The organism is Variovorax sp. GW821-FHT10D07 (genome assembly GCF_059415325.1).
This window is the reverse complement of record NZ_JBWKMZ010000001.1, coordinates 336,707-390,321: the sequence shown is the minus strand read 5'-3', so window position 1 is coordinate 390,321 and position 53,615 is coordinate 336,707. Positions and strand designations below refer to the sequence as shown.

Genomic DNA, 53,615 nt, shown 5'->3' with positions numbered 1-53,615 from the left:
AAGCGCATTGCCGGTTTTCCGGCTCGGCTCGATGGTGCTCTCGGCCAACTGTATGAATACGCACAGGCATCAGGCGTGCCGATCATGGCGCACACGGCGCACAGCAATGGTGCGGCAGCTGGCTATTCGGATCGTGCAAGTCCGCAAGGTTGGCGGCCAGTGCTGCAGCGCTATCCAAAGCTCAGCGTGAACTTTGCGCACTTCGGTGGATTCGAGCAGAGCAGAGCCAATCCAGCTTCCGTCGACTGGGAGACTCTCTTCAGCCGGCTCATCAAAGAACTCGGAAATAACCGTCTCTTCGCGGACATGAGTTACTTAGCGGAGCTTCTTCCAGATCGCGATCCGAAGATTGCAGACCACGTACGCCGATCGTTGCGTCAGTATGTGCAAGCGAACGACCCTAAGGTGCGGTCGTTGATGTATGGAAGCGACTGGATCATGCTCGGAAAAGAGCAAGCGTTCGAGAGCTATGAGAGCGCAATAGCCGCCGAGCTGACTGCGTTGCCGATGACACAAGCACAGACCGGTCGCTTCTTCGGCGGCAATGCGATCCGCTATCTCGGCTTGAAACAAGGCCATGCCAACCGCCAGCGAATCGACCAGTACAACGCGCGCCATGCACTCTCTGCTAAATGGCTGGAAGAGATCGATGCGTTGCCGATAGACTTGACGTCATGACCACGGTCCTCGAACGCAATTGCCGTCGGCGTCTCAGCGTCTTCTTATGTCTGTGCTTCGCTGCATTGCACGCCGCAGCGCAAGACTATCTTTTCGAGAAGCAGCCCGCTCGGCTCGCACTGGTGCTCGGCGTCGAGACGTACCAAACGCTTCCGCAGTTGCCGAGCGTGAAAGTCGACAAGCAGGAGATTGCCAAAAAGCTGATGGCCCTTGGCTTCACGGTCACGGTTGCGCCGGATTTGCAGTCCATGAATCAGCTTGAAGAAGAAATTCTGCCCGCGTTCCGCCGCACAATCAGCGAAGGCGACATTGTCTTGTTCTACTTCTCCGGGCACGGTTTCGCGTACGGCTCAAGCAACTACATCGCGCCGGCGAATCTCAAGACGCCTGTTCAGTATCTGGATTTGACCAACTCGGCTGCCGCGCTGGAGAGCATCCAAGACTATCTTGGTAAGCGGCAGCCTGGCGTGCTGCTGATGATGGTCGATGCGTGTCGGACCATCGCCAACTTTGTCATACGCGGTCCCAACAACGAGAATCTTGTCGGCAAGGGCACAGGAGACACGCCGAGCAGAACGAGCAGCATCAACACATTGGTCGGTTTCGCTGCGAAGCCTGGAACGGCTGCATTGGCCAGATCACAGCCTGGACGGATGAGTCCGTTCACAGAAGGCTTGGTATCTCGCCTGCCGTCGCCGGACACTGAGTTTGGTGTCGTATTTAAAGAAGTCAGCACAGATGTTCTTAGTGCAACTGGCGCGGCCCAGCAGCCTGGATTGATGGATTGGTCGCTTGCCAATCTGTACTTGCAGCCGACCAGCACCATGTTGGCGAACCAAAAAGTGGCATGGGAATCTGCGCTCGGCACCGGTCGGTTCTCGGAAATCGATCGCTTCGCCATTCGCAATGCAACCAGTTCGTTTGCTGCAGCGGCACGCCAGTGGGTCAGAGACCATCCAGAACTGGCCGATTCTCAGCAAGCATCGCTCGTCTCTCCAGCCGCCATCGAGCGTCTCTGGGGCCCGAACTCGCAGCAGTTTGATATCTCATGGGTCTCCACTGGACTCGGATTCGAGCAGCGCTACGTCGAACCGTCGAGCGCTCGCTTCAACAATGAAAATTTTGGTTTCGTAAACGCTGGGTACGACATCAAGGCATCGGCGCGCGCCGACGTCTACAACCAACTCGCTGCATACGTCGCGCACGGCTCAGCGGTCGCGACGACCGATCTCGTTGCGATGGTCAATCCGTCAAGCAGCGCCGGACTCACAAGAACCATTCCGGCTGGCTCGCGGCTCGTCGCTCAGAGCGTGGAACGCCGTACTGACGGCTCCGCATGGCTCGCAGCGACGTTGCCCGGCAGTGACGACCGTTTCTACGTGACGGCGCTGAACAAACCAATCATCAACATCCATCCAGGCGAAAGTCTTCTGGAGGTGGTCGCGCCTCCTTCTCCCGATGGATTTGAAGACCTGCTCGATCCGCGTTCGCTTCAAGATGCGCTGGCTCGCTTGCGCAGCGCAAAGCGCACCATCTCGTGGGTCTCGATCGCTACCGCAAAGTCGCCCAACGCGAAGACCGCAGGCGCAAGGCAAGCGCGGGCCAACCACGCGTTGTACTTGCTTAGAAAAAGCGGCGTCGATGAAAAGCGGATCACCACGCTTTTTTCCGCTGCAGACATGACCGGAGACGGTATTCGCGTACGGTTCTTCGGTCGCTGAAGCCATTCCCCCAAACACGAGGTCTTCATGAAACACTTCTTTCGCGCTGCGTTGCATATCGGACTGGCGGCTGGCTTCATGAGCGTGAGCTTTGGCGCGCAACCGCAGCCAGCTTCGACCGCATCCAGATTGGCGGACACGCCGATTGTCGGATCAGATGACTATGTCGACACCGTGAAGGCTTTCTTCGAAGGTCGAGAGCCGAAGATCGTGAGCGGGAAGCCGGCGCCGATCTCTGCTTTTCCGTGGCAAGTATCGCTTGGAATCTCTTGGATCGCAGACGACTATCGTGCGCACTTTTGCGGCGGAAGCGTTTACTCGGCTACTTGGATCGTTACAGCGGCGCATTGTGTGGCCAAGACGTCCGCTCGCGACGTCATCGTGACGGCTGGCACCGATCATCTCGGCAAGAACGGTATCCGTCGAAATGTGCGCCGCATCATCGTCAAGTCCGACTATGTAGCCAAGACGCACGACAACGACATCGCATTGCTCGAACTCACTTCTCCGCTGCCGATGGACGACATCACGAAGATCAAGTCCATTGCGCTGTTGTCTAGCGGCGAAGATCAACTGGCACTTAAAGACGGCGTCTCGCTCGACGTGTCCGGGTGGGGCGCGACGCAATTCGGCGGCGAGAGCGTTCGGAAGCTCCAATTCGCCACCATCCCGCTGGTTGCGACAAAGATGTGCAACAGAGCGCTCGCTTACGACGGACAGATTACCGACAACATGATCTGCGCCGGCCAGATGAGCGGTGGCACCGATTCGTGCCAAGGCGATAGCGGCGGTCCGCTCACATTGGAATCGTCAACCAATCCAAGGTTGGCCGGCATAGTGAGTTGGGGGGAAGGCTGTGCGAGGCCAAACAAAGTGGGTGTCTACACCAGAGTGGCCAACTATGTTTCGTGGGTCGCTGCTTGCACGGCAAGCCCTGCGTCCTGTCCATAGGCACCGCTTGGCTTGTCGCAGCCCATGGGCTCAAGGGCGCCCGCGTTTGATCAGCATCTAGTGCGACGGACAAAATTCCAGCGGTGAATCCCAGTGAGCGCAATCTCATGAGTCGCCACCTGCATTCAGCTTCGGGCAACTACTTCGATGCTGCAATAGCTGCGGCATTGGACCGTGATAGCGATGCGCACGCGATCTGAAATGTGCCTATCCCGACTGCTTCCAGATAGAAACCGGACCCTCGAACTTGCACTGTTCATTCTCGGAATCGACAGCAAGCATCGCGGCTGTGATCTCGTTTCACTCAAGGGTGTGATATGAGCCATGCGAACCAGATCGCCTCTCGCGCCGTCGTGATGCGGCACAAGACACAGCGCCCCCTACAGTTCGAGATTATCGCCGGCGCCCGTGAGGCTCTCGTGAGGTGAATCCAGCTTGCCGAATTGAAGTCCAAGGACTTCCTGTTTCCAAGTCGCATCCACGGCTCGCCGCACTTGGGCATGCGCCGATACGCCCGGATTCTTGACCACTGGGTGGTCGAGCTCGGTCTTAACCCGGCAGACTACGGCACCCGCGACGCACGAAGACAACGCTGATCTGCCGAGGGATCAAGAACTTGCGCGCGGTTTAGCTGATGTTGGGGCACTCGAAGCTCGAATCGACCGTGCGCTACCTCGCCATCGAAGTCGATGACGCGTTGGAGATTTCGGAACAGACCGAAATCTGACGCCGGTTCACCCAACTTGTTGTGTCGACGTGCGTGAGGTAAGCGCTGGCCCCTGCTCAACCTCAACGCGACATCTCCCGTCGCCGCGCAACTTCAGCTTCATGGATTCGACCCGCCATTCGACGCTTGGTGTTGCATCGACCGGTTGAATCCGCCGTCTAAAGCGGACATCGGTTACACCAGGCTTGAAGCTTTCTGCGGCTGGTCAAAGCCATTGCGGTAGCCGCGTCCTTCAAGGCACAAGCACCTCTATCGATCCCAACGAAAAAGTCACTTTGGCGCTGATGCAAAGCTTGAAGAGTTTCTCAAGCCCCGCGGCCTTCACACGGCCAACCAGGAGCAGGCTTCCCGCTGACGTTTCCACATCAAGTGAGCTCAGACCCACCAGCGCGATATTCCATCTCGCCGTACCGGCCACTGAATAGTCGAAAGAGATCGCCCCCTCCGCCGGAGCAAAGCGGCAAACCACATGGTCTTCTCCGGAGGAAAAATCGAAACACCGGATGTCATAGTGCCAGTCTCCGGTCGTGCTGGCGTACTCGGACACACTGGCAGTCCCAAAGAACGACTCAAACTCGGCAAGCTCAGGATGGAGGTCTATTCGATAGCTAGCGTGAGCGGCGAATGGACAGGCAGGATGAAGACCGGTAGCAGGCGCTCTCTGATCAGTCACGACTGCGAAATGAACGAGCCTTCTTCGCCACAGCAATCGCAGCCGACACCAAAACCGCGACCACGGATGCCAACGTCAGCAGCAGCCCTCCAACGACTGAGAATATGGCGATGCTCCCGCCCGAAAACGAGATGAGCCCGAGGCTTGCCAGCAACGTAACGAGCAACCATGCGAAGGTGGACAGGCGCTGACCTGGGGCGCGAAATCCGTAGACAAGGCATGCGAGGCTCAGCACACCAAGAGGCGCAAACAACACGACGATTTCAGATCCCATGCGCCACTTCGGTTTGGGTTGCAACAGGCCTGATCATTGAAGTCGGCGTTGTCGAAATGGAACCCGCACTTCGACCTGCATTATGTGCTTCGCCCTCGCTCATCCAATGAATTCCCACCATGGTCAGCAAGCACTACAACTACAGCGCCTTCTTCATATACGCCACATAGAAGCCCTGAACGTAGTCATCGATCCGCCCGAACTCTTCATAACCCTGCTTGAGATAGAACTCACGCGCCTGCCATTCGAAGGTATTCAACGTCGCATTCCGAGCACCCAGCTCGCGGGCTTTCTGTTCCGCCGTTTCGAGCAACCTTCGACCCAGGCCTTGATGCCGAGCCGCGTCGTCCACGAACAGCAGCTCCACGTTCAGCCAGTGCAATAACACGAATCCGCGCAACCCTCCCACGAGCCCACCCGTGTCGTCCTTTGCGCTGACCCAGACCGGCTGCACCTGCCCGTACTCGCCGACAAACTGATAGTTGAACTGCCGCATGCGGCGGCCCAACTCGCCCGAGTGCACCTCTTCAGCGGTTGGGGTGTAGATCTCGAAGTTGCTCATGATTCAAGAGCCGGCTTCCAGCCGGCAGCGGTAGTCAAAGCCAGCGAGACGCGGCGTCACGCGCATCCATCTCGACCGGCGCACGCGACGCGATGAGCGTCGCAGCAAGATAGGCCCCGGCAACGGCGACCAACGGGCGGACCACTTCCTCGCCTCCCGCCTCCCGCCACCAGATGCCAGATGCCAGATGCCAGATGCCAGGGAAGATTGAACAGCGCAACAGTCCCCAGACCGGTGAGCAATCCGAACTGCGAGCCCTCCCGATACAGCGTCAAGGTTCTGCCAAGGCAGGGCATCGCGAATCGGGGCTCTCCGCGCAAGCGTCGCAGCAAGGACATGGCCGTCTCCTCGTCTTCGGGTTTCTTTGCGCGCATCGTGCCATAGAGCCGGGTGCCCGTTCCGGACCGCCGCGCCGTCAGCACCGGGCCAGGGCCCGATCTCAGCGCGTCGAGGTGCGACGCCGATTCGAAGGGAACGCGCTGGCACGAAAGCGCCACGCAACCCATGCTCCCGCGCATGCCAGCGCCGCCATGAGCCAGGGAAACACCGCACTGCCAACGGTGCCGAGCAGCACGCCTCCCAGCAGTCCGCTGGCCGCGAAAGACAGGTTGAAGACCGTGACCAGCATCGACTGCGCGATGTCGGACGCGTCTCCGGCCGCATCGGCCAGCGCGGTCTGCAGCAACGTGGGCGCGCCGCTGAAGCTCAATCCCCACACGCACACGCCTATGAACACGAGCGCGAAGGATGAACCGGCCTCTCCCAGCGCCACCCCGACCGCCGCGAAGGTGCCGAGCGACCCCAGGAGCAACGCGCGCAGGTGGCGGTCGACGAGCCAACCCACGCCCCAGAGGCCGATGGCCGTGGCCAGCCCGAAGCTCAGCAACAGGGTATCGAGCCGGTCGAGCAGGCCGCGCTGCGCGAGGAATGGCGCGATGTACGTGTAGAGCAGGTAGTGCGCGAAGATCCAGAGCATGACGATCAGCAGCACCGGCCCGACACCGGGCGTGGCCAGCACCCGGCGATAGTCCGCCCGCTCGCCGCTGTCCCGGCCCGGCAGGTCCGGAACGCTCGCGCGCACCCAGGCCACCAGCACCAGCCCGATCGCGGACATGCCGCCGAACATCCAGCGCCAGCCGATCTGACGACCGAGCCACGCGGCCAGCGGCACGCCGAACGACAAGGCCAGCGGAATGCCGACCATGACGATCGCCAGCGCGCGACCTTGCAGGCGGCTCGGCACCAGGCGCCGGGCACAGGTCGCCAGTTCGCTCCAGGCCAGGCCGGTCGCGAGGCCGACGACGAGGCGCGTAGCCAGCGAGAGCGCCAGGTGGGTGGAGAGCGCGGTCACGGCATTGCAGGCACAGAACCCGGCCAGCGCGAGCAGCAGCACCTTGCGGCGCGACCACGCACGGGTGGCCGCCGTGAGCGGAATGGCGGCCAATCCGGCGCCGAGCGCGCACAGCGTGACGAACTGTCCGGCCCAGGCCTCGGACACCCCCAGGCCCCGCGCGATCTGCGGCAGCAGGCCCGCGGGCACCGCCTCGTTCGCCGTGGCCATGAAGCTGGTCAGGGTCAGCGCGAGCAGCGCGGCCCAGGGCAGCCGCGTGGCCGCATCCGGCTCGGAAGAAAGGTCGCTGGGGCGCGATGCGGCGCCGATGGCTCGTGTCATGTCGGATGCTTCCTGTGTGTGCGGGGTCCTGGTCAGCCAGGACGGAAGCCGGCAGTGTGTGACTGCGCTCCAACTTTGAGAATTGGGCGGAAAATTGAATGAACTTCAAATCCAAGTGAAAGATGGCAACCGATCGATGGGGCGACATGCGCCTGTTCGCGGAGACGGCTTCGACGGGCAGCCTCTCCGCCGCCGGACGCAAGCTGGGCTTGTCGCCCGCGGCGGCGAGCGCCCGGCTGAAGAAGCTGGAGACGGCCTTGCGCGCGAAGCTGCTCGACCGCACGACCCGGCACCTGCGGTTGACCGAGGAAGGCCGGCTCTATCTGGCGCACTGCGAGGTCGCGCTGCAGAGCATCCATGAGGTGGAAGCCCTGCTGCGCGAGGGGCAGGGCATGGTGCAGGGCAAGGTCAGGATCTCGGCCTCCACCGACTTCGGGCGGCAGGTGCTCGATCGGTGGCTGGACATGTTCGCGAGCCTTCACCCCGGCGTCCGGGTGGCATTGACCTTGACCGACTCGGTGTCGAACCTGCACCAGGACAACGTCGACCTCGCGATCCGTTTCGGGCAGCCCGAGAACAGCGCCCTGGTCGCACGGCGGCTGGCACCCAATTGCCGGGTGCTCTGTGCCTCGCCCAACTACCTGGAGCGCCGCGGCACGCCACGCACGCCCGAGGCGCTTGCGGGCCATCGCTTCATCGTGCTGGTGACCGCGGCCGGGCCGCTCAACGAATTCCACTTCGCGCGAGACGGCGAGACCTGGCAGCACACGGTGCCGATGGCCGATGCATGGGAAACGAACGATGGAGGACTCGTGCGCGCCTGGACGCTGGCGGGACGAGGCATAGCGCGCAAGACGATCTGGGATGCGGCCGAGGATGTACGGTGCGGCCGGCTTCGGATCCTGCTACCGGAGTACGTGGCGAAGGAACCGGGTGTGTACGCGATACGGCATGCCACGCAGTACATGGTCCCGCGGGTGCGGGCGCTGCTGGACTTCCTGGCCGAGCAATTCGCACAGGAAGCCGAGCGGATGCGGGATATCTGGCCCGGCGAACGCTAGGCCTGCAGCGGCTGCGGCCACTGCAAGGCGCCCGCTCGCGCGGGCACCTTCATGGGCTTTCTCAGCCCTTCATGGCCTTGATGTCGACCTTGGCCTTGTCGTGATCGGCCTTGGCCTGGTTCACGCAGGCGCTCTTGGCGTCGCCCGACTGGTCATCGCACTTTTCCTTGGCGACTTCGTAGGTGGCCGTGGCCTTCTCTTCGGCAACCTTCTTGGCGTGGCCGGCGGTCGGCTTGTATTGCTGTTCGAGTTCGGCCTTGGCCACGTTCTCCGTGCCCTTGGCCTGCTTCTCGCAGACGTCCTTGGCGTTGTCCTTCATCGTGTCGCACTGGGCCTTGGCGACCTTGTAGTCGGCCTCGATCTTTTCCTTGGCGACCTTGTACTGGTCCTTGGTCATGCCGTCGGCTGCGTTGGCTGCGCCCATGGCGAAGAACGACGATGCGATGGCGAGAACGAGAAGATGTTTTTTCATGAGAAGGCCCCTGTCTGGTTGAGTGTCTTTGTCACCGAGCCGCCCTGTGCGGCTGCAGTGAATGCACTCTAGGAAAACAGGGGTGCCGAGCAGGTAGGACGACGGCGCTCGGGGGACTAGGCAGACGCCACGGCTGCGCGCAAGCGCAGAGAGGGCGCGCTCAGTTCTGCACCGTGACCCATACGGCCCGCGGGTCGCATTGCCGCGCGCATGCGAACACGTAGACTTCGTTGCCCAGAAACAGCACATAGCCTCGGGCCGAAGAACCGTCGGGCTGCTCGGGTGCATCGGGCAGCTTGAGAAACTGGAAGCTGTCGCTGACCTGGCAAACGAATTCCATCGCCGAGCCGCACGAACAGGTGAAGCTTTCTTCATCCTGCACCCACTCGGGCTCGCCACCCACCGCGATGCGGTAGTACTCGTCGGCGGGCGCATCGGCCACCACGAGTTCGGCGGTCTGCAGAACGGGGGGACTCGGCACGCGATGCATGGCCCGCGGCTTCTCGAGCGATGCGAACCAGTGGCCTTCGCCCTGGTCCCAATAGGCCGGCGGCAACGCCTCGAAGGACTCGAAGCTCGGGATCTCGTTGTGCTCGGGGCACATCAGCACCGACAGCCGGCTTCCGTCGACAAACGGCAGCTCGGCCGCACGAGGCAGCGTGAACTGAAGGAAGGGAATCATCTGCCGGTCGCACTGGGTGCAACACGGCAGCCCTTGACCCTCGGGCGCCAGGTAGGCGCCGCCCACGGAGTCTTGAGGAGATTCGCTGTCGAAGCGCAGGTTGAAGAATTTCTTCGGCACGTTTTCTTTCCTTGGGTCAGGCCTTCAGGGCTGCTGCACGATCTGGATCTCGTTGCCCGCCGGGTCGCGCAGCGTCGCGAGAATCCCGCCCCATTGCTGCCGCTCGGGAAGTCCGCTGAACGCGACGCCGAGCGACGAGAGTTCCTTGTACTTCGCGTCGATGTCCTTCACGTCGAAGGACAACCCCGTGAAGCGTCCCACGAGCACCTGGTCCTCCGTCGGGGCGTCCTCGTCGACACGCTCGACCACCAGGCTCAACGGCCCCGAACCGAACACGCAGTAGCCATGTTCGCGCCCGTCGGCCTTCAATGGCAGGCCCAGTGTCTGTTCGTAGAAACGGGCGGCATCGCCGAGGTCCTGGACGAAGATGCGCGCGGTGTGAAGTTCCATGGTGCCTCCCCGGGGCTGTGTGGTTGCGGACGAACGGCATGCTAGACGCGGGCCTCGCCTGCGGCAAGCTATCATCGCCCCCATGACCTCGCCCTTCCACGCCCCCGTCGCGTATTACGCCGCCTATCGATAGGCGGCACGCTTGGTCATGAGCTGACGATGCCGCCGCAAGGCGGCATTCGTTTTTTCGGCGGTCCTCCTTGCGGCATTCAACCCAGGAGAGCCCCGATGACAACACTTTCGACTTCATCCGCTGCGCAGGCGCAGCCTCGTTCACCCGCGTTGGCGACGCTCATGCAGCGCGGCTTAGTAATCGTTCTCGGTGACGACGCACGGCAACGAGAAGGCCCGTTTGCTGGCACGCGCCGCGTGCAAGGAGCAACTGCGACTCAAAGAAGCTTCACAGGCTCGGATCAAGAGATTCGGCTTAGAGAAACAAGGCACCACATACCGTTGAAAGAAGGTCTCGCTGTCTTCGACAAAATCGTATCGGCATGCCGTGCTGACAGCGAGACACCACTTCAGCTCGCCGGCATCCCGATGTGTCCTTTTCCGCCTGCTGCGTTTAAGTGCCTTGCGCCAGCGAAGAGTCGCCACCGTCAGCTTTCAAGCAGGTCATATCTTTAGTTGCCTGGAAGGCGCTGGCGCGAATCTGCCTCGCGTGATCGATAGGGATGAGTCGTAGTGCTCGACTTTGGTCAGGCGCTCGCATGTACAGCCTAGCCCCATGCATCTTTTCTGCCTCTTTCAGCGCTACGTCAGCGATCTGGCAGCAGTTTTCACCTCCACGCCGAGTGCCACTGCGACCTTTCTATACTTGTACGGCAGATCGCTCTCAAGCACCAGAAACACCTTCACAGTGGGCGGGTGAGAGGGGTGGTCGATTGATGCCTGAGCCGTGAGCACAGCCTTGTACTTGACGACCTGGTAAAGCCCCCGCTCGTAGTCACGTTCAAATCCGTCAGAGACGGATGACTTCACCTCCACGCCGATCCACGTATCGTCAGATTTGAAGAATACGTCGATTTCGTCTCCCGAGCGCAATGCATATTCCTCGGTGGCTGTCCAATCTTGCTGGGCACCAACCAACTGAGGATTGGCTCTAACGAATGACTTGAGGGCTTTGTGCTCATCCGATTCACCACCGCCCCAGCCACCCCGCCCCGGGCTGCCAGAAGCGTTACCTAGGTCTGGCGGGAGAACGGAGGGAAGTCCAATCAGTTCGAGCAAGTCATTCCAACGACTGCCGAAACCCAAGATCCGTTGATATTCAGCCATGACCTTCGACTCTTTTTCGGATCGAGTCAACTTGTCATAGCCATACCATTTGCCACGGATACCGATACCTGGCAGGCCCTTGCTGGCTCCCTGCGATGCAACAACGACGGTCGTCAAATAGGGTATGGACTCCGCCCAAACCGCTGTCAGGTTGTCGATCAGTGCCGTCACACGGCCAAGGACATGCCCAAGGCCGCGAGCCCAGGCTACGCCATTCTTGTTCCGACGACCAAGCCGCTCTGCCAGTTCCTTATATGTCAGGGGCTGGAGCACATCGTCCTTTTGGCGCAAGACATGCTCTACAAGTATGGGCAGGGCCTTCAGCGCATACACATCAAGCGTCGACGGCTCCTCGTTCGCGTCATCAAACAGGTCGTCTTCATCCTCTTTTTCATCGGCAGAATCCTCGCCCTCGGACGGAACGGTGGTATTGACAATCGTAAGTTTTCCTGGAAAGTCGCCTTGGGGTTCAATGAGTTCGAAAAGATAGCCCGTCTCGAGTTTCTGGTCATCGGCGCCGTTGCGAGCAGCGTTGAATGCCTCGTCAACTTTCAAGCGCTCTAGCATCTGGCCGCTCGAGAACGCGAATATGCGCTTCAGTTCGTGCGCCCGATCCAGATAGAAGTGTGCAACTTTACGGTCGCCTTTTTGCAGCGCGGCGGCATCTGGTTCTGCTTCGTAACCAACCACTCGACGCCTTTCCGCAGAGGCCTTGCGCAAATTGTCGTCAGCCTCTTTTCCATGGGCGACTGCTGGCCCTTTCCAAGCTTTCGCCTTCCCTCCAATCTCCACGAATCGCCGGACCCGATCCTCCAAGTCATCGAAGATGTCGACGATTTCGTCGAGCCAAAGAGTACAGACCAGGACGCCCTCCGCGCTGAATCCGTTCCACGGGGTGTCGTGGCGAGCGTGATGGGTGCTGCGGCGATAGGTGTCAATGCCGCATGTGTTCATCCAGAACGCGTGCGGACTCTTTTCAATTTTTTCGGCTTCCAATTTCATTTTTCCGACGTTGACTTTCATTTGTTGGGCAATGGCTTTACGTGGTTTTCTCTCTCCGACTAGACATCATAGGGTCGCCGCACTGCCAGGGGTTGGTCTGCAAAACTCAGTACCGATCCGCTTAGCGTGATCCAACAAAGCCTGCGAGGATCGAAAACATGGAACAGCTTGGATCGGGCCTGAACCTGTCGACCAAGAGGACGCGCAAGCGCGAATTCCTGGAGGAGATGGAGCGCGTGGTGCAGTGGAAGGTGCTGGTCGAGATCATCGAGTCGCACTGGCCCAAGAGCAAAACGGGCCGGCCGCCGTTTGGCATCGAGACGAAGCTGCGCATCCACTACACGCAGCAGTGGTTCGGATTGAGCGACCCGGCAATTGAAGAGGCACTTCACGACATGCCGCTGTACCTGGCGTTCGCGGGCCTGAGCAGCGGCACGATCCGGATCCTCGATGAGACGACATCCTGAAGTTCCGTCATCTGCTGGAGAAGGACGATCTGCTGAAGCACCGAGGCCTCATGCTGAGATCGGGCGCGGCGGTGGACGCCATGCCGATCTCCGCGCCGAGTTTGACCAAGAACGCTGGCGGCGACAGCGATCCCGAAATGAAGCAGGCCAAGAAAAGCAACAACTGGAACTTCGGGATGATGGCCACATTGGCGTGGACATCGCCTCGGGGCTGGTGCACGCGGTGGCCACGACGCTGGCCAACGTCAACGACCTGGACATGGCTGGTGCGCTGCTACAAGGACAAGAACATGCCGCCTTCGGTGATGCCGGCTACCAGGGCGTGCACAAGCGGCCCGAGGCGGACTTCGTGGCCGAGCGGGTGGAGAAGATGGAGGCCAGCATCCGGGCCGAGGTCGAACACCCGTTTCGGGTGCTCAAGCGCCAGTTCGGGTTCACCAAGGTGCGCTATCGGCGGCTGCGCGGAACACGGGGCAGATCGTCACGCTGTTCGCGCTGGGCAATCTATGGATGGCGCGGCGACGACTGCTGGCAGTGAATGGGCGAGTGCGTCTGGATGGCGTGCCGAGCGGCTCGCACTCCGCTGCGCACGGCTGCCAATGCGATCGGCTCGGCTGCTTCACGGCCGCGCTGGGGTCCATTGCTCATTTATCGTATGCGCGCGGGCGTTCCATCTTGACGTGCTCCGCTGATTGGCATGGCGCCGGCCGTGCACCGCGCGCGATAGACTGCCCTCATCCTCGCTGCCTTGAGAGCGAGCCCGGCAATTGCTTACTGCACGAGCATGATCACACTCCAAGTCACCTATAAGAAGAATCGCATCTTTGCTCAGTACCTAGCGGCGGCCATGAATAGTGGCGGCCACCTAGCAGATGTATACCCCGGCGGGAGCTTCATGGGATATTCATTCGATGAGCTAGCGCGCATGGGTTCGGGTGATCACGATGTCGAAGCTCGGGATCCACACGACTTCCAGAACAGGGGCCAGGAGCCCGTCTATCAATCGCAGTGGCGCGCCGAAGTAGCTCGATTCGAATTCGTTTTATTTGGCTACCAAGTCGGTGCCTACACGTCGCTTGAAGTGCTCGCAGTTGCACAGCAGGTAAATGCAGTAGCGGCTGACTAGCACGAGGCTCCAGCCCTGTGGATCTGGGCGGTTGCTGGCATCCAGCGATGTGGCAAGAGTTCGTCGATGCGGCTGTTCAGATGCGTGGGCAAGCGTTCGAGAACGTCGCGTAGATAAGCGTGCGGCTCGTGACCATTCAGGCGCGCAGAATGCACCAAGGTCATGATGGCCGCGGCCCGCTGACCGGCACGTAGACTCCCGGCGAACAGCCAGTTGGAACGGCCCAGCGCGATTGGCCGGATTTGGTTCTCCACCCGGTTGTTGTCCGCCGGCAGATCGGCGTCGTCGATGTAGCGCGTGAGCGCCAGCCAGCGCTTAAGGCTGTAGTCGATGGCCTTGGCGGTCGCCGAGCCCTCGGGCACCTTCTGCCGCTGCGCGGTGAGCCATTGATGGAGTGCATCGGCCACCTTCCGTGAGCGCTCCTGGCGCACGCGTCTACGGTCTTCCGGTGCCAGCTTGGTCACGACCTGCTCGACCTCGTAGAGCTCACCGAAGTACTTCAGGGCCCGCTCGCCGATCGGGCTGCCGTGGTTGGCCCACAGCTCATGGAACTTGCGCCTGGCATGCGCCAGGCAGCCGGCCTCGGTGACGCCCAGCTCGAAGCACGCCTTGTAGCCGGAGAAGTCATCGCACACGAGGGTGCCGCGCCAGCCGTTCTCGCCGCCAAGCCGAAGGAAGGCCCGGGCGTGCTGTCCGCCGCGGCTGTCGGCGAAGTCGAACACCACTGCGGGTAGTGCGTCATAGGCCGTCGTGCAGTAGCTTCAGAGGTACGCCCGATGCGTCTTGCCGTGGCCGGGCTTGAGCATGGCCACGGGGGTCTCGTCCGCATGGAGCACCTGACTACGGAGCATCTCGCTTCTGAGTGCATCCACCAGCGGCTGCAGGTGAACGCCGCACTGGCCCACCCAAGCGGCCAGCGTCGAGCGAGGGATCGCGAGGCCCGCTCGGCCGAAGATGGCCTCCTGCCTGTACAGCGGCAGGTGATCAAGGTACTTCGCCACCAACACCTGTGCGAGCAGCCCGGCTGTCGGGATGCCCTTGTCGATGATGTGGGGCGCTACCGGCGCCTGGATCAGCGTCTCGCATCGGGCGCACACCCATTTGCCGCGGACGTGGCGCTCCACCGTGAACACGCCGGGATGGTAGTCGAGCTTCTCGGCGACGTCCTCACCGATGCGTTTGAGCACGCAGCCACACGCGCAGATTACGTTGTGAGGCTCGTGGTGTATCTCGCGACGCGGTAAATGGGAAGGAAGCGCCTGGCGCTTGGGCTGCTGCTTGCCCTGGGGTGCAGCCTTGGCCGGTGCGAGCTGCTCCAACTCCAGTTCCATCGCCGCCAGGTCTGCGTCGAGGGTGTCCTCCAGCAGATTCCTCTGCTCAGCGGTGAAGGCTTCCGACCTCGAGGCGAACTTCAGCCGCTTGAGCACGGCCATCTCGTGCGTGAGCTTGTCGATGGTGGCCTGCTTGAACGCGATCTCGCGGTCGCGCCGATCGATCTCCAGTTCACCGGCCTCCACCCGGCCCAATAGCGACTGCACCATCTCACGCAGTTGCTGCGCATCCAGGTGGTCGAGGTTGGTGGCCGTGTCGCTCACGGAAGGTGATGATGCCCCAGGACACCCGGGTGAGCATCAGCAACTTCGGCAATTGCGCTAGATCACGCGGATCACTCCGGCCTCGCCGACACGCTGCCAAGGCAGGCCCAGCACCAGGGCATCGAACTGGGAACGGCTCAGATTGAGCGTGGGAGCGGCGTCATGGGGCCAGAGGAACTTGCCCTGGTGCAGCCGTCTGGCCGCCAGCCAAATCCCGATGCCATCGTGCAGCAGCACCTTCATCCGGTTGGCGCGGCGGTTAGCGAACAAATAGGCGTGGTGGGGTCTGGCGGCACCGAAGACATGCACGACCCGCGCCAGCGCAGCTTCGGTGCCCGATCGCATGTCCAGCGGTTCGACGGCCAACCAGACAGCTTCGACCTTGATCACCGCAGCAGATCTCGCAGCCAGCCACCACACTCGCTGGCCAGCGCGGCTGGCCAGGTCACCACGACGTGCACGGCGCCGCGGCGCACCTCCATGCGGATGTCGCTGGGAGGCGCAGGCGCCTCAGCCGGCGCGGGCAACTGCACAGGCATGAATCCGCTGACTTCCGGGTTTGGGGCGGCACCAGGCAGCGCCTTCGGTACATCGATTGGCTCGGGCCTACGCGGCTGGATCTCTGCGTCACGCACCCAGCGACGCAACAGGTTAGCATTGATACCGAGAGACATCGCCACAGCCGCCATCGACATGCCGGGCTGCGCAGCCAGCGCAACGGCGTTGGCCTTGAATTCGTCGCTGTGCAGGCGGCGGCGCCGCCGATCGCTTGTGTGCTGAGGAGAGATAGTGTTCACGTGTCCACCAAGTATTAGTGGACACGAGCATCCTTTGCTCCTAGCGCCGATTCAAGATAGGTTCACGGGACGCTTACCATTTATCCGATCAATCGCCTTTACGACTCACGTTGTGCAGACGTTCCTTAGGTCAATACCGTTCAGATGCAAAGGGATGAACCCGGCACCTTGAACAAAACCGTCATCTCGGTCCGGGGCCTGCGATAGCCGCATGCCTCGAAAAACCGCTTGGCTTCGCCCAGTGCCTTCACGTAGATCGGAATGCCGGGAAACTCGGCCTCGACCGTACGCAGCAGGGATCGTCCGATGCCGGAGCTCCGTGCCGAAGGATGCACGAGCAGTTCACCCAGCATGGTGCTGAATGCGCCATCGCTGAACGCCGAGACATAGCCGAGAAGCATCCCCTCGTCGGAACGTGCATGGGCAATCAACGGATAGGCCCGGCTCGTACTGGCAAACGCCGCTTCGTCGTACCCGGAGCCCCAACCCACCGACTCCATCAGGGCACCAAACTCCTGCCACGTCACCGTTCGATCGGTCGAAACCTTGTAGTTCATGAAAGGAGAATACCGCCGCGTCGATACGGCAAATCGCGGCGCGAGGCTTCGACAAGCTCAGCCCGGACGATCAAGCACAAGCAACATCATCAGCGGCAGCCGTGCGCCGATCACTTCACGGTATCAACAACACCGACCCCACCGTCTTCCCCTGCTCCACATCCGCATGCGCCAGCGCCGCATCGGCCAGCGCATAAGTCCGGCTCACCTCGACCTTCAGCGCGCCGCTGCGCACCAGGTCGAACAGTTCGCCGCAGGCCTGGGCCCGGGTCTCGGGCGTGATGGCGTGGAAGCCGAAGCCCGGCCGGTGCAGCGCGAGGCAGCCCTTCTGCGCCAGCAGCATCAGGTCGAAGGGCGGCACCGGGCCCGAGGCGTTGCCATAGTTCACCACGGCGCCGAAGGGGCGCATGCAGTCGAAGGACGGGATGAAGGTGTCCTTGCCGACGCCGTCGAAGACGGCCGCCAGGCCCTGCGGCGCGAGTTGCTTCGTGGCGGCCACGAAATCTTCCTGGCGGTAGAGGATGGTGTGGTCGCAGCCGTGCGCGTGCGCGAACTCGGCCTTGGCCTGCGAACCGACGGTGCCGATGACGGTGGCGCCCAGGTGATGGCTCCATTGCGCGAGCAGGCTGCCGACGCCGCTCGCGGCGGCATGCACGAGGATGGTGTCGCCGGGCTGCGGCCGGTGGCAGCGGTGGATGACCACCGAAGCGGTCAGCCCCTTGAGCAGCATCGCGGCGGCCTGGCGGTCGTCGATGTCGTCGGGCAGCCGCACCAGGCAGTCGGCCGGCAGATTGCGCGCCTCGGCGTAGGCGCCGGTGTCCTGAAAGAACAGGCCGCCGGTGCCGGCATAGGCCACGCGGTCGCCCGCGCGCCATTCGGTCACCTCGGTGCCCACGGCCTCCACCACGCCGGCCGCCTCGTTGCCGAGGATGACGGGGAAGCGCGGGCCGCGGCCGAGGTAGAAGCCGCCGTTGCGCACGTTGATGTCGGAGAAGTTGAGGCCGATGGCGGTGTGGCGCACGCGCACCTGGCGCGGCGCGGGCGGCGGCAGTTCGAGGTTCAGGGCTTCGAGGACCTCGGGCCCGCCGTGGCGATGGATGGCGATGGATTGCATGCCGCGAGTGTGCGCAGGAGTGCCGTGCCGCGCCCGTCCCCTCCGAGGGGACTGACACCACGGCGAGCGCGCCCGACAGTGGCGCCATGACCAAGGCCACCTTCATCTGCGCCGACGGCGCCCGCCGCGACGTCGACGTTCCCGTCGGCACCAACCTCATGCGCGCCGCCTGCGACCACGGCATCGACGAAATCGTCGGCGACTGCGGCGGCTCGCTCAGTTGCGCCACCTGCCATGTCTTCGTGGAAGACGGCCCCGCGGACGCACTGCCCGCCATGGCCTCGACCGAGGACCAGATGCTCGACTACACGGCCGCGCCGCGCCAGGCCACGAGCCGGCTCTCGTGCCAGCTCGTGATGAGCGCGGCGCTCGACGGCCTGGTGCTGCGCATCGCCAACCCGCAGGTCTGACGCCATGACCGCGAACTGGCTGCAATTGGAAGACAAGGTCTGCGTGGTCACCGGCGCGGCCGGCGGCATCGGCATCGAGATCGCGCGCGAGCTCGCGTCGGTGGGCGCCAGGGTGGCGCTGCTCGACCGCGACGAAGCGGGCGCGGCCCGCGCCGCGGCCGACATCGCGGAAAGCGGTGCGCGAGCGATCGCGCTGGGCTGCGACATCACCGACAAGGCCGACGTGGAACGCGCCGCTGCCGCAGTGGAGCGCGAGCTCGGCCGCTGCGACGTGCTGGTGAACAACGCGGCCACGATCTACGCCGCGGCGCTGATGGACATCGACATCGAGCGCTGGCACCGGCTGATGGCGGTGAACCTCGACGGCTTCCTGCTGTGCGCGCAGGAATTCGGCCGCCAGATGATCGCCGCGGGCGGCGGCAGCATGGTGCACGTGGCCTCGATCTCGGGGCGCGTGCCGCAGCCCTACAGCGGCCCCTACAGCATCAGCAAGGCGGGCGTGAAGATGCTGTCGCAACTGCTGGCGGTGGAGCTCGGCGAGCACCGCATCCGCAGCAACGTGGTGAGCCCGGCGATGGTGCGCACGCCGCTCACCGAGGGCATCTACACCCAGCCCGAGGTGCTCGCGAAGCGCGAGGCCATCGTGCCGGCCGGACGCATCAGCGGACCGAAGGACATCGCCGAGGTGGTGGCCTTCCTGGCCAGCCCCCGCTCGGGCTACGTGAACGGGCAGGACCTGCTGGTCGACGGCGGCCTCAGCACCACCTGGCTGTCGCTGATTCCCCGCCCCGGTTTCGAGAAGCAGGACGCGCAGGCCCGATGACCCGCGTGCGGCCCGGGGGCCTGGCGGCGTTGGCCACGGTGCACTGCTGCAGCAGCGCGATGATGCGCGTCTGCGACCCGATGCTGCCCGCGCTGGCGCAGAACTTCGGCGTCACCACCGGCCGCGCTGCCCTCACGGTATCGGTCTACGCGGTCGCCTATGGGCTGCTGCAGCTGCTGTTCGGCCCGCTCGGCGACCGCTTCGGCAAGCGCCGCACCATCGGCTTCGCGGCGCTGGGCTGCGTGGCCGGCAACCTGCTCGCGCTGGCGGCGATGAGCCTCGAGATGCTCGTGGTGGCGCGCTTCCTCGCCGGCGCCGCGGCCGCCGGCATCATCGCGCTGGTGCTGGCCTGGGTCGGCGACACCGTGCCCTACGCCGAGCGGCAGCCGGTGCTGGCGCGCTTCCTGATGCTGTCGCTGGGCGGGATGATCGCCGGGCAGTGGGTGTCGGGCGTGCTCACCGAATGGCTGGGCTGGCGCGCCGTGTTCGCGCTGCTGGCCGTCGTGTTCTGCGTCGGCGGGCTCGCGATCAGCCTCAACCGCGAGGTGCGCGCCGAGCCGGTGCGCGCGCCGTCCGGCCACGGCCATGGGCATCTGCGCGACATCCTGCGCGTGCTGGCCGAGCCCTGGGCGCGCTGGATGCTGCTGGTGGTGATGGCCGAGGGCGCCTTCGCCTTCTCGGGCCTGGCCTTCCTGCCGGCCTTCCTGGTGCGCGAATACGGTCTCGGGCTCTCGAGCGCGGCGGGCGTGGTGGCGCTCTATGGCGTGGGCGGCTTCTTCTACGCCTTCGCGGCGCGCCGGCTGCTGGCCGTGTTCGGCGAAGGCGGGCTGGTGTTGGGCGGCGGCATCGCGCTGGGCCTGGGCTGGCTGGCGCTCGCGCTCGGCCAGCACTGGGCGCTGGCGCTGCCGGCCTGCCTGGTGGCGGGCCTGGGCTTCTACGCGCTGCACGGCACGCTGCAGACCCATGCCACGCAAATGGTGCCCGCGCTGCGCGGCACCGCGGTCAGCCTGTTCGCCTCCACCATGTTCCTCGGCATCGCACTCGGCGTGGCCGTGGCGTCGGCGGCGGTGGACCGCATCGGCACGCGGCCGGTGTTCCTGGCCTGCGCGGTGGCGCTGCTGGCGATCGGCGCGGGCTTCGCGCTGAGCCTGCGGCAGCGGGCGGCGGCGCAGCCGCGGACCATCGGCTGAGGCCGCGCCCACGGCGCTTTTCTTCCGGCATGCGCCGCGCGTATGCAGAATGCGTTCCCACGCAGGGGCGCCGGATCCGCCGGGCCTCATGGAAAAAGCCAGGAGCACCCATGAAGAAATCCGAGTCGGGCACCGACCCCGCGATCTCCGCGCAGATCGACCAGAAGATCGCCGAGCTCGGCGACTGGCGCACCCAGACGCTGGGCCGCATGCGGCAGCTGATCAAGGAGGCCGATCCGGAGATCGTCGAGGAACTCAAGTGGATGGGCACGCCGACCTGGTCGCACGACGGCATCGTCTGCACCGGCGAGTCGTACAAGGGGAAAGTGAAGCTGACCTTCGCCAAGGGCGCCTCGCTCGCGGATGCGGCCGGCCTGTTCAACGCGAGCCTCGAGGGCAATGCGCGGCGCGCGATCGACATCGGCGAAGGCGAGACGGTCGATGCGCAGGCCTTCAAGGCGCTGATCCAGGAAGCGGTGGCGTTCAACGTGACGAAGAAGGCGGCGAAGGCGAAGCGCCCGGCATAGCCCGCCGCGGATGAAAGCTCAGTCGCCGATGCCCACCAGCTGCCGCGGATACCGCCGCGCCTCGAGCTCGTCGACCAGTGCGCAGGCGAAGTCCGCATAAGAAATACCGCTGCGACCCTGCGCATCGCTGACCAGCGCGCCGACCGCGCAACGGTAGCGGCCGCTGCGCTCGCCCGGCGCGATGCGCGCGGCGGGCGCGAGGCAGGTCCAGTCGAGCCCCGAGGCGGCGAGCAGGGCCACCGCTTCCTCGTGCGCCTTGACCTTGGGCAGCAGTTCGGCCGGGAAGTCCGCCGTGTCGGCCAGCCGCCGGCCCGGCGCCACCGCGAGACCGCCGGCACCGCCGACGGTGACGATGCGCGCGACGCCCGCCGTGCGCAGCGCCTGCAGCATCGAGGCCGTGGCACGCACCAGCAGCGGCGCCAGCTCGGCCGGCGCGCCGTAGGCGCTGACCAGCACGTCCTGCCCCTGCAAACCGCGCGCGAGCGCCTCCGCATCGAACACGTCGAATTCGGCGCGCGGCAAGGGCCGCAGCAGGTGGCCGCGCCGCTCGGCCTCGAGCGCGACGTGGCGTCCCACGCGCCCGCTGCCGCCCACCAGCGCGATCTTCAGCGGCGGCATCAGGCGAGGCGGCCCAGCCCGGCGCGAATGGTCGCGCCCGGCGCGGGCTCGAGCAGGTTGACCTCGGCGCGCTGGAACAGCGCCGTGCCATGGCGCGCGCGCTGCGCTCCGAACTCGGCCTGCAGCGCGGCATCGCGGTCGAGCCGCTGGCGGCCGGCATGCCAGGTCGCGGCATCGGGCCAGGCGTAGAGCAACACGACCTTCTGCATGCCGGCGCCGGCCGCCATGTCCCACACGGCGAGCACGCGCGCGCCGGCTTCGCGCACGCGCGGCAGCCAGGTCTCGTGCAGGAACGCATTGGCGTTGGCGTTCTGCCCGGGCGCGATCTGCTGCTGCACCAGCTCGTGCAGGCCGTCCACCGGCACGGCAGCGTCGGCTCCCGCGAGCGCCGGCCAGGCGGCGTTCGGCTTCAGGAAGAACAGGTCGTGGCGCTCCACCATCTCGTGGCCCGCGTTGGTCTCGGCGCGCACGCGCCACCACTCGGCGTCGGCATAGAAGCTGGCCCACACGGCCTCGCGGTGCGCGTAGTCGCGGTAGGCCATCAGGTAGACGAAGCGCGGCGCGTCGGGCCCGGCCACGGCCTGCCAGCGCGCGACGCAGTCGACGCCGTGCTTCTCGAACAGGGCCGGGAAATGGTGGTTGAAGCGGTCGTGCACGTCGGCCATGCGGCCCGGTGCCACCGCGTAGAGACGCAGTTCGTGGATCATGGCCGCCACCATAGCCATGGCGCGGCGGCTGTCTGTCCCGCCGCAGGGGGGCATACCGCGCGCGGGGCGCTGCCTATGCTGGCCGGCGGCGGGCACCGCGCCCGCGACAACAACAACCCGACCCGCGCACCATGGCCAAGCTCACCATCGTCTACTACAGCAGCACCGGCCACACCTGGCGCATCGCCCAGGCCATCGAGGAAGGCGCGCGCGCCATGGGCGCCGAAACGCGCCTGCGCAAGGTGCGCGAACTCGCGGGCCCCGAGACCATCGATGCCAAGCCGGCCTGGAAGGAACACCTGCAGGCCACGCGCGAGGTGCCCGAGGCCACGCCCGACGACCTCGCCTGGGCCGACGGCTTCGTGTTCGGCACGCCCACGCGCTTCGGCCTGCCAGCCGCGCAGCTCAAGCAGTTCATCGACACGCTGGGCCCGCTGTGGGCCGCGGGCGGGCTGCAGGACAAGGTGGCGGGCGCCTTCACGGGTGCCGGCAACCTGCACGGCGGACAGGAATCGACGCTGCTCGCGCTGCACAACATCTTCTATCACTGGGGTTCGGTCATCGTGCCGGTGGGCTACACCGACAAGCGGATCTCGGCGGCCGGCGGCAACCCCTACGGCAGCAGCTTCAGCGACGGCCGCGGCCAGGGCCTGCCCGCGGAGAAGCTCGATGCCGCGCGCTTCCAGGGCGAGCGGCTCGCGCGCTTCGCGGGCGTGCTGGCGGCGGCCCGCGCACAGGCCGCCGGCTGAGGCCGGCGGCGACCATGCCCGTGCTAGTCTCGTGCGGATGGTCCCGCCCTCCCCCATGAAAGATGCGAAGTCCGGCCACGGCGCCGACGAGACGAACGGCGCGGGCCCTGGCGCCGGCGACGAGGACGCGGGCGGCGTGCAGGCGGTCGACACCGCGGTGCGCGTGCTGTCCGCGCTGATCGACACCGGCGCGCCGCTGATGCTCAAGACCGTGGCCGAGCGCGCCGAGATGCAGCCGCCGAAGGCGCACCGCTACCTCGTGAGCTTCTGCCGCAGCGGGCTGGCCGAGCGCGATGCCGCCAGCGGCGGCTACCGGCTCGGGCCGCTGGCGGTGCGGCTGGGCCTCGCGGCGCTGCGCCGGCTCAACGTGGTGCAGGTGGCCTCGCCCACGCTGGGCGAACTGCGCGACGAACTCGGCTTCACCGTCGGCCTCGCGGTCTGGGGCGCGGCCGGGCCAACCTTCGTGCGCTTCGAGGAGACCAACGACGCGCTGATCATCAGCGGCCGCCCCGGCTCGGTGATGCCGATGCTGACCTCCTCCACCGGACGCATCTTCGGCGCCTACCTGCCGGCCTCGGTGACGGCGCCGCTGATCGACCGCGAGCTGTCGGGCGTGCCGCATCCGGGCGCGACGCCGAACCCGGCCGCCGGGAAGATGACGCGTGCCGACGTCGAGACGCTGTTCGAGTCGGTGCGCAAGCGCAAGCTCGCGCGCATCCAGGGCGACCTCAATCCGGGGCTGCATGGCGTGTCGGCGCCGATCTTCGACCACGCGGGCGCGGTGGCCGGCGTGATGACCGTGATGGGCTCGGCCGGCCTGATCGACACCCGGCTCGACGGCCACGTGGCGACGGTGCTGTCGGCGCGCGCCGAGGACGTTTCGCGGCGCATGGGCTGGGGCTGAAACCGCCTGCCGCAGCGCAGCGGAGGGTTTCTCCTCACACAGTCAGGATTTCGATGAGCGTAATCTGATTACGGAATTTGAAACCTGCTCGGAACACAGAAGTCCGGGCAGTTGGCGCCCCGAAGGCGCCTGGCGGTACCCCAGGAGACAACGATGATGACGGTGATGATCCAGGACCGGCCCGCGGCCGCCTCCTCCTCGGAAGCGCAGCTCGCGCGCCTGGTCGACGGCATGGGCAGCGAACGCTTCGCGCCCGCGCTCGCGAACTACCTGCATGCGCTGTGCGGCGCCGATCACTTCGCGGCCTTCCGCCTCGGCCAGGACGAGCTGCGCGAAGTGGCGGCCTGCTGCGTGCAGCCCGAGCGCACCGCGCGCGACCGCGTCGAGAGCTACGTCAAGCAGGGCCTGTGGAAGCACGACCCGGCCATGACCGAAGCCCAGCGCCGCGTCGACGGCGCGGCCGCCACCATCATCCACGTCGACTTCAGCGACCACGAATACGACGACCTGCGCCCGCGCGTCTATCCGCACGTGCGCGACCGCATCCTGCTGTGCGGCCGCGGCACCAACGGCGCCTTCGGCCTCAGCGTGCTGCGCGCCGACCCGCACACGCCGTTCGCGCACGACGGCATCGAGCGCCTCGCGCAGGCGGCCGAGCTGCTGCTGGCGATGCTCTCGAAGCACGCCGACGTCTGCCAGAGCCGGCCCGACGTGTCGCAGGCGCTGACCACGCTCGAGGAGATCGAGAACTGCATCGTGGCGACCAGCCCGCTGCCGCGCCGCGAGGCCGAGGTCTGCGCGCGCATCCTCTACGGGCTGTCGTCGGTCGGCATCGCGCTCGACCTCGCCGTGAGCGAGGAGACCGTGAAGACCTACCGCAAGCGCGCCTACCAGCGGCTGGTGATCGGCAGCGAACGCGAGCTGCTGACCTGGTACCTCGCGCGCTGGGGCCGCTGGAGCGCGGAGCGCTTCCAGACGATGGCCTCGCGCGCGCTGCACTAGCCCCATCGAGCGTCCCCTGCAGCGGGACTGACCCCGGCGCCCGGCTGTGCCCCAATGAGGCCATGCCCGAGTCGCACCGATGCCGCCCCTGCTCCAACCCTCCGCCGTCCAGCTGATCCTCGAGGATCACCAGGCCCTCGCGACGGTGCTGCGGGCCCTGGGCGACAGCATCGAGCAGGCGCGCCGCTCGGCCCGGCGGCCCGATTTCGACGAGCTGCGCGCCATGCTGTTCTACCTCGACGAGATGCCCGCGCGCATGCACCACGCGAGCGAGAGCGAGCTGCTGTTCCCGAAGATCCGCGAGCGCTGCCCCGCGCTGCGCCCGGTGCTGGCCCGGCTCGAGGCCGAGCACGAGCGCGGCGAGTCGTCGGTGCGCGAGCTCGAGCATGCGCTGACCGCCTGGGAGCTGATGGGCGAGGTGCACCGCGAATCCTTCCAGCTGCTGCTGCACACGCACTCGACCGTCTACCTCGGCCACATGGAGGTCGAGGAAAGCTACGTGCTGCCGGTGGCCGCCGACTACCTCTCGCCCGCCGACTGGCGCGAACTCGCCGAGGCGCTGGCGCGCCAGCGCGGCGACACCGATGCCGCGATGACGCAGGGCCACCGCGCGCTGTTCGCGCGCATCACCGCCCGCACCTCCTGCCCCGATCCCACGCTCCAGAAATGACCATGCAAGACATCGACGTTCCCGTTCTCATCGTCGGCGGCGGAGGCTGCGGCCTAGCGGCCTCGCTGTTCCTCTCGCGCCAGGGCATCGCGAGCCTGCTGATCGAACGCCATCCGGCGCCGGGCCGGCTGCCCAAGGCGCGCTACATCAGCCAGCGCACCATGGAACTGCTGCGCCAGTTCGAGGTGGCCGAGCGCGTCTACGAGCGCTCGATGCCGCTGGCCCACATCTCGCACATCCGCTGGTGCACCACGCTGGCCGGCGACGGCGAGCTCGACCGCCGCACCTTCTACCGCATCGAGTCCTTCGGCGGCGGCTCGCTCGCGCAGCACTATGCGAAGGACAGCCCCTGCGAATCCACGCTCTACCCGCAGGTGCGCATGGAGCCGCTGCTGCGCGAGCTGGCCTCGGCCGAGGCGAACGCGCAGGTGCGCTACCACCACCAGCTGCAGTCCTTCGAGCGGGACGACAACGGCGTGACCGCGCGCGTGCTCGACCGCGACAGCGGCGAGGAATACCGCGTGCGCGCGAAGTACCTGATCGGCGCCGACGGCGGCAAGACCGTGGGCCCGACGCTGGGCGCGGTGATGAGCGGCGCGACCGACCTCGCGCACATGGTCACGGTCTACTTCCGCGCCGACCTCTCGAAGTACTGGGACGACGACCACTCGATGACCACCTGGTTCGTCAACCCCGAGGGCGGCTCCTGGGCCAGCGGCGTGCTGGGCCAGCTCGGGCCCACGCGCTTCGGCCGGCATTCCGAGGAGTGGATGTTCCACTTCAGCTTCCGGCCCGACGACCCTTCGCGCTTCGAGGAGGCGTCGCTGCTGCCGCGCATGCGCGAGCTGCTCAAGATCCCCGACCTGCATCCCGACATCATCGGCATCGGCCACTGGACGGTCGAGGGCGTGCTGGTCGACCGCTACCGCTGGGGCCGCGCGCTGCTCGCGGGCGATGCCGCGCACCGCCATCCGCCGACCACCGGCCTGGGCCTGAACTCGGCGATCCAGGACGCGCACAACCTGGCCTGGAAGCTCGCGGCCGTGCTCAAGGGCGAGGCGCACGACAGCCTGCTCGACAGCTACGAGGCCGAGCGCCGCCCGGTGGCCGCGTTCAACATCCAGTGGGCGCTGATGACCTTTCAGAACCACCAGCTCACCGATGCCGGCATCGGCCTGGTGCGCGGCAATGCCGAGCTGAGCCAGGCGAACTTCCGCCGCTACTTCGCCGACGACGCCGAGGGCCGCACGCGGCGCGCGCGGCTGGCACAGATCATGGAAGTGCAGCGCATGGAATGGCAGGCGCACGACATCGAACTGGGCTACCACTACGAGCTCGGCGCCGTCATGCCCGACGGTACGCGCACGCCCGAGCGCGATCCGCTGGGCCAGACCTACGTGCCCACCACCCGGCCCGGCCATCGGTTGCCGCATGCCTGGCTCGAGCGCGACGGCAAGAGGATCTCCACGCTCGACCTGGTGCGCCCCGGCCGCTTCACGCTGCTGACCGGCCGCCAGGGCTCGGCCTGGGCCGATGCCGCGGCCACGCTGGCGCATGGGGCCGGCCTGCCGGTGGACATCGTCGAGATCCACGACACGGCCGCGGTGCGCGACGTCGAAGGAACCTGGCGCTGCCTGCGCGGCGTCTCGTCGGACGGCGCGATCCTGGTGCGGCCCGACCAGCACGTGGCCTGGCGCGCGATGGGCCGCGGCGACAGCGCGCGCGGCCAGCTCGCGGCGGCCTTTGCGAAGATCCTGCAGCGCGATCTCGCGGCCTGACATTCCAACGAACGAGGAGACAGCCACCATGCAACGACGCACCCTGCTTTCGCTCCTGGCCACCGGCGCCCTGGCACCCGCGGCCTTCGGCGCCGCGGCGCAAGGCAGCTGGCCCAGCCAGCCGATCCGCCTGATCGTGCCCTACCCGGCCGGCGGCGGCACCGACTTCTTCGCGCGCCTGGTCGCGCCCGGCATGGGCGAGGTGCTGGGCCAGCCGGTGATCGTGGACAACCGCCCCGGTGCCTCCGGCATCATCGGCGCGACCGCCGTGGCCAAGCAGCTCGCGCCCGACGGCCACACCTTCCTGCTCGGCGACATGACCACCTATGCGGTCAACCCTGCCATGTTCGACAAGCTGTCGTACGACCCGCTCAAGGACCTGCGCACCGTGACCATGACGGCGAAGTTCGACTTCCTGCTGGTCGTCAACCCGAACACGCTGCCCGTGCGCAATCTGCAGGAGCTGATCGCGCTGGCCGCGCGCACGCCCGAGGGCCTGAACTACGGCTCGCCGAGCGTGGGCACCACGCATCACCTCGCCACCGAGCTGCTGGCGCGCGAGACCGGCATGAAGCTGGTCGCCATCACCTACAAGGGCGGCGGCCCCGCGGTGCAGGACCTGCTGGGCGGCCAGGTGGGCCTGATGTTCCTAGACCGCGCCACCGCGCGGCCGCACATCGAGTCGGGCCGGCTGCGCCCGATCGCCGCCGCCGGCGCCAGGCGCATCGCTGCCTATCCCGAGGTGCCGACCGTGGCCGAGCAGGGCGTGAAGGGTTTCGAGGTCGAGGGCTGGCAGGGCTTCAGCGTGCGAACAGGCACGCCCGATGCCGTGGTGCAGGCACTGCAGGCGGCCTATCTCAAGGCCATCGCGCCGCCCGAGATCCGGCGCAAGCTCGGCGAGGCGGGCATCGACCCGGTGGGCGGCACGCCCGAGCAGTTCACCCAGTACATCCAGTCGGAGACCGTCAAGTGGGGCCGCGTGGTGCGGGAGCGCGGCATCAAGGCCGAATGACGGCGGCTTGAACGTCTGCTCGACGGCTACTTGAGGCAGGCCTTGGTGAAGACGCCGTCGTGCGCGGCCGTGGCCTCGCAGGCCGGCGCGGCGGTCTGGATGACCGTGGCGGTGGCGGCATCTTCCTTCTCCACCGCCCAGGCCATGGGCGCGAGGATTGCGAGGAAGAACGAACCCAACAGGGCAGCACCGGCTGCCAGCGATCCAATTTTTTTCGTCATGTGCGGCTCCTGGTGCTTGCCGGGCAACAGGCCCGACGCATGGGGACCGATCGTGGGGGCCGGACGGGTGGGGACCCGTCAGTGCCGGAGCACGGCGCTTGTAGGCGGGCGCTTATTTCAGTAATGGCAGAGCAGGCCGGTGCAATCGTAGGCGGTAGTGAAAACAAGATTGCTCCGAGTCTCCTCCACGCCAATGTTGCTGGGAAACGCGCCCTTGCTTCCCTCCTCGTTCAACAGGGCAACGAATGCCTTCTGGTATTCGGGGTCGCTCAAACCGATCGCCGCGCCACCCTTCAGATCCAGCTTCGTCAGGTGATGCTTGAACACCGTCTTCTGAGCCGTGTCTTGAACGTACAAGCTCTCCGTCGTCGCGGTGGGAATGTCCGTCAAGAAGATCTTGCCGTCAGCGCCTAGCCGGTTTCCCTGGGAAACGCGCTCCTCATAGGTCTTTGCAACGGGGTTCAATGTGAAGGAACAGCGAGCAGTCGTCGGTTGTTCGCGCACGACCCGTGCACGTATCTGTGGCGTGCCACCTGTCGTATCGATCCCGACCTCGACATTGCAATATCCATCGCTTCCCATCTTGTTCAAGGACGCCAGGAATTCCGGCTTGTCCGAGTCCTTCATCGGAAATGCACCTGCATCGGCGTATTCGTACTTGATGTTCGCCGCGGTGTCCTTGCTGAAGAGGACACGGCCCGCTCCGGGCTCAAGAAGGAGCCTTGCCGTCGAGTTGAGCTTGTAGCCTTCTGCACCGAGGGCCTGCAGCCTGGAAAGGTCCACGGCGTCGGATGCGGGAGCCAGGCGATGAACATATTCGGTTTTTTCGACACCCCAATACACCCCTCGGAGCGCCCCGCCCGCGCTGGAAATCGGAAGCAGATAGAAAAGTCTCTGCCCCGAAAACTTGGGAGTCTGGAGCTCCGTAAAAAGCGGATCCAAGCCGGCGAGCCCGGCATCTCCCAACGCAAAGGTGTAGCGCGTCGTCGCCATGGGAGGCTTCGGCGGATCGACCGGCGTCTCCGTCTGCGGCGTATCCGAGCCCGACGTGGGTGGCGTCGTCACGGGCAGTACGGGAAACCCTCCACCGCCGCCTCCTCCACCTCCACACGCAGAAATCGACAGGGCAAGACAAACCGAAAGGGCGACCCGCCCTTTTCCATTCTTCGACATTGGAGCTCCTCAGGTTCTTATATGCGCTGACATTCGTCATCAGCTTCAAGGGGTGTGACCCCCTCGACATCATCTCAGAGTCGTTCCTGCCGTTTTCCGCTCAGTGGCGTGCTCGCAACGATCCAAGCTCGACCGCGATCGGCCCCGTGAGCGCCGCAGGCAGCAGGATCTTGCTTTCCTGCGCCACGAAGAAGTCGATGAGCACGATCGCCGCGCCCGCCGTGGCGCGGATCCGCTCGGCCGACTGGCGCGCGCGGCGCATGACGGCCGGAGTGTCGTAGGCCAGCAAACGACCGCCGCGCCGACGATATGGCCGTCGACCAAAGCGAATATCGTGGAACCCCTAAATCCAATTACTCTCGGTCATGCTCTCGAACATAAGTCACATAAGCCCCTCGATTGTTTTTTACATGAAATCTTCCGCAATCGGGGCATTCACACATGATCCTCCCCTTTCTATCAATGCTCTCAAAAAAGACTTCCTCATCTGAGATTTCCTTGCTCTCGATTTTTCTTCCTATCTCCTCGAGAGCAAGTTGCGGAAGAATCAAAAATTCCGCCTCACCCCATCCTGCAAGATGAATTACACAGCCACACTCGCACTTCAAATTAGCCATTACTTCGCCTTTGGTCGACTAGCAGCCATTATTGAACTATCAGAAGTCATTGTGAGATCAGAGGACTAGGGTAGATGTCTACCTCTTTCTGAGCGAGCCTTCCGAATCGTTACGGCTTGCACGTCAGCGCGCATTGAGAAAGAACGCCCCCGTCATCGCAAGCCCCGTCAACACCACGAACCCACGCACCAGCTCCGGCCGCAGCCGCCGCGCGGCCGTGCCGCCCGCATAGCCGCCGGCCGTGGCGCCGAGCGCCATCCACAGCGCGTGGGTCCAGACGATCGCGCCGCTGGCCGCGTAGATCGCGACCGCCATCAGCGTGAGGATGGCCGAGACGAAGTTCTTGATGCCGTTCATGCGGCCCATGTCCGCATGCCCGAGCGCGCCGAGCACCGCGAGCAGCAGGATGCCGAGGCCACCGTTGAAGTAGCCGCCGTAGATCGCGACCGCCACGATGCCCAGGTCGGCGAGCCAGGCGCGCCCCGGCGTGGCGGCCGCGGTCCGGCGGCGCACCAGCGCGGGCCCGATCGCGAACAGCAAGGTCGCGGCCAGCAGCAGCCAGGGCACGATGCGGCCGAAGGCCTGGTTCGAGGTCGACAGCAGCAGCGCCGCACCGGCCGCGCCACCGAGCACCGAGAGCACGCCCAGCCGAAGCAGCGAGGGCGACATCGGCCCCGCGAGCTCGCGGCGCAGCGCCCAGGCCCCGGCCAGGTAGCCCGGCAGCAGCGCGGCGGTGCCGGTGGCATTGGCCGACACCAGCGGCACGCCGACCAGCGCCAGTGCCGGCAGGGTCAGGAAGCTGCCGCCGCCCGCCACGGCGTTGAGCGCGCCGGCCAGCGCCGCGGCGCCACCGAGCAGCGCCCATTCGAAGGCCGTGGTCACGGCTTGCGCGCCGGCAGCGACATGCGGTCGGTGCGCAGCAGCGCCGTCAGCACCACGCCCACGGCCGCCAGCAGCGTGATCTGCAGCAGCCCCGCCGAGCCCCAGCCCAGGCGCGCGGCGATGGCGCCGATGATGTAGCCCGCGAAAGCGCCGGCGCCGTAGAGCATGGTGACGAACACGCCAGTGGCGCGGTTGGTGAGCGCGGCGCGCACCGCCTTGATGTGGTAGCCGGCCAGGTTCACGTAGAGCACGCCGCTGACCACCAGGCCCCAGGCGAAGGACAGCGCGGACTGCACCCACATGCCGGTGGGGCCCGAGAACAGCAGGAAGCCCAGCAGCCCGGTGCCGACGAAGCTCAGCGACAGCACCAGCTTGGGATGGAAGCGGTCGCCGAGCCAGCCGCCGAAGATGGAGGCGAACACGCCGAAGCCGAAGATGCTCATGACGCGGCCGGTGTCGGCCGGCGTGTAGTGCAGGTGCTCGCGCAGGAAGGTCGGGTACATGCCGAGGTAGCCGTAGATGCACAGGCCGCCGATCACGCTCATCGCGGTCAGCAGTACGGTGTTGCGGTTCCACATGCGCTCGGCGCCGCGCTGGTCGGCGCGCGTGTCGGCCGCGGCCACGTTCTCGGTCATGCGCCGGCCCACGGTGAGCGCGATCAGCGCCATGGCCGCGAAGCCCGCCACGCCGAACACCACCAGCGGCAGCCGCCAGTCGCGCTCGGCGCCGATCAGGTGGCCGCCGAGCAGCGGCCCGACGATCGCGCCGATGCCGAACGAGAAGTTGATCGCGCCCACGGCCGTGGCGCGGTAGCGCGCGAAATGGCTGGCCGCGATGGCGATCACCACCGTGAGCTGCATCGCCTCGCCGATGCCGGTGGCGGCGCGGTAGGCGATCATGTCGGCGAAGCCGTGCGAGTAGGCCGTGAGCAGCGTGCCCAGCGAGAAGATGGCGATGCCGATCTGCAGCACGGTCTTGCGCGACAGCCGCGCCAGCAGGTAGCCGGTGGGCACGCCGGCCACCGCCATGCCGAGCGTGAAGATGGTCGACAGCAGGCCGGTATCGGCCAGCCCGAAGCCGAACTCGCGACGCACGTCGGCCGCGATCAGCGGAAAGATCTGCCGGTCCATCGCATTGAGCGCGTAGGACGCGAGCAGCACCAGGAACATGGCGATCTCGAGCCCGCTGATGGGCGCCTCGCGGCGCGCGTCGCCGGCCAGCGGCAGGGCCGAGGTGGTGGAATGCACGGTCTGTCTCCTTCTCGCCGGGGCGAGATTCTTTGTTCTGGGAAAGGGAGCCCCGGCGGCGCGCGCCGGGGGCGGATCTCAAGCGGCGTTGCGCGTCGCGAGATGCCAGTCGAGGATCTGCTCGCCGGTGAAGAAGCCGACGTCCTCGCGCTCGCGGATGTGCGCCAGCGCCTCGCGGAAATAGCGCAGCCGGTGCGGCGCGCCCATGATGTACGGATGCACCACCAGCGCCATCACGCGCGCCGAGTCCCTGGCGTCGGCGTACAGCTGCTCGAACTGGTCGATGGCGCGGTCGCGGTACTCGCTGGCCTTGTGGTGCTGGATCAGCATCATCGCCACGTCGTTGCATTCCTGCGTGTAGGGCACGTTGACGATGTGGCCGCCGTTGCGCGTCTTCAGCTCCACCGGCTGGTCGTCGAGCACCCAGTCGCAGACGTACTCGTAGCCCTGCTCGGCCAGGATGTCGGGCGTGTGCCAGGTCTCGGTGAGGCCGGGGCCGAGCCAGCCGCGCGGGCGCTTGCCGGTGTAGGCGCGGATCGCCTCGGTGGTCCTGGCGATGTCCTCGGTTTCGTCGGGCACCTTCTGCATGTTGCGCTGGCCGAAGCCGTGGCCGATGAACTCCCAATCGCGCGCCTTCGCCGCCCGGGCGATCGGCTCGTAGGCCCCGATGGCCGAGCCGTTGATGGCCAGCGTGGCGGGAATGCCGAGCGCGTCGATCGCCTCGAGCATGCGCCAGAAGCCGACGCGGTTGCCGTACTCGTGCCAGGCCCAGTTCGGGATGTCGGGCATGGGCGAGCCGCCGGCCGGCGGCGTCAGCACGGTGCGCGGCATGGTCTCGTCGATGTTCCATTCCTCGACGTTGACGATGACCCAGACGGCGAGCCGCTTGCCGCCGGGCAGCCGGCGGGCGGGACGGTCGGCGATGGCCGAGTAGGCGATGCGTTCGAGCGGTTTCATGCGATGTCTCCTTTGCCTTGTCCGTTCAGACGATCTCGACCTGCAGCGGCGCGAGGCCCTCGATGCGGCCCGTGAGCCGGTCGCCGCGCTGCACCGGGCCCACGCCTTCGGGCGTGCCGGTGAAGATCAGGTCGCCGGGCAGCAGGCGGTACTGCTTCGAGAGCTCGCTGACGATCTCGTGCACGTTCCAGATCATCTTCTCGAGCACCGAATCCTGCCGCACGCTGCCGTTGACCGCGAGGTTCAGCGCGCCCGAGCGGATGTGGCCGACGCGCGCCACCGGATGGATCGGGCCGCAGGGCGCCGAGTGGTCGAAGGACTTGCCCTGCTCCCACGGCAAGCCGCGCTTGTTGCACTCGCGCTGGCGGTCGCGGCGCGTCATGTCGAGGCCGGCCGCGTAGCCGAACACATGGTCGAGCGCGGTGTCGGGCGAGACGTCCGAGGCCTCGCTGCCGATCGCCACCACCAGCTCGAACTCGAACTGGAAGTCATCGGTCAGCGCCGGATAGGGCACGCGGCCGTCGGTCACCACGGCATCGGCCGGCTTCTGGAAGAAGAACGGCGGATCGCGCTCGTCGCCCTCCTTCATCTCGCGGATGTGGGCCAGGTAGTTGCGGCCCACGCAGTAGACGCGGCGCACGGGAAACTGCCGGTCGCTGCCGACGATGTCGATGGAGATGGGGGCGACCTGGAGGGCGTCGGCGGCGCCGGGCGCAGGGCTGGGGGACATTGCGTGTTGTCTCTCTGGAAGGGTTGTGAAGGAGTGGCTAGAGTCTAGGAACGAGGCCTCCCCGCCTCAACGCACAGGCTTGCGCAAAGATATGCAATCCTTGCGATTCCTCGTGCCAGGCCCGCCATGCAACCAGCGCCCTCCCTCATCGACCCGCTTCCGCCGCTCCCTGGCCCCACCCGTGCGGCACGCCCCGCCATCGGCAACTACACCATGGCCACGCGGGCGCAGCGCGCCTACTTCGGCATCCACGACCAGAGCAACATCCTGCCGAACCCGGTGCCGCACCGGCACGAGTACTTCCAGATCTACGTCAACACGCGCGGCGAGACCACGCACTACATCGGCGGCGGCCAGCGCCCGATCGGGCCGGGCACGGTGAGCTTCGTGCTGCCCTTCCTGGTCCACTACATCCCGAACGCGGCCGACGGCGTGTTCCACATCATCAACATCAGCAAGGACTACCTGCTGCCATCGCTCGACCTCGACGTGTTCGAGCTGTCGGAGGTGCCGCTGGCGCGCGCGCCCGAGCTCGCGCCGTTCCGCTTCCAGCACTGCCTGGACTTCCGCTTCGACGCGGCCGAGACCGCGCAGCTGCAGGCGCTGTGCGAGCGCATGACGCAGGAGGCGCAGCGGCCCTCGGGCGAGGACACGGCCAGCCACCTGCTGATCCGCGGCCACCTGCTGAACCTGATCGGCATGGTGTGGCGGCGCTACGGCGAGGACTTCCGCCATTGCGAGGCCCAGGGCATGGTGCTGCAGTCGTACAAGCAGGCCGTGCTGCGCTGCATCCGCTACATCACGCAGAACCTGGCGCAGGAACTGACCCTGGGCGACGCGGCGCAGGCCAGCCACGTGTCGGCCACCCACCTGGCGCACCTGCTCAAGAGCGAGACCGGCAAGACCTTCCTCGAGATCGTGACCGAGCGGCGCATCGACCGCGCCAAGACGCTGCTGGTCTTCACCTCGGCCTCGGCGGCCGAGATCGGCGAGAGCACGGGCTTCGCCGAGCCGGCCCACTTCGCGCGCCGGTTCCGGCAGGTGGTGGGCACCACGCCCTCGGCCTACCGGCGCCAGTACCAGGGCGTGGGCGCGCGGACCTGGATCGAATAGCGGCGCCGCTTCGATGGATTCCCTGATCGCCGCCGCCGCGCGCGCGCTGGCCGCGGGCGATGCGCTCGGCGCGCTCAAGCGGGTCGCGCTACGCGACGATCCGCCGGCGCTGGCGCTGCGCGGCATCGCCATGGCCCAGCTCGGCGATCACGCGCGCGCCCGCGAACTGCTGCGCCGCGCCGCGCGCGGCTTCGGCGCGCACGAGGCGCTGGCACGCGCGCGCTGCGTGGTCGCCGAGGCCGAGGTGGCGCTGGCGATGCGCGACCTCGGCGGCTCGCCGCGCGCGCTGCTGGCGGCGGCCGCCACGCTCGAGGCGCATGCCGACCCCGCCAACGCGCTGCAGGCCTGGCTGATCGCGGCACGGCGATCGCTGCTGCTCGGGCGGCTCGACGAGGCTCGCGACGCGCTGGCCCGTCTCGATGGCCAGGGCCTGCCGGCCTCGCTCGCGGCCGTGGCCGAGCTCGCCACCGCCGAACTGGCGCTGCGTTCCCTGCACACCGCGCCGGCGCGCGAAGCCCTGGCCCGTGCGCGCATCGCCGCCGAACATGCGGGCGTGCCGGCCCTGCTGGCCGAGGTGGTCGACACGCGCGCCGCGCTCGACCGGCCCGCGGCGCGGCAACGCTTTTCCGGCGGCGAACGGATGCTGCGGCTCGACGAGGTCGAGGCGCTGCTCGACTCGGGCACGCTGGTGGTCGACGCCTGCCGCCGCGCCGTGGGCGCGGGCACGACCTGGCGCGCGCTGGCACGCCGGCCGGTGCTGTTCGCGCTCGCCCTCGCGCTGGCCGAAGCCTGGCCCGGCGACGTCGATCGCGAGGCGCTGATCGCGCAGGTGTTCCGCACGCGCGACCCCGACGAGACCCACCGCGCACGCCTGCGCGTCGAGATCGGCCGGCTGCGCGCGCTGGTCAAGCCGCTGGCGCGCATCGAGGCCAGCGCGCGCGGCTTCGTGCTGCGGCCGCACGACGAGCGGCCGGTCTCGGTGCTGGCGCCGCCGATCGCCGGCGAGCAGGCCGCGCTGCTCGCGCTGCTGTCCGACGGCGCCGCCTGGTCGACCTCGGCGCTGGCACTCGCGCTCGACGCCAGCCAGCGCACCGTGCAGCGCGCGCTGGCCGAGCTCGAGGCCGAGGGCCGCGTGCGCGCCATCGGCCAGACCCGCGCGCGGCGCTGGCTGGCACCGCCGCTGGCCGGTTTCACGACGATCTTGTTACTCCCCTCCACGCTCGCGATTGCATAGAGTTGTCTCCAAGGCGCCGATGTCCGGTGCCCTCCCAAGGAGCCAACCATGACAGCCAAGACCATCCACGACAGTTCCAGGGCCCGGGCGGCCGAGATCGTGCGCGAGTACGGGCCCTTCGCGGGCGCCACCCAGGTGCACGGCGTGACCCACGACGGCCAGCGCGTCTGGGCCGCCACCGGCGAGAAGCTGGTGGCCTTCGACCCCGACAGCGGCGAGACCACGAAGGCGCTGGACCGCACCTGCGATGCCGGCACGGCCTTCGACGGCACCCACCTCTACCAGATCGCCGAGGCCCGCATCGACAAGATCGATCCCGCCACCGGCCAGGTGCTGGCCTCGATCCCCGCGCCCGGCCAGGGCAGCGACTCGGGCCTCACCTGGGCCGAGGGCAGCCTGTGGGTGGGCCAGTACCGCGACCGCAAGATCCACGAGATCGATCCCGCGACCGGTGCCGTGCGCCGCACCATCGAGTGCAACCGCTTCGTCACCGGCGTGACCTGGGTCGACGGCGAACTGTGGCACGGCACCTGGGAGGCCGAGGAGAGCGACATCCGCCGCATCGACCCGCGCAGCGGCGAGGTGCTCGAGCGGCTCGAGATGCCACGCGGCACCGGCGTCAGCGGGCTCGAGTCCGATGGTGCGGGCCTCTTCTATTGCGGCGGCGGCCCTAGCGGCAAGGTCCGCGCGGTGCGCCGGCCCGCGCACTGATCCACCGAACCTCACGCAAGGAGCATCCGATGAATGCAACGACCACCGAAGCAGGCACGGCGCAGCACGCCGTCGTCTCCAGGACGCAATGGACCGAGGCGCGCCGCGCCCTGCTGGAACGCGAGAAGGAACTCACGCGGCTGGGCGACCAGATCGCGCGCGAACGCCGCGCCCTGCCCTGGGTGCGCGTCGAGAAGGACTACGTCTTCGACACGCCCGACGGCCCGCGCGCGCTGGCCGACCTGTTCGAGGGCCGCAGCCAACTGCTGGTGCAGCACTTCATGTTCGCGCCGGGCTGGGAACAGGGCTGCCCGAGCTGCTCGTACATGGCCGACCACAACGACGGCGCCGCCCCGCACCTGGCCGCGCGCGACGTCACGCTGCTCGTGGTCTCGCGCAATGCGCTGCCCGAGATCGAGCGCTTTCGCGAACGCATGGGCTGGCGGTTCAAGTGGGTCTCGTCGGCGCGCAACGGCTTCAACCACGACTTTCACGTCAGCTTCACGCCCGAGGAATTCGCGAGCGGCTCGGTCTACTACAACTTCGCCATGCAGCCCTTTCCGCAGGCCGAGGCGCCGGGCATCAGCGTGTTCTACAAGGACGCGTCGGGCCAGGTGTTCCACACCTACTCGCGCTATGGCCGCGGCGTGGAAGTGATGATGGGCGCCTATCCGCTGATCGACCTCGTGCCCAAGGGACGCGACGAGGAAGGGCTCGAGCACACGATGGCGTGGGTGCGGCATCACGACCGCTACGAATCGCGGCCCGCGGCGCATGCGTGCTGCGGATCGCGCGGCTGAAACCCGACGCGAGGCATGTTCCATGACAGCGCTCTGGCCCTGGCTGGTTGTCGCGGGACTCGGCGCCTTCCATGGGCTGAGTCCGGCCAATGGCTGGATGTTTGCCGCGGCCTGGGGCGTGCAGGCGCGTGACGATGGCAGGGTACGGCGCGCGCTGCTGCCGATCGCCGTCGGGCATTCCGCATCGGTCGCGATCGTGGCCTTGGTCGTCGCGCAGGGGCTGTGGCTGGACCGTGCGCTGGTGCAGGTGCTGGCCGGAGCGCTGCTTCTAGGCGCGGCGGCCTACCGCTTGTTGCGCGGTGGTCGTTCCACCATCGGATGGCGCGCCGGCCATGCGGGCCTCGCGGGCTGGTCCTTCGTGATGGCGACCGCGCACGGCGCCGGGCTCATGCTGGTGCCCGCGCTCGTGCCGCTGTGCCTCGGCGGCGATCCCGCGCGGGCCATCACCGCATCGGGCTCGATGGCGCTGGCGCTCGCCGCGGTCGCGGTGCACACGGCGGCGATGCTGCTGGCCACCGGGCTGATCGCCACCGGCGTGTGCCGCGGCATCGCGCGGCATCCTCAGGTGCTCGAGGGCCGGGCGCTGCGACTAGGCTGGACCGCGGCGCTGGCGGCGGCCGGTCTGCTGTTGATTGCGACGCGCTAGCCAGCGCGAGATGCGAGGTCCTTCGGAACGGAGCCGTGGTCCGCGCCATCGGACTTCACTCGAAGTAGTTGCCCGCCCGCACGATCACTCGTTGCGACTCGGCCCCGGTGCCCTCGGGGATGGCGCCTTCCTGGATCGCGCGGATCTGCCGGGTCAGGAGCCGCCTCAGCATCACGACGCCCTTGTCGCTCGTCGCGAGGTGCTCGTCGCCGTGGGCGGGGATGCTCCCCTGGCTGGACTGCGCTTCATAGTCGTCGGGAAACTGCTTGTGCTCCTGCTCGCTCATCTCCCACCATGTCTTGCCCTCGTGCGTCGCCATCCGCGAGCGGCGTGAATAGAGCGGTTCCTCGTTCTTCGGCACCCTGGCCACGCCGAACGAGCGGTGGTGATGGCTGTCGACGGGAACCAGCCATGCCACCTCGCGGCCCTTGCCGGGCGTGAGCTCGATCGAGGGAACGATGCGCACGTTCGGCAGCAGGGTTTGCGTGATGCGCGTGAGCACGCCCGACTCGGTCTGGCGGACCGAGCGATACATCACGCCGTGGTCGCACAGTTCCCACTCGACATTCGGCATGACGGCCATCTGCTGCCTGAACTGCACGCCGCTGAAGCGGGAATGCAGGATCACGACATGGAAGGGATCCATCACGTTCTCGAAGTTCTGCAGCCAGCTGTAGGGCGCGACGGGGTTCTCGGCCGTCGTGCCGCCGCCGATGTAGAAGCTCTTGTCCTCCTGCTGCAGCTCCTCGTCCGGGCCCAGTTCCTCCAGGACGTCATAGTGCGGCAGCGGGGGCATCGCATCGAGCGGCCCCATGTAGGCGAACACCAGGCCGTAGCGCTCCTCCACCGGATACCAGGGCTGCCGGCACTTGTCGCGATGCTGCCCGCCGCCGGGCTCGCACGGCTGCTCGACGCATGCGCCGTCCACGGCGAACAGCCACCCGTGATAGCAGCAGCGGATCCCGTCGTCCTCGACCTTGCCGTAGTACAGCGAGCTGCCACGGTGCGCGCAATGCTCGTGCAGCAATCCCGCGCGCCCCTTGCCATCGCGAAAGAGGATCAGGTCCTCCCCGAGGATCCGCACCTTCGCCGGATCGCTCGTGACCTTGGTCGAGATGCCGACCGGATGCCAATAGCGGCGCATCAGCTCCCCGCACGGCGTTCCCGGTTCCACCAAGGTCAGGAAGTCGTCGGAACGCCCGGGCTGCTTGCCATAGCCACCGCCCTGCTGGCGCTTGCCGAGAAACACGATCGGTTGCTGACGAGGAGACGCGGTGTCGTTCATGGATGAGGGCTTGCGAAGTGGACGCTGGCGACATTGCCTCGACCCCGTCATCGGGATCAATTAATTGCATTATGCAAATGATTATGTTGCCTCGCAAGTCGGCTCATGCCCGCGAGAAACGATGCGCCGGGCCCGCATGGCGCGGGCGCGGACCCTTCAATCGTCTTCGCCTTGCCTCGTGGCCAGCACGCCTTGCGCGAGCGCCCCCACCTGCGCATCGATGCGTTCCAGGATGCTCTCGAGGCTGCGCACTTCCTGGCTGGTCAGCCCCGCGCGCAGGAAGAATTCGTTGGTCATCGCGCCCTGCTCGATCTCGTCGTAGGTCGAGCGGCCCTGCGGGGTCAGTTGAAGGCTGGCGCGCCGGCGGTCGGCGGGGTCCGCTTCGCGCGTGATCAGGCCCCGCTTCACCAGCAGATCGATGGAGCGCACCACCCGATAGGGATCCGAGGAGGTCTTGGCGCCCAGCTCGCCCGCCGAAAGAGGCCCATAGCGAGCGATCACGGCCAGCGAGCGCCAGGCCGGCATCGTGAGCTGGTGCTGTTCGACGTACTTGGCGGCCATCACCGCGCCGACGCGAGAGGCCACCAGGCCGAAACGGTAGGAGATCCAGTTCTCCAGGGGAAGCTTCTTCTTTGAGACCATGACTGCCAGCGCGAGCTGCTTGAGCAAGGGTTTCCGAGGATAGCGCAGCGATCCGGTCGCGCGCGGTGACCCAGGACCGCATCGCCCATCCGTCCGGGGATGCCAAACACCGATTGCAGGCTCGGTTTTTTATTTTCATAATGCAAGTATCAAGGCGCGGTTTCGGGCCGAGACGGACCGGGACCGGATGCTTGGATGGATGGCGCCTTGCCGAGCAAGAGACAGAACATTCACAGGAGACAGACCCCCATGAAATACAGAAGCCGCTCCGCGCTCTTCCTGCTGCCGCTGGCGTTCGGCCCCTGGGCAGCCCGCGCGCAGGACCCCTGGCCCACCCATCCGGTCCGGCTGATCATTCCCTTTCCGCCGGGAGGATCCACCGACTCGCAGGGCCGGCTGGTCGGCCAGCACCTCGGCGAACTCTGGAGACAGCCGGTCATCGCGGACAACAGGCCGGGGGCCGGGACCGTGCTGGCAACCAACACGGTGGCGAAGGCACAGCCCGACGGCTACACCCTCGGGATCGTGGTGTCCTCGCATGCCATCAATCCCACGCTGCGCCCGAACCTTCCCTACGACTCCCTCAAGGATCTGCTGCCCATCTCGGAGATCGGCGTGCAGCACATCATCCTCGTGGCCAATCCATCGCTGCCGGCCAACACCCTGCAGGAGGTGCTCGAACTCGCGCGCAAGGATCCCGGCAAGCTCAGCTATGCCAGTCCCGGCAGCGGCACGGCGCATCACCTCGTCATGGAGCTTCTCAAGTCCAGGACCGGCGTGAACATCGTGCATGTCCCCTACCGTGGAGGCGCTCCCGCGCAGCAGGACGTGATGGGCGGCCAGGTGCCCCTGCTGATGGACACGTACTACGCCAGCGAGGCGCTCATCAAGGCCGGCAAGCTCAAGCCGATCGCCCTGTTCAGCCCGAAGCGGCCAGCCAGCGTGCCCGACATTCCCGTGGTCGCGGAGACGGTTCCCGACGTCTCGGCCACCAGCAGCGTCGGCCTGGTCGCGCCCGCGGGCACGCCCTCCGCCGTCATCGCCAGGATCAGTTCCGACATCGCGCGATCGGTGCGAACGAAGGCCTTCGCCGACCGCCTGCTGACGATGGGCCTCGACCCCGTGGGCTCCTCGCCGCAGGAGTACGACCAGCGGATCCGCGGCGACATCCTCAAGTGGGCGCCCGTGATCAAGGCGACCGGGGCCACGGCCGACTGAGCAGCGCCAACGCGTGCATCGGGGGCCCGCCGAATTCATTGTTGACACATCAACGTTGATAGATCAACAATTAGCGTTTCGCAAGCTTCCGAACTCACCATGCCGGCCAAGAAAACGCCTTCCGCACCTCGGCGCGCCCAGCGCGCCAGCCCGCCTGCCAAGACGCAGGAGCGCAGACACGACGGCCATGACCCCGTCGTGGGACGCCCGGTGCCCGGGCTCGCCACCGACTTCATCGGCTGGCTGGTCACGAGCCTGTCCGTGCGGTTGAGCCGCAGCGCTTCGAGCTACTACATGCAGCGCTGGGACATCGGGACCACCGAATACCGGCTGCTGCTGGCGCTGGGCGTCGAGCACGAATGCAGCGCCGCGTTCGTGGCCGCCGCCGCCGATGTCGACAAGGCCGCGGCCAGCCGAAGCCTCCAGGTCCTGAGCCAGCAGGGCCTGGTCGTTCTCGCCCGGCATGGGCGGGAGATGACGATCAGCCTGACCGAAACCGGGCGCTCGCTCTCGCAGGAGCTCTACAGCACCTCGCTGCAGCGCGAGACGCGCCTGACCCACGGCATGAGCGCGGCCCAGGTCAAGCGATTGCGCGCGGACCTGCACCAGCTGATCGAGAACCTGCCGCGCATGGGCGACGACAGCCTCGACGCCGATCCCGCGGACTGACTTCCTCCATTCCAAGACAACCCCACGCGAACCATGCTCAGCAAAGAAAACAACGACCTCCTGACCCGCACCGGCCCCGACACCCCCATGGGCCAACTGATGCGCTGCTTCTGGACACCGGCCATGACCGAGGCCGAAGTGCCGGCCGCCGACGAGGCGCCGGTGCGCCTGCAACTGCTCGGCGAAGCACTCGTGGTGTTCCGCGACACCGAAGGCCGGGTCGGCGTGCTCGACCAGCACTGCCCGCACCGCGGCGCCAGCCTCTTCTTCGGACGCAACGAGGAAGGCGGCGTTCGCTGCGTCTACCACGGCTGGAAATTCGGCGTCGATGGCGAGTGCCTCGACATGCCGACCGAGGCATCCGACAGCCCCATGCGATGCAAGGTGCGCGCGCGCGCCTACCCGGCGCGCATCGCCGGCGGCGTGCTCTGGGTCTACATGGGCGATCCCGACAAGATGCCGCCGCTGCCCGACTTCGAATGGCTCGGGCTGCCTTCCTCGCACGTCTACGTCTCGCGCTGGGAACAGGATTGCAACTATGCGCAGGCCATGGAGGGAGAGCTCGACAGCGCGCACGTGGGCTTCCTGCACAGCCTCGTCGACAAGACCCATGACGACGACCGCGCGTTGACGGGGCGCTTCTTCAAGAACGACAAGGCGCCGCTGTGGAAGATCGTGCCGACGCCTTCCGGCTTCCTGGCCTGCAATGGCCGTCGCGTCGACGAGAGCCAGCGCTACTGGCGTGTGAACCAGTTCCTGCTGCCGTTCTACACGATGATTCCGCCGCACCCCGCCGAAGCCCGGCTGGTTCGCATGTGGGTGCCGATGAACGACGAGCGCTGCTGGGTGCTGTGCGCCACCTTCCGGCCGGACCGTCCGCTGGAAGAGAAGGAACTCACGGCCTGGCGCAACGGCGACTACGCGCACCGCCGGGTGATTCCCGGCACCACGCGTCCCACCGAGCGGCTGGACAACGACTACCTGATCGATCGGCAGCAGCAGAAGACCGTCTCCTTCACGGGCATCGCGGGCATCCGCGCGCAGGACGCGATGGTGTCGGAGTCGGCGGGTCCCATCGTGGACCGCACCCGCGAGCACCTGGGGAGCAGCGACCGTGCCGTGGTCGCGATGCGCCGCTCGCTCATGGAGGCAGCGCGCGGCTGCGTGGACGGCCAGCGGCCTGTCGGACCCGACCACCCGTACCTCTACGGCGTTCGCGCCACCCAGACGGTTCTGCCCGAAAGCCTCGACCCCACCGAGTCCGACGAGCTCATGGGCACCGCGCGTCCCAAGGATCTGCCAGCCGCCGCGGCCTGAGCCGGTTGCAAACAACGGCAGCACAAGAGGCGTCCACGCCCCGCTGCCCCGCCCCTACATGCCAAACACCAGGAGACCCACGATGAAATCCCCCCATGCCCGACCCGGCGCGCGAGCGCTGATCCGTTCCATTGTTCTGGCCGGCCTCTTCAGCCTCGGCCTCGCGCAGAGCCAGGCGGCCGAGACCGACTACCCCAGGCAGCCGGTGAGCATCATCGTGCCCTTCGCACCCGGCGGCAGCCTCGATGCGACGGCGCGCGTCATCGCCGAGAAACTGCGCGACCTGCTCGGCCAGCCGGTGCTGGTGGTGAACCGCCCCGGCGCCGGCAGCGCCGTGGGAGCGCGCTACGTCGCCCAGGCCAAGCCGGACGGATACACGCTGTTCATCGCCTCCGGCTCGGCCTTCGGCTTCCTGAACCTGATCGTTCCGAACTTCGAGTACCAGCTGAAGGACTATGCCCCGCTGGGTGGCGTGGCCGTCTACACCTCGCTGTTCGCGACCAACGCGTCGGTGCAGGCCAAGACCCTGCCCGAACTGGTGAAGCTGTCGCACGAAAGGCCCGGCGGCCTGAGCTTCTGCACGACGGGCGTGAGCGGGCTGAACCACCTCCAGCTCGAGATGTTCAAGGGCCTGGTCAAGACGAAGACCGGGACCGCGCTCAACGTGATCCACGTGCCCTACAACGGCGTGGCACCCGCGCTCACCGCGTTGAAGGCCGGCGAGGTGCAGGCCTGCGCGCTGCCCTACAGCACCATCGTGCGCAACTTCGAGGGCAACGGCATCCACAACATCGCCGTGCAGCGCCATGAACGGCTCAAGGCCATGCCTCAGGTCGGCACGACGGGCGAGCAGGGCTACGCGGAAATGGACGACAACGAGCAGCTCGTGACCCTGTCGGCGCCCGCGGGCACGCCGGCACCGGTGATCGCCAAGCTCGAGTCCGCGCTGCAGACCACGATGAAGGACCCCGAGATCGTGAAGAAGCTCAACGACCTCGACGTGCAGCCCACCTTCGTGGGCTCGGCCGAGGCGCGCAAGTGGCTCGAGAAGGACGTCACCAAGTTCAGCAAGGTGATCAAGGCAGCCGGCCTGGCCGTGCAGCAGTAACGAGGAAGGATGACGAGGCCGCATCCGATGCGGCTTCGAATGGACATGCAGCAAACGACCACCGACATCCCCTCGCAGGCCGACGAGCTCCTGCGGGTTCAGGTGAGCGCCATGCGCCTGGAGTCGCCCGACGTGCTCAGCATGGAGCTGAGCGGCGTCGATGGCCTGGAACTCCCCCCGGCGTCGCCGGGCGCCCACGTCGACGTGCGCCTGCGCGATGGCCTGACCCGTCCGTACTCCGTCGTGCGTGGCGACGAAGGCATCTACGTGCTGGCCGTGAAGCGCGAGCCATCCGGCCAGGGTGGATCCGCCCATGTGCACGAGCGTCTTCGTGTCGGCGACGTGATCCGGGTCTCGGCGCCGCGCAATCATTTCGCCCTGGCCGACGACACGGGTCCCGCCGTGCTGATCGCGGGAGGCATCGGCATCACGCCGCTGCTTCCGATGGCGCGTGCGCTCGAGCGCGCGGGCCGTTCCTGGCGCCTGCACTATGCCGCGCGCGGCACTGCGGCGGCCCCTTTCGTGCGCGAGCTTCGACAGCTGGGCGACCGGGTCTGCCTGCACGACAGCGAGACCGCCGGACGGCTCGACCTGGCCGCGCTGGTGGCGAAGGCGGAGCCCGGAGCGCATTTCTATTGCTGCGGTCCCGCGGGCATGCTGGATGCCTTCGCCGAGGCGACGCGGGATCTCGATCCGGCGCGCGTGCACATGGAACGCTTCGGCGCCGCCGCACCGCCCGCGGATGCGGGCAGCTTCGAAGTCCGGCTCGCGAAAAGCAATCGACGCGTGCTCGTGAAACCGGACATGAGCACCCTCGACGCATTGCTCGAGGCCGGCGTGGACGTGGATTACTCGTGCCGGCAAGGCATCTGCGGCGCCTGCGAGGTCCGCGTGCTCGAAGGCGTGCCGGACCACCGCGACGAGATCCTGACCGATGCCGAGCGGACCAGCCACAAGACGATGATGGTGTGCTGCTCGCGCGCCTGCAGCCCGGCCTTGGTCCTCGATCTCTAGGAGTCCGCGCGGCTTCGGACAGAGGAATGCCCCTGGTACGGGCAGGTGCACGATTGCACGCAGGGGTGGAGGACGCTCGAATAGGTGCTTTGCCGCTCCACCCAGCCCCCTGCCCCGATGACCGCATTGCTTCCCATCGACATCGCACCGCAACTCTCGCTCTCACGCGTCGTGCTCGAACGCCACCTGCCCGGCCGCATCGAATCTCTGCACCTGTTCGGCTCGGCCGTCGACGGCGGCCTTCAGCCCGAGAGCGACATCGACCTGCTGGTCTGCGTGACCGCGCCACTGACGACCGCGACCCGGCAGGCGCTGATGACCGACCTGCTTTCGGTGTCGGCCCCGCCCGGTACCGACGCGGCGCTGCGCCCGCTCGAGGTAACGATCGTCGTGCACGACGAGGTGCAGCCCTGGCGCTACCCACCGCGGCGCGAGCTGCAGTTCGGCGAATGGTTGCGCGACGCGTTGAAGGCCGGCATCTTCGATGCGCCCGAGGTCGACCGCGACCTCGCGATCCTGCTGACCAAGGCCAGGCAGCACAGCGTCGCGCTGATCGGGCCGGTGGCGGAGACCTTGTTCGATCCGGTGCCCGCGAGCGACTTCGCACAGGCGCTGCACGACACCATCGGCATCTGGAACGAACCCGCGGACTGGGATGGCGACGAGCGCAACGTGGTGCTCGCGCTGGCACGCATCTGGTTCAGTGCCGCGACCGGTGGCATTGCTTCGAAGGATGCGGCTGCGGCTTGGGTGATCGAACGGCTTCCTGATGAACTGCGCCCGTTGATGGCGCGGGCGAGAGAGGCTTATCTGGGGCAGGCGGCGGACGACCTGGCGTCGCGGCAGGGTGAGGTGGCGGCGTTCGTGGCGCATGCCAAGCAAGCTGTCGAGCGGGCGTTGGCATCGAAGGAGGCAGGGTTGCCCTTCGCCGACAACGTGCGCTAGAGCTGGGTCGGATCCAGCTGCGCCTGCTCGGCCACGGCCCGCACCCCGCCGAATGCCTGCGTCATCTGGCGCAGCACGATCAGCAGCTCGGCCTGGTCGTCGTCGGCCAGGATGCCATTGATGACGTCCATCGCAAGGGCCGGATCGCTGCGGTACAGCTCGGCCATTGCGTCGTCATGCGGCTTGCCTTTCGGCATCCGCTCTCCACTGCCAGTGGTTGCCATTTTTTTCCACTCCCTTCGCTTCACGCCTGCGCTGACCACCCGAAATCTACCTCGACACCTTGATCCGAATCAACGTCCGCTCGACCTTGCCGCGCCACCTGCGCGCTTTGCTTTCGCTCTCCCTGCCCCGACGCTTCGTTTCTCCTCACCCGCCCGCAGCTCATGCACCAGATCCACCAACGCCCGCAACGCCGCCGGCAGATGCCGATGCCCCGCGTAGTAAAGGCATAGCCCGGGCACAGGCACCGTCCATTCATCGAGCACGCGCACCAGCCGCCCGCTCGCGAGGTCTTCGGCCACGTACCACTCGGCCAGTTGCGCCACCCCCACCCCTTGCCGCACCGCTTCCAGCATCAGCATCGGCGCATCGAGCACCAGCGGCCCCGGCACATCCAGGCCGAAAGGCTCGCCGCCCTGCGCGAACTCCCACGGTGAGGGCACCCCACTCGGCAGGCGCGCGCGGATGCAGGCGTGTTGCATCAGGTCGGCGGGCACCTCGGGCCGGGGGCGGTTCGCGAAGTAGTCGGCCGACGCCACCACGGCCATGCGCAGGCTGCCGCCGAGCGGCACGCGCACCATGTCGCGCGGCACCAGCGGCGCGAGGCGCAGGCCGGCGTCGAAACCCTCGGCGACGATGTCGACCATGCGGCCCTCGGTGACGATGTCGACGGTCACGCCCGGATGACGGCGCAGGAACTCCGCCAAGAGGGGCCGGAACACCATCAGCGCCGCGCCCAGCGCGCTGTTGATGCGCAGGGTGCCGCCCAGCGTGGCGCGGCGCTCGCCGACGCTGTCCATCGCATCGCGGATGTTCGTGACGGCCGGGCCGATCTGCTCGACGAACTGCCGGCCGGCCTCGGTCAGCGAGACGCTGCGCGTGGTGCGATGGAACAGCCGCGCGCCGAGCCGGGCCTCGAGGCTCGACACGGCATTGCTGACGGCGGTGGTCGACATCTCGAGCTCCACCGCCGCGGCGCGAAAGCCCTGCCGCCGCGCGACGGCCAGCACCACCTCGAGTTCGATCAGGCCGCTCTTGTGCATTGTTCCGATTTTCTGGATGAGTCATCTCATTTTGATCGGATTCTCAAAACGATGGCGGATTCCTAGACTGCCTTCAACCCGCCATCCGGCGGCACCCGTCAGGAGTCAGCACCATGTGGAACATCGACAAGGCCTATATCGACGGCGCCTTCGTGACCGTGCAGGGCACCGAGGTCGTGGAGATCGCCAACCCCGCGACCGAACAGCGCATCGGTAGCGCGACGCTCGCCAACCGCGACGACGCGAAGCGCGCCATCGCAGCCGCGCAGCGCGCCCAGCCCGCGCTGGCCGCCACCGGCAAGGCCGAGCGCATCGAGATGCTCGAGCGGCTGCGCACCGCCGTGCTCGCGCGCACCGACGCGATCCGCGACGCGACCATCGAGGAGTACGGCGGCCCGCTCGCGCGCGCCCAGTGGGTCAGCAACTACGCCTCGCAATGCTTCGCCCACGCGGCGCGCACGCTCGAGGCCTTCGAGTTCACGCGCCGCGTGGGCGACTCCACGGTGACGATGGCACCGGTCGGCGTGGCCGGGCTGATCGCGCCTTGGAACAGCGTCGCCGGCTCGGTCTGCAGCAAGCTCGCCTCGGCGATCGCGGCCGGCTGCGCGTCGGTCATCAAGCCCAGCGAGCTGGGGCCGATCCAGGCCCAGGTGGTGACCGAGGCACTGCACGACGCGGGCCTGCCCGCGGGCGCGTTCAATGTGCTGCTCGGTCGCGGCGCCGACGTGGGCGACGAGATCGCCACCCATCCCGGCATCGCGAAGCTGTCGTTCACGGGCTCGACGCCCACCGGCAAGCTGATCGCGCGCGTCGCGCTCGACACCATGAAGCGCGTGAGCCTCGCGCTCACCGGCAAGTCGGCCTCGATCGTGCTCGACGACGCCGACTTTGCGAGCGCGCTGCCGCTGGCGCTGAACGCGGCCTTCATGAACAACGGCCAGGCCTGCGTCGCGGGCACGCGGCTCCTGATCCCGCGTGCGCGCATGCCGGAAGCAATCGAGCGCATCGCCGCCATCGCGACAGCGCTGCGCGTGGGCGATCCGCGTGATCCGGCCACGGCCATCGGGCCGTTGCTGAACGCGGCCCAGTTCGAACGCATCCAGCGCTTCATCCGGCGCGGCCGGGAACAGGGCGCGACGCTCGTGGCCGGCGGTGAAGGCCGGCCCGAGGGACTGTCGCGCGGCTGGTACGTCAGGCCCACGGTATTCGCCGACGTGCGCAACGACATGGACATCGCGCGCGAGGAGATCTTCGGGCCGGTGCTGTCGGTGCTGGGCTACGAAGGCGAGGACGAGGCCGTCGCGATCGCCAACGACTCGCCCTACGGACTGCAGGCCTACGTGTTCTCGTCCGATGCGCAACGCGCCGGCCGCGTCGCCTCGCGTCTCGAGGCCGGCACGGTGCTCGTCAACCGCATCGCGCCCGACCTGCTTGCGCCCTTCGGCGGCGTCAAGCAGTCGGGCCTCGGTCGGGAGTTCGGGGTGTTCGGGCTCGAAGCCTTCCTCGAGCCGAAGACGATCACCACCGCCTGACCCCGAGCGTGCCGATCAGGCGATCAAACCGGCCCGCCCAAAGTAGTGGTCCGCAATCACCGGATCGTTCGCCAGCTCGCTCGCCATGCCCTCGTGCACGATGCGCCCCTGCTCGAGCACCGCGGCGCGGTGCGCGGTCTGCAGCGCGAGGCGCGCGTTCTGCTCCACCAGCAGGATGGTCATGCCCTCGCGGTTGAGCTGCACCAGCGCGCGGAACACCTCCTTGATGATCACGGGCGCGAGCCCGAGGCTGGGCTCGTCGAGCATCAGCACGCGCGGGCGCGCCATCAGCGCACGGCCGATCGCGAGCATCTGCTGCTGGCCGCCCGACAGCGAGCCCGAGAGCTGGTGGCGCCGGTCCTTGAGCACCGGGAACAGCGCATGCACGCGCTCCAGGTCCTTCGCGTCGCTGCCGCGCACGCCGGCGGCCTGGCGGCCGAGCTCGAGGTTCTCGGCCACCGACAGGGGCGCGATCACGCGCCGGCCCTCGGGCACCTGGATGATGCCGGCGCGCGAGCGCAGGTGCGCGGGCATGCGGCCCAGCGGCTGGCCCTCGAAGCGGATCTCGCCGCCCGTGGGCACGAGGCCCGAGAGCGCGTTCACCAGGCTCGACTTGCCGGCGCCGTTGGGGCCGATCAGCGCGAAGATCTCGCCCTGCTTCACATGGAGGCTCACGCCGCGCAGCGCCTGGATGCCGCGGTAGTGGACGTCGAGGTTTCGGATCTCGAGCATGGTTCAGGCTCCCAGATAGGCTTCGACGACCTTCGGGTCGCGACCCACCGCCTCGGGCAGGCCGTCGGCGATCAGCCGGCCCGAGGCCAGCACGTACAGGTGCGAGCACAGCGACATGACGAAGCGCATGTTGTGCTCGATCAGCAGCACCGCCACGCCGCTCGCGGCCACGTTGCGGAAGATACCCGCGAGGCTCTCGGCCTCGGCGTCGTTCATGCCGGCCACCGGCTCGTCGAGCAGCAGCAGCTTCGGGCTGGTGGCCAGCGCGCGCATCATCTCGATGCGCCGCTGATGGCCGTACGAGAGACTGCCCGCGCGGTGCTCGGCCAGTGCGGCCATGCCGAAGCGTTCGAGCAGTTCCATCGCGCGCGCATCGAGTTCGCGCGCCTCGGCGCGCGCCGACGGCAGGCCCAGCAGGTTGGCCCACAGGCCGGACTTCTCATGCCGATGGAAACCCGCTACCACGTTCTCGCGCACGCTCGCATCGGGCACCAGCCGGATGTTCTGGAAGGTGCGCGCCACGCCGGCGCGCGCGAGCGCGGGCGCCTCGTCGCGCGACACGTCGCGGCCCTCGAGCAGCACCCGGCCCGCCGTCAGGTGCAGCAGCCCGGTGATCAGGTTGACCACCGTGGTCTTGCCCGCGCCGTTGGGGCCGATCAGGCCGGTGATCTGCCCGGCCGGCACCTGCAGGCTCAGGCCGTCGACGGCCGGCACGCCGCCGAAATGGCGGGCCACGCCTTCGAGAACCAGGGTCGCGGTCATGGGCGCACGCCTCCTTCGATCGATGTCTTGACGATGGGCGCCTTGGGCACCGCCGGTGCCGCGGGCGCGCGCGGCGCATGGCCCGCCTGGCGCCGCAGCCGACGGTCGTGCAGCAGCGCGATCGCGGTGTCGGCCACGCCGCGCGGCAGGTAGACGATCACCAGCATCAGCAAGATGCCCTGCACCACGTTGCGGTAGTCGGCGAACACGCGGAACAGCTCCGGCAAGGTGGTGAGGATGGCCGCGCCCACGAGCGCGCCCCACACCGAGGTGCGCCCGCCGAGCACCACCATCGCGAGCACCGCCACCAGCATGCCGAAGCCGAACTCGCCGGGCGTGATGGCGTAGCTGCTCGAGGCCTGCAGCGCGCCGCCCAGGCCCGCGAGCAGGCCCGAGAGGATGAAGGCGATGCGCTGGTGGTAGGGCACCGAGATCCCGAGCGACACGGCCACGGTCTCGTCCTCGCGGATCACGTCCATCGCGCGGCCGATGCTGTGGCGGCCCATCGCGGCCAGCAGCACCACCACCGCGACCACGATCAGCAGCAGCTCGCCGGTGCCGGCCACCTTCGGAATGCCGCTGATGCCGATCGCGCCGTTGGTCACGCTGGTCCAGTTCTGCGTGGCCGACAGCACGATCTGCACCATGGCCAGGGTGGCGACCGCCTGGAACACGCCGCGCAGCCGCGACAGCGGAAAGGCCAGCACCGCGCTCGCCACGCCGCCGAGCGCGGTGCCCGCGGCGATCGCCGCCAGCGGCGGCCAGCCGGCCTTGACCACCAGCAGCGCGCAGCCATAGGCGCCGATGGCGGCGAAGCCCGCGCTGCCGAGCGAGAACACGCCCGCGCGCAGCACCACGTACTGGCTCATCGCGAGCATCGCGTAGACCAGGATGTGGTCGAACAGCGACTGGTAGGTGTAGAAGAAGTTCATCATGCGCGTTGCACCCGCATGGCGGCGGACGATTGACCGAACAGACCGGTGGGCCGGACCAGGATGACGACGAACAGCGCGGTAAAGACGATCGCCTCCGCCACGCCCGAGGAGACGTAGGCCACCGCGAGCGTCTGCACGATGCCGATCGCGAGGCCCGCGATCAGCGCGCCCGGAATGCTGCCGAGCCCGCCGAGGATGATGATCACGAAGGCGCGCAGCAGCAGCGGCTCGCCCATCGCGAAGTGCACCGAGTTGAAGACCAGCCCGATCAGCACGCCGGCCATGCCCGCGAGCGCACCCGAGATCAGGAACACCTGCATGTTCACCGGCCCGGGGTTGATGCCCAGCAGCCGCGAGGTCTGCTCCGAATAGGCCACGCAGCGGATGCGCTGGCCGAAGCCGGTGCGGTAGAGGTACCAGACCAGGCCGAACACCATCGCCACCACCAGCGCCACGATCACCAGCTGCAGCAGCTGCACGCGCACGCCGCCGATGGTGTAGATGACCACCGGGAAGGCGTCGAAGGGAAAGCGCATCACGGCCGTGTTCGACAGCTTCTGCGCCAGCGCCAGCAGCACCAGGTCGGCGCCGATCGACGAGACGATGGCGGAGAACTCCGGCGCACCGCGGCGGCGCAGCGGCCGGAACGCGAACAGGTCGAGCGCCACCGACACCAGCCCGCCCGCGAGCATGCCGATCAGCAGGGCGACGTAGATCGGCGCGTCGAGCACCGTGACCGCGTACAGGCCCGCGAACGCGCCCCACATGAACACCGAGCCGTGGGCCATGTTCATGATGTGGTTGACCCCGAACAGAAGGGTAAACCCGAGCGCGAACAGCGCGTAGACGCTGCCCACGACCACGCCATTGAGTAGTTGTTGCATCAGCATGGCGGCGATCATCGGAATGCGGCCCTTGGTTGTATGTCCCCTTGCGACGGTACGGGTGCGCCCGGGGCCGCCGTCCCCCGCATGGGGACAGACGCGCGCGACGGGCCTGCGGACACTGGGCGAAGCACTGTGCCGACCCTGGAGACCCCATGCGCTTTCCGCAATTGCCCGTCGAGGACGAGCTCGAGATCCGTTCCCTGTTCGCCCGCTATGGCCACCTGGCCGACGCCGGCGATCCCGACTTCGCCCAGCTGTTCACCGAGGACGCCAGCTGGACCCGCGCCAACTCGCCACCCGCCTCGCAGGGCGGCAGCGGCCTGCCGCCCGAAACCATCCACGGCCGCGACCATCTGCTCGCGCTGATGGAAGAGGTGATGAAGAAGAAGTTCAGGCAGCGCATGCACCACCAGATGACCGACTTCTACGCCGTGCCCGGCGAAGGCGCCGACGAGGCCCACGGTCATGCGCGCGCGCTCATCACCGACTGGCGCGACGGCCCCGGCAAGATCGCGATGTTCGGCAAGTACGACCTGCGCTTCCGGCGCACCGGCGACGGCTGGCGCATCGCCGACATGACCGTGCGCGTGCTGCCGAGCGCGGATTGAGGAGTACCGACCCATGAACGCCACCGCCACCCTGTCCGTTCCCGACGCACCGGTCC

At 67.1% G+C, this 53,615-nt stretch carries 58 protein-coding genes and 4 pseudogenes (2 of these 62 running past the window's edge); 31 read left to right on the top strand and 31 right to left on the bottom strand.

Annotated elements, in window-relative coordinates:
- From AC07PU_RS01840 to AC07PU_RS01825, 4 genes and pseudogenes are all read left to right on the top strand, one after another.
- A protein-coding gene (locus tag AC07PU_RS01840; protein ID WP_495314753.1) for an amidohydrolase family protein crosses the window boundary here: on the top strand, positions 1-678 show its 3' portion. The gene continues 1,008 nt to the left of window position 1, outside the view; 678 of the gene's 1,686 nt are visible here — the last part of the coding sequence; its start codon lies beyond the left edge, outside the window; the stop codon is at positions 676-678.
- Positions 675-2,399, top strand: a complete 1,725-nt coding sequence (locus AC07PU_RS01835; RefSeq protein ID WP_495314751.1) for a caspase family protein — start codon at positions 675-677, stop codon at positions 2,397-2,399. The genes AC07PU_RS01840 and AC07PU_RS01835 overlap by 4 nt, the downstream gene beginning before the upstream one ends.
- A gap of 27 nt (positions 2,400-2,426) precedes the next feature.
- Positions 2,427-3,350: a serine protease gene (locus AC07PU_RS01830; protein WP_495314749.1), complete on the top strand. Its 924-nt coding sequence runs from the start codon at positions 2,427-2,429 to the stop codon at positions 3,348-3,350.
- A gap of 180 nt (positions 3,351-3,530) precedes the next feature.
- Positions 3,531-4,077: pseudogene (locus AC07PU_RS01825) on the top strand (tyrosine-type recombinase/integrase); the annotation flags it as partial.
- A gap of 232 nt (positions 4,078-4,309) precedes the next feature.
- Here the strand turns inward: AC07PU_RS01825 and AC07PU_RS01820 are convergent.
- The 4 genes from AC07PU_RS01820 to AC07PU_RS01805 form a co-directional block, all read right to left on the bottom strand.
- Positions 4,310-4,624 (bottom strand): hypothetical protein, encoded by a 315-nt coding sequence (locus tag AC07PU_RS01820; RefSeq protein ID WP_495314747.1) that lies wholly within the window; start codon positions 4,622-4,624, stop codon positions 4,310-4,312.
- Between the two features lie 118 nt (positions 4,625-4,742).
- Positions 4,743-5,024 (bottom strand): hypothetical protein, encoded by a 282-nt coding sequence (locus tag AC07PU_RS01815; protein WP_495314745.1) that lies wholly within the window; start codon positions 5,022-5,024, stop codon positions 4,743-4,745.
- A 139-nt stretch (positions 5,025-5,163) separates the two neighbouring features.
- Positions 5,164-5,586, bottom strand: a complete 423-nt coding sequence (locus AC07PU_RS01810) for a GNAT family N-acetyltransferase (RefSeq protein WP_495314743.1) — start codon at positions 5,584-5,586, stop codon at positions 5,164-5,166.
- Positions 5,587-6,025: 439 nt separating this feature from the next.
- Positions 6,026-7,258 carry an MFS transporter gene (locus AC07PU_RS01805; RefSeq protein ID WP_495314741.1) on the bottom strand — a complete coding sequence of 411 codons (1,233 nt, stop codon included), beginning with the start codon at positions 7,256-7,258 and terminating at the stop codon, positions 6,026-6,028.
- 122 nt (positions 7,259-7,380) lie between these two features.
- Here AC07PU_RS01805 and AC07PU_RS01800 point away from each other — a divergent pair, with 122 nt between their 5' ends.
- On the top strand, positions 7,381-8,319 hold the full coding sequence (locus AC07PU_RS01800; protein WP_495314739.1) for a LysR family transcriptional regulator: 939 nt from the start codon (positions 7,381-7,383) through the stop codon (positions 8,317-8,319).
- Positions 8,320-8,380: 61 nt separating this feature from the next.
- On the opposite strand, the gene AC07PU_RS01795 is transcribed toward AC07PU_RS01800, so the two are convergent.
- The 4 genes from AC07PU_RS01795 to AC07PU_RS01780 form a co-directional block, all read right to left on the bottom strand.
- Positions 8,381-8,791 carry a hypothetical protein gene (locus AC07PU_RS01795; RefSeq protein WP_479669436.1) on the bottom strand — a complete coding sequence of 137 codons (411 nt, stop codon included), beginning with the start codon at positions 8,789-8,791 and terminating at the stop codon, positions 8,381-8,383.
- Positions 8,792-8,951: 160 nt separating this feature from the next.
- A complete protein-coding gene (locus AC07PU_RS01790; RefSeq protein ID WP_495314736.1) occupies positions 8,952-9,593 on the bottom strand; it encodes a hypothetical protein in 642 nt (213 codons plus the stop codon).
- Positions 9,594-9,617: 24 nt separating this feature from the next.
- A complete protein-coding gene (locus AC07PU_RS01785) occupies positions 9,618-9,983 on the bottom strand; it encodes a VOC family protein (protein ID WP_093347087.1) in 366 nt (121 codons plus the stop codon).
- A 753-nt stretch (positions 9,984-10,736) separates the two neighbouring features.
- Positions 10,737-12,284, bottom strand: a complete 1,548-nt coding sequence (locus tag AC07PU_RS01780) for a hypothetical protein (protein WP_495314734.1) — start codon at positions 12,282-12,284, stop codon at positions 10,737-10,739.
- 137 nt (positions 12,285-12,421) lie between these two features.
- Here AC07PU_RS01780 and AC07PU_RS01775 point away from each other — a divergent pair.
- Positions 12,422-13,273 (top strand): annotated as a pseudogene (locus AC07PU_RS01775) (IS5 family transposase); the annotation flags it as partial.
- Between the two features lie 241 nt (positions 13,274-13,514).
- Complete coding sequence (locus AC07PU_RS01770) at positions 13,515-13,856, top strand: hypothetical protein (RefSeq protein ID WP_495314732.1); 342 nt, start codon at positions 13,515-13,517, stop codon at positions 13,854-13,856.
- Here AC07PU_RS01770 and tnpC read toward each other — a convergent pair.
- The 5 genes and pseudogenes from tnpC to AC07PU_RS01745 all read right to left on the bottom strand — a co-directional run bounded on the left by tnpC (position 13,853) and on the right by AC07PU_RS01745 (position 17,919).
- Positions 13,853-15,397: pseudogene (gene tnpC, locus AC07PU_RS01765) on the bottom strand (IS66 family transposase). The gene AC07PU_RS01770 and the pseudogene tnpC overlap by 4 nt on opposite strands.
- Positions 15,398-15,508: 111 nt before the next feature.
- Entirely contained in the window at positions 15,509-15,841 is a 333-nt protein-coding gene (tnpB, locus tag AC07PU_RS01760; RefSeq protein ID WP_495314729.1) for an IS66 family insertion sequence element accessory protein TnpB, read from the bottom strand.
- Complete coding sequence (locus tag AC07PU_RS01755) at positions 15,838-16,248, bottom strand: transposase (protein ID WP_495314727.1); 411 nt, start codon at positions 16,246-16,248, stop codon at positions 15,838-15,840. The genes tnpB and AC07PU_RS01755 overlap by 4 nt, the downstream gene beginning before the upstream one ends.
- Positions 16,249-16,388: 140 nt before the next feature.
- Entirely contained in the window at positions 16,389-16,805 is a 417-nt protein-coding gene (locus AC07PU_RS01750) for a GNAT family N-acetyltransferase (protein WP_495314725.1), read from the bottom strand.
- A 115-nt stretch (positions 16,806-16,920) separates the two neighbouring features.
- Positions 16,921-17,919, bottom strand: a complete 999-nt coding sequence (locus tag AC07PU_RS01745; RefSeq protein ID WP_495314723.1) for a quinone oxidoreductase family protein — start codon at positions 17,917-17,919, stop codon at positions 16,921-16,923.
- Positions 17,920-18,005: 86 nt separating this feature from the next.
- On the opposite strand from AC07PU_RS01745, the gene AC07PU_RS01740 reads away from it, so the two are divergent.
- From AC07PU_RS01740 to AC07PU_RS01725, 4 genes are all read left to right on the top strand, one after another.
- The gene (locus AC07PU_RS01740; protein ID WP_057594183.1) at positions 18,006-18,329 is read left to right on the top strand and encodes a 2Fe-2S iron-sulfur cluster-binding protein; all 324 of its coding nucleotides are present in this window, start codon (positions 18,006-18,008) and stop codon (positions 18,327-18,329) included.
- Between the two features lie 4 nt (positions 18,330-18,333).
- Positions 18,334-19,152 (top strand): SDR family NAD(P)-dependent oxidoreductase, encoded by an 819-nt coding sequence (locus AC07PU_RS01735; protein WP_495314719.1) that lies wholly within the window; start codon positions 18,334-18,336, stop codon positions 19,150-19,152.
- Positions 19,149-20,342 (top strand): MFS transporter, encoded by a 1,194-nt coding sequence (locus tag AC07PU_RS01730; RefSeq protein WP_495314717.1) that lies wholly within the window; start codon positions 19,149-19,151, stop codon positions 20,340-20,342. The genes AC07PU_RS01735 and AC07PU_RS01730 overlap by 4 nt, the downstream gene beginning before the upstream one ends.
- Positions 20,343-20,452: 110 nt before the next feature.
- Complete coding sequence (locus AC07PU_RS01725; RefSeq protein ID WP_203206906.1) at positions 20,453-20,869, top strand: DUF1801 domain-containing protein; 417 nt, start codon at positions 20,453-20,455, stop codon at positions 20,867-20,869.
- Between the two features lie 18 nt (positions 20,870-20,887).
- Here the strand turns inward: AC07PU_RS01725 and AC07PU_RS01720 are convergent, their stop codons facing one another.
- Both AC07PU_RS01720 and AC07PU_RS01715 read right to left on the bottom strand, forming a co-directional pair.
- A complete protein-coding gene (locus AC07PU_RS01720; protein ID WP_495314714.1) occupies positions 20,888-21,487 on the bottom strand; it encodes an NAD(P)-dependent oxidoreductase in 600 nt (199 codons plus the stop codon).
- On the bottom strand, positions 21,487-22,194 hold the full coding sequence (locus tag AC07PU_RS01715) for an NIPSNAP family protein (RefSeq protein WP_495314712.1): 708 nt from the start codon (positions 22,192-22,194) through the stop codon (positions 21,487-21,489). Before AC07PU_RS01715 ends, AC07PU_RS01720 begins: the two co-directional genes overlap by 1 nt.
- Positions 22,195-22,325: 131 nt before the next feature.
- Between AC07PU_RS01715 and wrbA the strand changes: the two genes are divergently transcribed.
- The 6 genes from wrbA to AC07PU_RS01685 all read left to right on the top strand — a co-directional run bounded on the left by wrbA (position 22,326) and on the right by AC07PU_RS01685 (position 28,309).
- Positions 22,326-22,943 (top strand): NAD(P)H:quinone oxidoreductase, encoded by a 618-nt coding sequence (wrbA, locus tag AC07PU_RS01710; protein ID WP_495314710.1) that lies wholly within the window; start codon positions 22,326-22,328, stop codon positions 22,941-22,943.
- A 55-nt stretch (positions 22,944-22,998) separates the two neighbouring features.
- Positions 22,999-23,847 carry an IclR family transcriptional regulator gene (locus AC07PU_RS01705; protein WP_495314708.1) on the top strand — a complete coding sequence of 283 codons (849 nt, stop codon included), beginning with the start codon at positions 22,999-23,001 and terminating at the stop codon, positions 23,845-23,847.
- 156 nt (positions 23,848-24,003) lie between these two features.
- A complete protein-coding gene (locus tag AC07PU_RS01700; RefSeq protein WP_209539853.1) occupies positions 24,004-24,849 on the top strand; it encodes a helix-turn-helix transcriptional regulator in 846 nt (281 codons plus the stop codon).
- A gap of 79 nt (positions 24,850-24,928) precedes the next feature.
- Positions 24,929-25,519, top strand: a complete 591-nt coding sequence (locus tag AC07PU_RS01695; protein ID WP_495314705.1) for a hemerythrin domain-containing protein — start codon at positions 24,929-24,931, stop codon at positions 25,517-25,519.
- Positions 25,520-25,521: 2 nt separating this feature from the next.
- A complete protein-coding gene (locus tag AC07PU_RS01690; protein ID WP_495314703.1) occupies positions 25,522-27,297 on the top strand; it encodes an FAD-dependent monooxygenase in 1,776 nt (591 codons plus the stop codon).
- 28 nt (positions 27,298-27,325) lie between these two features.
- Positions 27,326-28,309 carry a Bug family tripartite tricarboxylate transporter substrate binding protein gene (locus AC07PU_RS01685; RefSeq protein ID WP_495314701.1) on the top strand — a complete coding sequence of 328 codons (984 nt, stop codon included), beginning with the start codon at positions 27,326-27,328 and terminating at the stop codon, positions 28,307-28,309.
- A gap of 26 nt (positions 28,310-28,335) precedes the next feature.
- On the opposite strand, the gene AC07PU_RS01680 is transcribed toward AC07PU_RS01685, so the two are convergent.
- The 8 genes from AC07PU_RS01680 to AC07PU_RS01645 form a co-directional block, all read right to left on the bottom strand.
- Complete coding sequence (locus tag AC07PU_RS01680; protein WP_495314699.1) at positions 28,336-28,530, bottom strand: hypothetical protein; 195 nt, start codon at positions 28,528-28,530, stop codon at positions 28,336-28,338.
- A 117-nt stretch (positions 28,531-28,647) separates the two neighbouring features.
- Positions 28,648-29,703, bottom strand: coding sequence for a hypothetical protein (locus AC07PU_RS01675; RefSeq protein ID WP_495314697.1), 1,056 nt, complete (start codon positions 29,701-29,703; stop codon positions 28,648-28,650).
- Between the two features lie 100 nt (positions 29,704-29,803).
- Positions 29,804-29,992 (bottom strand): hypothetical protein, encoded by a 189-nt coding sequence (locus AC07PU_RS01670; RefSeq protein WP_495314695.1) that lies wholly within the window; start codon positions 29,990-29,992, stop codon positions 29,804-29,806.
- Positions 29,993-30,056: 64 nt separating this feature from the next.
- Positions 30,057-30,320, bottom strand: a complete 264-nt coding sequence (locus tag AC07PU_RS01665) for a DUF8617 domain-containing protein (RefSeq protein WP_495314693.1) — start codon at positions 30,318-30,320, stop codon at positions 30,057-30,059.
- 123 nt (positions 30,321-30,443) lie between these two features.
- Positions 30,444-31,202, bottom strand: coding sequence for a sulfite exporter TauE/SafE family protein (locus tag AC07PU_RS01660; RefSeq protein ID WP_296785985.1), 759 nt, complete (start codon positions 31,200-31,202; stop codon positions 30,444-30,446).
- Complete coding sequence (locus tag AC07PU_RS01655; protein ID WP_495314690.1) at positions 31,199-32,449, bottom strand: MFS transporter; 1,251 nt, start codon at positions 32,447-32,449, stop codon at positions 31,199-31,201. The genes AC07PU_RS01660 and AC07PU_RS01655 overlap by 4 nt, the downstream gene beginning before the upstream one ends.
- Before the next feature lie 78 nt (positions 32,450-32,527).
- A complete protein-coding gene (locus tag AC07PU_RS01650; protein ID WP_495314688.1) occupies positions 32,528-33,406 on the bottom strand; it encodes a polysaccharide deacetylase family protein in 879 nt (292 codons plus the stop codon).
- Positions 33,407-33,431: 25 nt separating this feature from the next.
- A complete protein-coding gene (locus tag AC07PU_RS01645) occupies positions 33,432-34,136 on the bottom strand; it encodes a fumarylacetoacetate hydrolase family protein (RefSeq protein WP_495314686.1) in 705 nt (234 codons plus the stop codon).
- Positions 34,137-34,262: 126 nt separating this feature from the next.
- Between AC07PU_RS01645 and AC07PU_RS01640 the strand changes: the two genes are divergently transcribed.
- From AC07PU_RS01640 to AC07PU_RS01620, 5 genes are read left to right on the top strand one after another with little or no spacing between them, the layout of a single operon-like run.
- Entirely contained in the window at positions 34,263-35,249 is a 987-nt protein-coding gene (locus tag AC07PU_RS01640; protein WP_495314684.1) for an AraC family transcriptional regulator, read from the top strand.
- A 13-nt stretch (positions 35,250-35,262) separates the two neighbouring features.
- Positions 35,263-36,483: a helix-turn-helix domain-containing protein gene (locus tag AC07PU_RS01635; RefSeq protein WP_495314682.1), complete on the top strand. Its 1,221-nt coding sequence runs from the start codon at positions 35,263-35,265 to the stop codon at positions 36,481-36,483.
- 48 nt (positions 36,484-36,531) lie between these two features.
- The gene (locus AC07PU_RS01630; RefSeq protein WP_431514410.1) at positions 36,532-37,194 is read left to right on the top strand and encodes a Vgb family protein; all 663 of its coding nucleotides are present in this window, start codon (positions 36,532-36,534) and stop codon (positions 37,192-37,194) included.
- A 29-nt stretch (positions 37,195-37,223) separates the two neighbouring features.
- Complete coding sequence (locus AC07PU_RS01625) at positions 37,224-37,994, top strand: DUF899 domain-containing protein (protein ID WP_495314680.1); 771 nt, start codon at positions 37,224-37,226, stop codon at positions 37,992-37,994.
- Between the two features lie 22 nt (positions 37,995-38,016).
- On the top strand, positions 38,017-38,640 hold the full coding sequence (locus tag AC07PU_RS01620; protein WP_495314678.1) for a hypothetical protein: 624 nt from the start codon (positions 38,017-38,019) through the stop codon (positions 38,638-38,640).
- A 55-nt stretch (positions 38,641-38,695) separates the two neighbouring features.
- Here AC07PU_RS01620 and AC07PU_RS01615 read toward each other — a convergent pair whose 3' ends face one another.
- Together AC07PU_RS01615 and AC07PU_RS01610 are read right to left on the bottom strand one after the other, a co-directional pair.
- Positions 38,696-39,925, bottom strand: a complete 1,230-nt coding sequence (locus tag AC07PU_RS01615) for a Rieske 2Fe-2S domain-containing protein (RefSeq protein ID WP_495314675.1) — start codon at positions 39,923-39,925, stop codon at positions 38,696-38,698.
- Between the two features lie 156 nt (positions 39,926-40,081).
- Positions 40,082-40,594 (bottom strand): MarR family winged helix-turn-helix transcriptional regulator, encoded by a 513-nt coding sequence (locus tag AC07PU_RS01610; RefSeq protein ID WP_495314673.1) that lies wholly within the window; start codon positions 40,592-40,594, stop codon positions 40,082-40,084.
- A gap of 222 nt (positions 40,595-40,816) precedes the next feature.
- On the opposite strand from AC07PU_RS01610, the gene AC07PU_RS01605 reads away from it, so the two are divergent.
- The 6 genes from AC07PU_RS01605 (at position 40,817) to AC07PU_RS01580 (ending at position 46,838) form a co-directional block, all read left to right on the top strand.
- Positions 40,817-41,785, top strand: coding sequence for a Bug family tripartite tricarboxylate transporter substrate binding protein (locus tag AC07PU_RS01605; RefSeq protein ID WP_495314671.1), 969 nt, complete (start codon positions 40,817-40,819; stop codon positions 41,783-41,785).
- 99 nt (positions 41,786-41,884) lie between these two features.
- Positions 41,885-42,454: a MarR family transcriptional regulator gene (locus tag AC07PU_RS01600; protein ID WP_296786019.1), complete on the top strand. Its 570-nt coding sequence runs from the start codon at positions 41,885-41,887 to the stop codon at positions 42,452-42,454.
- A gap of 33 nt (positions 42,455-42,487) precedes the next feature.
- Positions 42,488-43,771 (top strand): Rieske 2Fe-2S domain-containing protein, encoded by a 1,284-nt coding sequence (locus AC07PU_RS01595; RefSeq protein WP_495314669.1) that lies wholly within the window; start codon positions 42,488-42,490, stop codon positions 43,769-43,771.
- An 82-nt stretch (positions 43,772-43,853) separates the two neighbouring features.
- Positions 43,854-44,879, top strand: coding sequence for a Bug family tripartite tricarboxylate transporter substrate binding protein (locus AC07PU_RS01590; protein WP_208513396.1), 1,026 nt, complete (start codon positions 43,854-43,856; stop codon positions 44,877-44,879).
- Positions 44,880-44,924: 45 nt separating this feature from the next.
- A complete protein-coding gene (locus AC07PU_RS01585; RefSeq protein ID WP_495314666.1) occupies positions 44,925-45,893 on the top strand; it encodes a PDR/VanB family oxidoreductase in 969 nt (322 codons plus the stop codon).
- A gap of 117 nt (positions 45,894-46,010) precedes the next feature.
- Entirely contained in the window at positions 46,011-46,838 is an 828-nt protein-coding gene (locus tag AC07PU_RS01580) for an AadA family aminoglycoside 3''-O-nucleotidyltransferase (protein WP_495314664.1), read from the top strand.
- Here the strand turns inward: AC07PU_RS01580 and AC07PU_RS01575 are convergent.
- Positions 46,838-47,035 (bottom strand): annotated as a pseudogene (locus tag AC07PU_RS01575) (addiction module antidote protein); the annotation flags it as partial. The gene AC07PU_RS01580 and the pseudogene AC07PU_RS01575 sit on opposite strands and share 1 nt — an antisense overlap.
- A gap of 96 nt (positions 47,036-47,131) precedes the next feature.
- Positions 47,132-48,103, bottom strand: coding sequence for a LysR family transcriptional regulator (locus AC07PU_RS01570; RefSeq protein WP_495314662.1), 972 nt, complete (start codon positions 48,101-48,103; stop codon positions 47,132-47,134).
- 113 nt (positions 48,104-48,216) lie between these two features.
- On the opposite strand from AC07PU_RS01570, the gene AC07PU_RS01565 reads away from it, so the two are divergent.
- A complete protein-coding gene (locus AC07PU_RS01565; RefSeq protein ID WP_495314660.1) occupies positions 48,217-49,635 on the top strand; it encodes an aldehyde dehydrogenase family protein in 1,419 nt (472 codons plus the stop codon).
- Positions 49,636-49,650: 15 nt separating this feature from the next.
- Here the strand turns inward: AC07PU_RS01565 and AC07PU_RS01560 are convergent, their stop codons facing one another.
- From AC07PU_RS01560 to AC07PU_RS01545, 4 genes are read right to left on the bottom strand one after another with little or no spacing between them, the layout of a single operon-like run.
- Positions 49,651-50,367, bottom strand: coding sequence for an ABC transporter ATP-binding protein (locus tag AC07PU_RS01560; RefSeq protein ID WP_395346693.1), 717 nt, complete (start codon positions 50,365-50,367; stop codon positions 49,651-49,653).
- 3 nt (positions 50,368-50,370) lie between these two features.
- On the bottom strand, positions 50,371-51,129 hold the full coding sequence (locus tag AC07PU_RS01555; protein ID WP_057594135.1) for an ABC transporter ATP-binding protein: 759 nt from the start codon (positions 51,127-51,129) through the stop codon (positions 50,371-50,373).
- Positions 51,126-52,064: a branched-chain amino acid ABC transporter permease gene (locus tag AC07PU_RS01550; protein ID WP_296786050.1), complete on the bottom strand. Its 939-nt coding sequence runs from the start codon at positions 52,062-52,064 to the stop codon at positions 51,126-51,128. The genes AC07PU_RS01555 and AC07PU_RS01550 overlap by 4 nt, the downstream gene beginning before the upstream one ends.
- On the bottom strand, positions 52,061-52,966 hold the full coding sequence (locus AC07PU_RS01545) for a branched-chain amino acid ABC transporter permease (protein ID WP_256222704.1): 906 nt from the start codon (positions 52,964-52,966) through the stop codon (positions 52,061-52,063). Before AC07PU_RS01545 ends, AC07PU_RS01550 begins: the two co-directional genes overlap by 4 nt.
- Before the next feature lie 137 nt (positions 52,967-53,103).
- Here AC07PU_RS01545 and AC07PU_RS01540 point away from each other — a divergent pair, with 137 nt between their 5' ends.
- Positions 53,104-53,559, top strand: a complete 456-nt coding sequence (locus tag AC07PU_RS01540) for a nuclear transport factor 2 family protein (protein ID WP_495314656.1) — start codon at positions 53,104-53,106, stop codon at positions 53,557-53,559.
- A 13-nt stretch (positions 53,560-53,572) separates the two neighbouring features.
- On the top strand, positions 53,573-53,615 hold the 5' end (the start) of the coding sequence (locus AC07PU_RS01535) for a cytochrome P450 (protein ID WP_495314654.1). 1,169 nt of this gene lie beyond the right edge of the window; 43 of the gene's 1,212 nt are visible here — the first part of the coding sequence; its start codon is at positions 53,573-53,575; its stop codon lies off the right edge, out of view.

What these genes read in the sequence shown, in the direction of transcription:
- AC07PU_RS01645 (WP_495314686.1), bottom strand. Translation starts at nt 34,136, where the DNA reads ATGTCCCCCAGCCCTGCGCCCGGCGCCGCCGACGCCCTCCAGGTCGCC.
- AC07PU_RS01810 (WP_495314743.1), bottom strand. Translation starts at nt 5,586, where the DNA reads ATGAGCAACTTCGAGATCTACACCCCAACCGCTGAAGAGGTGCACTCG.
- AC07PU_RS01605 (WP_495314671.1), top strand. Translation starts at nt 40,817, where the DNA reads ATGAAATACAGAAGCCGCTCCGCGCTCTTCCTGCTGCCGCTGGCGTTC.
- AC07PU_RS01590 (WP_208513396.1), top strand. Translation starts at nt 43,854, where the DNA reads ATGAAATCCCCCCATGCCCGACCCGGCGCGCGAGCGCTGATCCGTTCC.
- AC07PU_RS01690 (WP_495314703.1), top strand. Translation starts at nt 25,522, where the DNA reads ATGCAAGACATCGACGTTCCCGTTCTCATCGTCGGCGGCGGAGGCTGC.
- AC07PU_RS01730 (WP_495314717.1), top strand. Translation starts at nt 19,149, where the DNA reads ATGACCCGCGTGCGGCCCGGGGGCCTGGCGGCGTTGGCCACGGTGCAC.
- AC07PU_RS01740 (WP_057594183.1), top strand. Translation starts at nt 18,006, where the DNA reads ATGACCAAGGCCACCTTCATCTGCGCCGACGGCGCCCGCCGCGACGTC.
- AC07PU_RS01770 (WP_495314732.1), top strand. Translation starts at nt 13,515, where the DNA reads ATGATCACACTCCAAGTCACCTATAAGAAGAATCGCATCTTTGCTCAG.
- AC07PU_RS01785 (WP_093347087.1), bottom strand. Translation starts at nt 9,983, where the DNA reads ATGGAACTTCACACCGCGCGCATCTTCGTCCAGGACCTCGGCGATGCC.
- AC07PU_RS01725 (WP_203206906.1), top strand. Translation starts at nt 20,453, where the DNA reads ATGAAGAAATCCGAGTCGGGCACCGACCCCGCGATCTCCGCGCAGATC.
- AC07PU_RS01685 (WP_495314701.1), top strand. Translation starts at nt 27,326, where the DNA reads ATGCAACGACGCACCCTGCTTTCGCTCCTGGCCACCGGCGCCCTGGCA.
- AC07PU_RS01750 (WP_495314725.1), bottom strand. Translation starts at nt 16,805, where the DNA reads ATGAACTACAAGGTTTCGACCGATCGAACGGTGACGTGGCAGGAGTTT.
- AC07PU_RS01795 (WP_479669436.1), bottom strand. Translation starts at nt 8,791, where the DNA reads ATGAAAAAACATCTTCTCGTTCTCGCCATCGCATCGTCGTTCTTCGCC.
- AC07PU_RS01565 (WP_495314660.1), top strand. Translation starts at nt 48,217, where the DNA reads ATGTGGAACATCGACAAGGCCTATATCGACGGCGCCTTCGTGACCGTG.
- AC07PU_RS01555 (WP_057594135.1), bottom strand. Translation starts at nt 51,129, where the DNA reads ATGACCGCGACCCTGGTTCTCGAAGGCGTGGCCCGCCATTTCGGCGGC.
- AC07PU_RS01675 (WP_495314697.1), bottom strand. Translation starts at nt 29,703, where the DNA reads ATGTCGAAGAATGGAAAAGGGCGGGTCGCCCTTTCGGTTTGTCTTGCC.
- AC07PU_RS01600 (WP_296786019.1), top strand. Translation starts at nt 41,885, where the DNA reads ATGCCGGCCAAGAAAACGCCTTCCGCACCTCGGCGCGCCCAGCGCGCC.
- AC07PU_RS01680 (WP_495314699.1), bottom strand. Translation starts at nt 28,530, where the DNA reads ATGACGAAAAAAATTGGATCGCTGGCAGCCGGTGCTGCCCTGTTGGGT.
- AC07PU_RS01800 (WP_495314739.1), top strand. Translation starts at nt 7,381, where the DNA reads ATGGCAACCGATCGATGGGGCGACATGCGCCTGTTCGCGGAGACGGCT.
- AC07PU_RS01705 (WP_495314708.1), top strand. Translation starts at nt 22,999, where the DNA reads ATGAAAGATGCGAAGTCCGGCCACGGCGCCGACGAGACGAACGGCGCG.
- AC07PU_RS01720 (WP_495314714.1), bottom strand. Translation starts at nt 21,487, where the DNA reads ATGCCGCCGCTGAAGATCGCGCTGGTGGGCGGCAGCGGGCGCGTGGGA.
- AC07PU_RS01805 (WP_495314741.1), bottom strand. Translation starts at nt 7,258, where the DNA reads ATGACACGAGCCATCGGCGCCGCATCGCGCCCCAGCGACCTTTCTTCC.
- AC07PU_RS01665 (WP_495314693.1), bottom strand. Translation starts at nt 30,320, where the DNA reads ATGGCTAATTTGAAGTGCGAGTGTGGCTGTGTAATTCATCTTGCAGGA.
- AC07PU_RS01695 (WP_495314705.1), top strand. Translation starts at nt 24,929, where the DNA reads ATGCCGCCCCTGCTCCAACCCTCCGCCGTCCAGCTGATCCTCGAGGAT.
- AC07PU_RS01715 (WP_495314712.1), bottom strand. Translation starts at nt 22,194, where the DNA reads ATGATCCACGAACTGCGTCTCTACGCGGTGGCACCGGGCCGCATGGCC.
- AC07PU_RS01560 (WP_395346693.1), bottom strand. Translation starts at nt 50,367, where the DNA reads ATGCTCGAGATCCGAAACCTCGACGTCCACTACCGCGGCATCCAGGCG.
- AC07PU_RS01780 (WP_495314734.1), bottom strand. Translation starts at nt 12,284, where the DNA reads ATGAAAGTCAACGTCGGAAAAATGAAATTGGAAGCCGAAAAAATTGAA.
- AC07PU_RS01615 (WP_495314675.1), bottom strand. Translation starts at nt 39,925, where the DNA reads ATGAACGACACCGCGTCTCCTCGTCAGCAACCGATCGTGTTTCTCGGC.
- AC07PU_RS01570 (WP_495314662.1), bottom strand. Translation starts at nt 48,103, where the DNA reads ATGCACAAGAGCGGCCTGATCGAACTCGAGGTGGTGCTGGCCGTCGCG.
- AC07PU_RS01635 (WP_495314682.1), top strand. Translation starts at nt 35,263, where the DNA reads ATGGATTCCCTGATCGCCGCCGCCGCGCGCGCGCTGGCCGCGGGCGAT.
- AC07PU_RS01650 (WP_495314688.1), bottom strand. Translation starts at nt 33,406, where the DNA reads ATGAAACCGCTCGAACGCATCGCCTACTCGGCCATCGCCGACCGTCCC.
- AC07PU_RS01580 (WP_495314664.1), top strand. Translation starts at nt 46,011, where the DNA reads ATGACCGCATTGCTTCCCATCGACATCGCACCGCAACTCTCGCTCTCA.
- wrbA (WP_495314710.1), top strand. Translation starts at nt 22,326, where the DNA reads ATGGCCAAGCTCACCATCGTCTACTACAGCAGCACCGGCCACACCTGG.
- AC07PU_RS01815 (WP_495314745.1), bottom strand. Translation starts at nt 5,024, where the DNA reads ATGGGATCTGAAATCGTCGTGTTGTTTGCGCCTCTTGGTGTGCTGAGC.
- AC07PU_RS01745 (WP_495314723.1), bottom strand. Translation starts at nt 17,919, where the DNA reads ATGCAATCCATCGCCATCCATCGCCACGGCGGGCCCGAGGTCCTCGAA.
- AC07PU_RS01735 (WP_495314719.1), top strand. Translation starts at nt 18,334, where the DNA reads ATGACCGCGAACTGGCTGCAATTGGAAGACAAGGTCTGCGTGGTCACC.
- AC07PU_RS01625 (WP_495314680.1), top strand. Translation starts at nt 37,224, where the DNA reads ATGAATGCAACGACCACCGAAGCAGGCACGGCGCAGCACGCCGTCGTC.
- AC07PU_RS01830 (WP_495314749.1), top strand. Translation starts at nt 2,427, where the DNA reads ATGAAACACTTCTTTCGCGCTGCGTTGCATATCGGACTGGCGGCTGGC.
- AC07PU_RS01620 (WP_495314678.1), top strand. Translation starts at nt 38,017, where the DNA reads ATGACAGCGCTCTGGCCCTGGCTGGTTGTCGCGGGACTCGGCGCCTTC.
- AC07PU_RS01545 (WP_256222704.1), bottom strand. Translation starts at nt 52,966, where the DNA reads ATGATCGCCGCCATGCTGATGCAACAACTACTCAATGGCGTGGTCGTG.
- AC07PU_RS01550 (WP_296786050.1), bottom strand. Translation starts at nt 52,064, where the DNA reads ATGATGAACTTCTTCTACACCTACCAGTCGCTGTTCGACCACATCCTG.
- AC07PU_RS01630 (WP_431514410.1), top strand. Translation starts at nt 36,532, where the DNA reads ATGACAGCCAAGACCATCCACGACAGTTCCAGGGCCCGGGCGGCCGAG.
- AC07PU_RS01585 (WP_495314666.1), top strand. Translation starts at nt 44,925, where the DNA reads ATGCAGCAAACGACCACCGACATCCCCTCGCAGGCCGACGAGCTCCTG.
- AC07PU_RS01540 (WP_495314656.1), top strand. Translation starts at nt 53,104, where the DNA reads ATGCGCTTTCCGCAATTGCCCGTCGAGGACGAGCTCGAGATCCGTTCC.
- AC07PU_RS01595 (WP_495314669.1), top strand. Translation starts at nt 42,488, where the DNA reads ATGCTCAGCAAAGAAAACAACGACCTCCTGACCCGCACCGGCCCCGAC.
- AC07PU_RS01640 (WP_495314684.1), top strand. Translation starts at nt 34,263, where the DNA reads ATGCAACCAGCGCCCTCCCTCATCGACCCGCTTCCGCCGCTCCCTGGC.
- AC07PU_RS01700 (WP_209539853.1), top strand. Translation starts at nt 24,004, where the DNA reads ATGACGGTGATGATCCAGGACCGGCCCGCGGCCGCCTCCTCCTCGGAA.
- AC07PU_RS01835 (WP_495314751.1), top strand. Translation starts at nt 675, where the DNA reads ATGACCACGGTCCTCGAACGCAATTGCCGTCGGCGTCTCAGCGTCTTC.